General features: G+C 63.1%; 49 protein-coding genes. 27 read left to right on the top strand and 22 right to left on the bottom strand.

The window, feature by feature from the left end; all coding sequences use genetic code 11:
- Positions 1-139: 139 nt before the first annotated feature.
- Genes AC0L2K_RS31420 through AC0L2K_RS31400 form a run of 5 tightly spaced genes read right to left on the bottom strand, consistent with a single transcriptional unit; the run spans position 140 to position 5,519 of the window.
- Positions 140-892 (bottom strand): MOSC domain-containing protein, encoded by a 753-nt coding sequence (locus tag AC0L2K_RS31420; protein WP_287171135.1) that lies wholly within the window; start codon positions 890-892, stop codon positions 140-142.
- A 7-nt stretch (positions 893-899) separates the two neighbouring features.
- A complete protein-coding gene (locus AC0L2K_RS31415) occupies positions 900-2,531 on the bottom strand; it encodes an ABC transporter ATP-binding protein (protein WP_473533241.1) in 1,632 nt (543 codons plus the stop codon).
- A gap of 41 nt (positions 2,532-2,572) precedes the next feature.
- Entirely contained in the window at positions 2,573-3,400 is an 828-nt protein-coding gene (locus tag AC0L2K_RS31410) for an ABC transporter permease (RefSeq protein ID WP_128173112.1), read from the bottom strand.
- On the bottom strand, positions 3,397-4,338 hold the full coding sequence (locus AC0L2K_RS31405; RefSeq protein ID WP_023797824.1) for an ABC transporter permease: 942 nt from the start codon (positions 4,336-4,338) through the stop codon (positions 3,397-3,399). The genes AC0L2K_RS31410 and AC0L2K_RS31405 overlap by 4 nt, the downstream gene beginning before the upstream one ends.
- Entirely contained in the window at positions 4,320-5,519 is a 1,200-nt protein-coding gene (locus AC0L2K_RS31400; protein ID WP_473533240.1) for a C45 family autoproteolytic acyltransferase/hydolase, read from the bottom strand. The genes AC0L2K_RS31405 and AC0L2K_RS31400 overlap by 19 nt, the downstream gene beginning before the upstream one ends.
- 140 nt (positions 5,520-5,659) lie before the next feature.
- On the opposite strand from AC0L2K_RS31400, the gene AC0L2K_RS31395 reads away from it, so the two are divergent.
- Positions 5,660-6,592 (top strand): GntR family transcriptional regulator, encoded by a 933-nt coding sequence (locus AC0L2K_RS31395; RefSeq protein WP_023797826.1) that lies wholly within the window; start codon positions 5,660-5,662, stop codon positions 6,590-6,592.
- Between the two features lie 181 nt (positions 6,593-6,773).
- On the opposite strand, the gene AC0L2K_RS31390 is transcribed toward AC0L2K_RS31395, so the two are convergent.
- Positions 6,774-6,953, bottom strand: coding sequence for a hypothetical protein (locus AC0L2K_RS31390; protein WP_084833640.1), 180 nt, complete (start codon positions 6,951-6,953; stop codon positions 6,774-6,776).
- A 297-nt stretch (positions 6,954-7,250) separates the two neighbouring features.
- Here AC0L2K_RS31390 and AC0L2K_RS31385 point away from each other — a divergent pair, with 297 nt between their 5' ends.
- Positions 7,251-7,685 carry a hypothetical protein gene (locus tag AC0L2K_RS31385; RefSeq protein WP_084646611.1) on the top strand — a complete coding sequence of 145 codons (435 nt, stop codon included), beginning with the start codon at positions 7,251-7,253 and terminating at the stop codon, positions 7,683-7,685.
- Between the two features lie 197 nt (positions 7,686-7,882).
- Here the strand turns inward: AC0L2K_RS31385 and AC0L2K_RS31380 are convergent, their stop codons facing one another.
- Positions 7,883-8,047, bottom strand: coding sequence for a hypothetical protein (locus AC0L2K_RS31380; RefSeq protein ID WP_023797828.1), 165 nt, complete (start codon positions 8,045-8,047; stop codon positions 7,883-7,885).
- A 42-nt stretch (positions 8,048-8,089) separates the two neighbouring features.
- Positions 8,090-8,374, bottom strand: a complete 285-nt coding sequence (locus tag AC0L2K_RS31375; protein ID WP_023797829.1) for an acylphosphatase — start codon at positions 8,372-8,374, stop codon at positions 8,090-8,092.
- 164 nt (positions 8,375-8,538) lie between these two features.
- Here AC0L2K_RS31375 and AC0L2K_RS31370 point away from each other — a divergent pair, with 164 nt between their 5' ends.
- Positions 8,539-9,351: a nucleotidyltransferase family protein gene (locus tag AC0L2K_RS31370; protein ID WP_023797830.1), complete on the top strand. Its 813-nt coding sequence runs from the start codon at positions 8,539-8,541 to the stop codon at positions 9,349-9,351.
- Positions 9,344-10,096, top strand: coding sequence for a metallophosphoesterase family protein (locus tag AC0L2K_RS31365; RefSeq protein ID WP_023797831.1), 753 nt, complete (start codon positions 9,344-9,346; stop codon positions 10,094-10,096). The genes AC0L2K_RS31370 and AC0L2K_RS31365 overlap by 8 nt, the downstream gene beginning before the upstream one ends.
- A 16-nt stretch (positions 10,097-10,112) precedes the next feature.
- Here the strand turns inward: AC0L2K_RS31365 and AC0L2K_RS31360 are convergent, their stop codons facing one another.
- Complete coding sequence (locus AC0L2K_RS31360) at positions 10,113-11,303, bottom strand: NADH-quinone oxidoreductase subunit D (protein ID WP_473533239.1); 1,191 nt, start codon at positions 11,301-11,303, stop codon at positions 10,113-10,115.
- Between the two features lie 101 nt (positions 11,304-11,404).
- Positions 11,405-11,842: a hypothetical protein gene (locus AC0L2K_RS31355; RefSeq protein WP_023797833.1), complete on the bottom strand. Its 438-nt coding sequence runs from the start codon at positions 11,840-11,842 to the stop codon at positions 11,405-11,407.
- A 221-nt stretch (positions 11,843-12,063) separates the two neighbouring features.
- Here AC0L2K_RS31355 and AC0L2K_RS31350 point away from each other — a divergent pair, with 221 nt between their 5' ends.
- A complete protein-coding gene (locus tag AC0L2K_RS31350; protein WP_023797834.1) occupies positions 12,064-12,501 on the top strand; it encodes a CBS domain-containing protein in 438 nt (145 codons plus the stop codon).
- A 182-nt stretch (positions 12,502-12,683) separates the two neighbouring features.
- Here the strand turns inward: AC0L2K_RS31350 and AC0L2K_RS31345 are convergent, their stop codons facing one another.
- The 4 genes from AC0L2K_RS31345 to AC0L2K_RS31330 all read right to left on the bottom strand — a co-directional run bounded on the left by AC0L2K_RS31345 (position 12,684) and on the right by AC0L2K_RS31330 (position 14,744).
- Positions 12,684-13,043, bottom strand: coding sequence for a YybH family protein (locus AC0L2K_RS31345; RefSeq protein ID WP_473533238.1), 360 nt, complete (start codon positions 13,041-13,043; stop codon positions 12,684-12,686).
- Between the two features lie 112 nt (positions 13,044-13,155).
- Positions 13,156-13,380 (bottom strand): hypothetical protein, encoded by a 225-nt coding sequence (locus tag AC0L2K_RS31340; protein WP_023797836.1) that lies wholly within the window; start codon positions 13,378-13,380, stop codon positions 13,156-13,158.
- Between the two features lie 72 nt (positions 13,381-13,452).
- On the bottom strand, positions 13,453-14,616 hold the full coding sequence (locus tag AC0L2K_RS31335) for an NAD(P)/FAD-dependent oxidoreductase (RefSeq protein ID WP_128166602.1): 1,164 nt from the start codon (positions 14,614-14,616) through the stop codon (positions 13,453-13,455).
- 2 nt (positions 14,617-14,618) lie between these two features.
- Positions 14,619-14,744, bottom strand: a complete 126-nt coding sequence (locus tag AC0L2K_RS31330; protein ID WP_287171130.1) for a hypothetical protein — start codon at positions 14,742-14,744, stop codon at positions 14,619-14,621.
- 144 nt (positions 14,745-14,888) lie between these two features.
- On the opposite strand from AC0L2K_RS31330, the gene AC0L2K_RS31325 reads away from it, so the two are divergent.
- Complete coding sequence (locus tag AC0L2K_RS31325; RefSeq protein ID WP_128173109.1) at positions 14,889-16,256, top strand: aspartate aminotransferase family protein; 1,368 nt, start codon at positions 14,889-14,891, stop codon at positions 16,254-16,256.
- Between the two features lie 631 nt (positions 16,257-16,887).
- On the opposite strand, the gene AC0L2K_RS31320 is transcribed toward AC0L2K_RS31325, so the two are convergent.
- The 4 genes from AC0L2K_RS31320 to AC0L2K_RS31305 form a co-directional block, all read right to left on the bottom strand.
- Entirely contained in the window at positions 16,888-17,982 is a 1,095-nt protein-coding gene (locus AC0L2K_RS31320) for an alcohol dehydrogenase family protein (RefSeq protein WP_128173108.1), read from the bottom strand.
- A 167-nt stretch (positions 17,983-18,149) separates the two neighbouring features.
- Positions 18,150-19,529, bottom strand: a complete 1,380-nt coding sequence (locus AC0L2K_RS31315) for an aspartate aminotransferase family protein (RefSeq protein ID WP_128173107.1) — start codon at positions 19,527-19,529, stop codon at positions 18,150-18,152.
- Positions 19,530-19,706: 177 nt separating this feature from the next.
- Positions 19,707-21,200 carry an NAD-dependent succinate-semialdehyde dehydrogenase gene (locus tag AC0L2K_RS31310; RefSeq protein ID WP_128173106.1) on the bottom strand — a complete coding sequence of 498 codons (1,494 nt, stop codon included), beginning with the start codon at positions 21,198-21,200 and terminating at the stop codon, positions 19,707-19,709.
- 329 nt (positions 21,201-21,529) lie between these two features.
- Complete coding sequence (locus AC0L2K_RS31305; RefSeq protein ID WP_031254440.1) at positions 21,530-22,012, bottom strand: Lrp/AsnC family transcriptional regulator; 483 nt, start codon at positions 22,010-22,012, stop codon at positions 21,530-21,532.
- Positions 22,013-22,102: 90 nt separating this feature from the next.
- Here AC0L2K_RS31305 and ehuR point away from each other — a divergent pair, with 90 nt between their 5' ends.
- The 10 genes from ehuR to doeB all read left to right on the top strand — a co-directional run bounded on the left by ehuR (position 22,103) and on the right by doeB (position 31,917).
- Complete coding sequence (gene ehuR / locus AC0L2K_RS31300; protein ID WP_473533237.1) at positions 22,103-23,488, top strand: MocR-like ectoine utilization transcription factor EhuR; 1,386 nt, start codon at positions 22,103-22,105, stop codon at positions 23,486-23,488.
- 122 nt (positions 23,489-23,610) lie between these two features.
- Complete coding sequence (gene ehuA / locus AC0L2K_RS31295; protein ID WP_023797847.1) at positions 23,611-24,396, top strand: ectoine/hydroxyectoine ABC transporter ATP-binding protein EhuA; 786 nt, start codon at positions 23,611-23,613, stop codon at positions 24,394-24,396.
- Positions 24,397-24,490: 94 nt separating this feature from the next.
- Positions 24,491-25,342, top strand: coding sequence for an ectoine/hydroxyectoine ABC transporter substrate-binding protein EhuB (gene ehuB, locus AC0L2K_RS31290; RefSeq protein ID WP_023797848.1), 852 nt, complete (start codon positions 24,491-24,493; stop codon positions 25,340-25,342).
- A gap of 176 nt (positions 25,343-25,518) precedes the next feature.
- Entirely contained in the window at positions 25,519-26,178 is a 660-nt protein-coding gene (ehuC, locus tag AC0L2K_RS31285; protein ID WP_128166616.1) for an ectoine/hydroxyectoine ABC transporter permease subunit EhuC, read from the top strand.
- Between the two features lie 16 nt (positions 26,179-26,194).
- On the top strand, positions 26,195-26,854 hold the full coding sequence (gene ehuD / locus AC0L2K_RS31280) for an ectoine/hydroxyectoine ABC transporter permease subunit EhuD (RefSeq protein ID WP_091600368.1): 660 nt from the start codon (positions 26,195-26,197) through the stop codon (positions 26,852-26,854).
- Positions 26,855-26,891: 37 nt separating this feature from the next.
- Positions 26,892-27,665, top strand: a complete 774-nt coding sequence (gene eutA / locus AC0L2K_RS31275; RefSeq protein WP_473533236.1) for an ectoine utilization protein EutA — start codon at positions 26,892-26,894, stop codon at positions 27,663-27,665.
- 43 nt (positions 27,666-27,708) lie between these two features.
- Positions 27,709-28,692: a hydroxyectoine utilization dehydratase EutB gene (gene eutB, locus AC0L2K_RS31270; protein WP_128173103.1), complete on the top strand. Its 984-nt coding sequence runs from the start codon at positions 27,709-27,711 to the stop codon at positions 28,690-28,692.
- Complete coding sequence (gene eutC, locus AC0L2K_RS31265) at positions 28,689-29,681, top strand: ectoine utilization protein EutC (protein ID WP_287171128.1); 993 nt, start codon at positions 28,689-28,691, stop codon at positions 29,679-29,681. Before eutB ends, eutC begins: the two co-directional genes overlap by 4 nt.
- A gap of 38 nt (positions 29,682-29,719) precedes the next feature.
- On the top strand, positions 29,720-30,910 hold the full coding sequence (gene doeA / locus AC0L2K_RS31260) for an ectoine hydrolase DoeA (RefSeq protein ID WP_473522809.1): 1,191 nt from the start codon (positions 29,720-29,722) through the stop codon (positions 30,908-30,910).
- 5 nt (positions 30,911-30,915) lie between these two features.
- Positions 30,916-31,917, top strand: a complete 1,002-nt coding sequence (gene doeB / locus AC0L2K_RS31255) for a N(2)-acetyl-L-2,4-diaminobutanoate deacetylase DoeB (RefSeq protein ID WP_287171126.1) — start codon at positions 30,916-30,918, stop codon at positions 31,915-31,917.
- A gap of 31 nt (positions 31,918-31,948) precedes the next feature.
- Here doeB and AC0L2K_RS31250 read toward each other — a convergent pair whose 3' ends face one another.
- Positions 31,949-32,617, bottom strand: a complete 669-nt coding sequence (locus AC0L2K_RS31250) for a phytochelatin synthase family protein (RefSeq protein WP_287342162.1) — start codon at positions 32,615-32,617, stop codon at positions 31,949-31,951.
- An 890-nt stretch (positions 32,618-33,507) separates the two neighbouring features.
- On the opposite strand from AC0L2K_RS31250, the gene AC0L2K_RS31245 reads away from it, so the two are divergent.
- Genes AC0L2K_RS31245 through AC0L2K_RS31235 form a run of 3 tightly spaced genes read left to right on the top strand, consistent with a single transcriptional unit; the run spans position 33,508 to position 36,505 of the window.
- Positions 33,508-34,575, top strand: a complete 1,068-nt coding sequence (locus tag AC0L2K_RS31245) for a type III polyketide synthase (protein WP_287171122.1) — start codon at positions 33,508-33,510, stop codon at positions 34,573-34,575.
- On the top strand, positions 34,572-35,285 hold the full coding sequence (locus tag AC0L2K_RS31240) for a methyltransferase domain-containing protein (protein WP_473533235.1): 714 nt from the start codon (positions 34,572-34,574) through the stop codon (positions 35,283-35,285). The genes AC0L2K_RS31245 and AC0L2K_RS31240 overlap by 4 nt, the downstream gene beginning before the upstream one ends.
- The gene (locus tag AC0L2K_RS31235) at positions 35,282-36,505 is read left to right on the top strand and encodes an NAD(P)/FAD-dependent oxidoreductase (protein ID WP_473533234.1); all 1,224 of its coding nucleotides are present in this window, start codon (positions 35,282-35,284) and stop codon (positions 36,503-36,505) included. Before AC0L2K_RS31240 ends, AC0L2K_RS31235 begins: the two co-directional genes overlap by 4 nt.
- Positions 36,506-36,551: 46 nt before the next feature.
- Here AC0L2K_RS31235 and AC0L2K_RS31230 read toward each other — a convergent pair whose 3' ends face one another.
- Together AC0L2K_RS31230 and AC0L2K_RS31225 are read right to left on the bottom strand one after the other, a co-directional pair.
- Positions 36,552-36,845, bottom strand: coding sequence for a hypothetical protein (locus tag AC0L2K_RS31230; RefSeq protein WP_287364096.1), 294 nt, complete (start codon positions 36,843-36,845; stop codon positions 36,552-36,554).
- A 343-nt stretch (positions 36,846-37,188) separates the two neighbouring features.
- Positions 37,189-37,452, bottom strand: a complete 264-nt coding sequence (locus tag AC0L2K_RS31225) for a hypothetical protein (protein ID WP_023797862.1) — start codon at positions 37,450-37,452, stop codon at positions 37,189-37,191.
- A 266-nt stretch (positions 37,453-37,718) separates the two neighbouring features.
- On the opposite strand from AC0L2K_RS31225, the gene AC0L2K_RS31220 reads away from it, so the two are divergent.
- Complete coding sequence (locus tag AC0L2K_RS31220; protein WP_287364093.1) at positions 37,719-39,158, top strand: FAD-binding oxidoreductase; 1,440 nt, start codon at positions 37,719-37,721, stop codon at positions 39,156-39,158.
- A gap of 153 nt (positions 39,159-39,311) precedes the next feature.
- Here the strand turns inward: AC0L2K_RS31220 and AC0L2K_RS31215 are convergent, their stop codons facing one another.
- Complete coding sequence (locus AC0L2K_RS31215; RefSeq protein ID WP_287054532.1) at positions 39,312-39,734, bottom strand: cupin domain-containing protein; 423 nt, start codon at positions 39,732-39,734, stop codon at positions 39,312-39,314.
- A gap of 500 nt (positions 39,735-40,234) precedes the next feature.
- Here AC0L2K_RS31215 and AC0L2K_RS31210 point away from each other — a divergent pair, with 500 nt between their 5' ends.
- The 7 genes from AC0L2K_RS31210 to AC0L2K_RS31180 all read left to right on the top strand — a co-directional run bounded on the left by AC0L2K_RS31210 (position 40,235) and on the right by AC0L2K_RS31180 (position 48,200).
- Positions 40,235-41,791 carry a tlde1 domain-containing protein gene (locus AC0L2K_RS31210; RefSeq protein WP_287364091.1) on the top strand — a complete coding sequence of 519 codons (1,557 nt, stop codon included), beginning with the start codon at positions 40,235-40,237 and terminating at the stop codon, positions 41,789-41,791.
- Positions 41,792-41,977: 186 nt separating this feature from the next.
- Entirely contained in the window at positions 41,978-42,763 is a 786-nt protein-coding gene (locus AC0L2K_RS31205) for a ThuA domain-containing protein (protein ID WP_287305224.1), read from the top strand.
- 77 nt (positions 42,764-42,840) lie between these two features.
- A complete protein-coding gene (locus tag AC0L2K_RS31200) occupies positions 42,841-43,899 on the top strand; it encodes a Gfo/Idh/MocA family protein (RefSeq protein WP_287364088.1) in 1,059 nt (352 codons plus the stop codon).
- 22 nt (positions 43,900-43,921) lie between these two features.
- Positions 43,922-44,323: a GFA family protein gene (locus AC0L2K_RS31195; RefSeq protein ID WP_128183899.1), complete on the top strand. Its 402-nt coding sequence runs from the start codon at positions 43,922-43,924 to the stop codon at positions 44,321-44,323.
- Between the two features lie 123 nt (positions 44,324-44,446).
- On the top strand, positions 44,447-45,274 hold the full coding sequence (locus AC0L2K_RS31190; protein ID WP_287364086.1) for an N-formylglutamate amidohydrolase: 828 nt from the start codon (positions 44,447-44,449) through the stop codon (positions 45,272-45,274).
- On the top strand, positions 45,271-47,139 hold the full coding sequence (locus tag AC0L2K_RS31185) for a flavohemoglobin expression-modulating QEGLA motif protein (RefSeq protein ID WP_473522803.1): 1,869 nt from the start codon (positions 45,271-45,273) through the stop codon (positions 47,137-47,139). The genes AC0L2K_RS31190 and AC0L2K_RS31185 overlap by 4 nt, the downstream gene beginning before the upstream one ends.
- Positions 47,140-47,153: 14 nt before the next feature.
- Complete coding sequence (locus tag AC0L2K_RS31180) at positions 47,154-48,200, top strand: glutathione synthetase (RefSeq protein ID WP_473533233.1); 1,047 nt, start codon at positions 47,154-47,156, stop codon at positions 48,198-48,200.
- Positions 48,201-48,451: the final 251 nt, after the last annotated feature.

Raw genomic sequence — 48,451 nt, 5'->3', positions numbered from 1 at the left:
TCACCACTTCCACTTCGGACTCTCCCGCGGAAGGGGACAAAAGTGATCGTGAGCTGTATTCGCCCCCGGCGCCAAGCGTTGGATGTTCACCACCAGCGTCACGACGTGCCGCCGTCCGGCGTCGAAAGCTGGACAAAGGTCAGGCTTCGTTCAAGGTGACCTGGTCGCCCAGCCCGATCTTGCCCGGTTCGATGATTTGGCAGAGCGCGCCGAAGCCGCCCTCGCCATGGCGCGCTATGGTTTGCAGCACTGCCGGCTCGAAGGCGAGATCGCCTTGCGCCAGTGCCGTGAAGGTGCAGCGCGCGCACGGTTCCGAGATCACGATCCGCGCCTTGCCGATCGACAGCACGTTCCCGATGATCTGCTGCTCGACGAAACCCTCCCGCGAAACGTCGGTTTCGATCACGATGTTGGGCCGGAACCGCCTGGAATCCACTTGCGAAGGATCCTCAAGCAGGCCGGCAAGCCTGTTCATCGAGGCTGACGTGACGATGTGGATGTCGGCGCGCTGATAGCGTGGCGCGATATGATCCTGGGCTTCCGAGCCGAAGCGGACATGTGGGTGCAGCGCCGCCGGGAAATCGAGGAAGGCCGAAACCAGCTCGCCTGCGAGGCTGGAGCCGGCATCGATCCAGGAGCCGTCCAAGCCGATTTCCGGCCGGTCACCCTTCAGCCTTGCAACAAGGTTGGGCAGCGGTCGCCAGTGTTTTCGCTTCTCCGGCGCGGCAACAGCGCCGTCGCGCCGGTCGATGATGCCCCAGATCCGATCGCCCGGAATCCCGCCCTCCGCAAGCTCGGTCCCGTCCAGCCGTTCGCCGCCCATCGAACTGATGGGGTATCGCCAGATCTCCGTGATACGGCCAAACGCTGTCATGATGCGGCGACGAGCCATGCCATCCTCATCGAGCCACTGCCTTGCGTGCGCCGGCGCCATCGGCGAAATGGCGATCGATCAGCATCGCCGCATCGAGAAGGGCGCGTGTGTAGGCGTGGCGCGGTCGATCGAAGACGTCGTCGCGGTCGCCGATCTCGACAATCCTTCCGTCCTGCATGACGGCGACCCGATCGGCAACCTGCTCCACCGCACCCAGATCATGCGAGACGAACAGGCAGGGGAACCCGTAGCGTTCCTGCAACGACCGGATCAGAAGCAGGATCTGTTTCTGCACCGTCATGTCGAGCGCCGAGACCGGCTCGTCGGCGACGACGAAGGCCGGTCGCCTGACGATCGCCCGGGCGATCGCGACGCGCTGGCGCTGGCCACCCGAAAGCTGATGCGGGAAACGCTTGAGAAGGTCGCGCGTCAGCCCCACTTCCTCGATGACCTCATCCATGCGCGCGGTCCGCCACTTGCGGTCCAATTCGGTGTCGAGCTTCAGCGGCTCGGTGATGATCTCGGCAATCGACTGGCGAGGGTCGAGCGACGAATAGGGGTCCTGGAAGACGATCTGCATGTCACGACGCTGCGCACGCGCGTCAGCGGATCGATCGTTTGCAATCGCCGTGCCAAGAAACGAGATCGTTCCACTGGCCGGCCTGACGAGACCGACAATGGCGCGCCCGAGGGTCGTCTTGCCGGAGCCCGACGCGCCGACCAGCGCCAGGGTTTCGCCGCGCCGGATGGTCAGGTCGACGCCGTCGACGGCGCGCTTCGGCTGCGCGCGCCCAAACAGCCTGGGACGGCCCGGATAGTCGATGACGACATTGCTGATCTCGACCAGGGGCGGGCCGTCGCCGGCTTTTCTCGATCCACCGGCGCTGCGCTTGGGAAGCGCATCCACCAACCGCTTCGTGTAATCGTGCTGCGGTGCGTGAAGCACTTGGGTGCTGCTTCCCTGTTCGACCGCCTTGCCCTCGCACATCACCGTCACGTTGTTCACATAGTGCGACACCATGCCGAGGTCGTGGCTGATCAGCAGGACGGCGGTTCCGTTCTCCCGCGTCAGCTCGACCATCAGGTCAAGCACGTCGCGCTGCACCAGCGTGTCGAGCGCGGTGGTCGGCTCGTCGGCGATCAGCAGGCGCGGCTTGAGCAGCATGACCGATGCGAGCATGATGCGTTGGCGCATGCCGCCGGAGAATTCGTGCGGATAGGCCGCAAGGCATTTGCCGGGATCCTTGATCTGGATCCTCTCCAGCATTGCCAGCGAGCGGTCCTTTATCTCGGCGCGCGACATGGCGCTATGCAGGCGCAGACCCTCCGCCATCTGCTCGCCGATGGTGACGGCGGGATTGAGCGAGACCATCGGCTCCTGGAAAACCATGCCGATCCGCGCACCGCGTATCTGGCGCAGCGCCTTTGGAGCGAGGCCGGTGAGCTCTTGTCCTTCGAAGTGGATGCCGCTGTCCGGCGTCGTGACCAGCGGGGCAGGGAGCAAGCTCACGATCGAGCGGGCCGCCATCGTCTTGCCCGAACCGGATTCGCCGACCAGCGCCAGCATGTCACTGGGGGCGAGGTCGAAATTCAGCCCGTCGACGATCCGCTTTCCCGATGGCCCGACCGAGATCGACAGATTGCGCACTGAAAGCATCGTGTTGTTGTCCGCGGTCGGCACGAGCATGTTTCCAGGACCTACATTTTCGGGTCGAGCCAGTCGCGCACCGCGTCGCCCAGCATGTTGATGCCGAGCAGTGTGATCGAGATGCAGAGACCCGGCAGGATGATCAGATGCGGCGCCTGGCCGATATAGGGCCGAGCCGTTGACAGCATGTTGCCCCAGCTCGGCGCTGGAGGCGGGACGCCCAGTCCAAGAAAGCTCAGCGCGCTTTCCGACAGGATGATCCAGCCGAACATGGTGGTGGCGAGCACGATGATCGGGGCGACGCAGTTGGGCAGCACGTGCCGCGCCATGGTGATGATCTCGCTGTTGCCCATCACCCGCGAGGCCTCGACATATTCCCGCTCGCGAATGGACATCACCGAGGCCCGCACCACGCGCACCACGATCGGCATGTAGGCAAGGCCGAGCGCAACGATGATACCCTCGCGGCTGGCGCCGATCACCGCCATCAGGCCGAGCGCCAGAAGCAGGCCGGGGAAGGCGAGGAAGGCGTCGTTGACCATCATGACGACGCGATCGACCCAGCCGCGCAGGAAACCGGCGAGAACGCCGAACACGATGCCGAGGATCAAGGCGAAGGCGACTGTCGCAAAAGCGATCCAGGCGCTGGTCCGCGCGCCGCTGGCGAGGCGGCTGAGCACGTCGCGCCCGAACTCGTCGGCACCGAGCAGGTGCTGGGGCGACGGCCCGCTGAGGCGCGACGGCAGATCAAGCTTGAGCGGATCGTAGGGGGCGATCCATGGACCGAACACAGCCAGAAGGATCAATGCCCCGGTGACGGCGATCCCGAAGATCGCATTGAATTTCAGGCCGGGCCGGCCGAGCGCACGGGCGATCATGCGGCGACCCTCGGATCGAGCAGCGGATAGACGAGGTCGACGAGAAGGTTGACCACGACATAGATGAAGGCGATGAACAGCATCGTTCCCTGAATCACCGGATAGTCGCGGGCATAGATGGCGTCGACCAGCAGCCGGCCGAGGCCGGGAATGGTGAAGACGGTCTCGATGACGACGATGCTGGAAAGCAGGCTGCCGAGCACCAAGCCGATCAGGGTCAAGGTGGGCGCGAAGGCGTTTTTGAAAGCATGGCGCCACATCACAGCGCTTTCGGAAAGTCCCTTTGCCCGCGCATGGGTGATGTATTCCAGCCGCGCCACCTCGATCGTGCTGGCCCTGGCCATGCGCGCGATCGGGCCGGACTCGACGAGCACCAGGGTGACCACGGGCAGGATCACATAGAGAGCGGCTTGCGCGAAGTCGCGGCTGAAGGGCACGTAGCCGACGATCGGCAGCCAGCCGAGATAGAGGCCGAAGATCAGCATCAGCATCAACCCCAGCCAGAAACTGGGGATCGAGAGCAGGATGGTCGAGGTGGCGACGACGGTGATGTCGCCAAGACTGTCCTGTCTCCAGGCGGCCAGCATGCCGGCCGGCACGGCGATGACGGAGGCGACAAGCACGGCCAGGAGGACGATGATCGAGGAGACGGCAAAACGGTCGAGGATCAGCGGCAGCACCTCTTGCCCGCTGCCGATCGAGCGCCCGAAATCGCCTGTAAGGACGTTGCCGGCCCAGATCAGATATTGCACCACCACGGGCTGGTCGAGCCCCATCTGATGCCGCATGGCTTCGACCTGTCCGGGCTGTGCGAGGTCTCCCAGCATCAGCGTCGCAGGATCACCCGGGATGAAGCGCATCATCACGAAGACCGCAACCGACACCAGGATCAGGGTCGGTATGGCGCTGGCGATGCGGGTCAGGACAAAGCGGACCATCGTTTCTCCTGTGCTGATATCGAAGGTCGCCCCCGTGCCAGCATCGCCTTCTCGGCGCGCTCGCGGACCTCGTCGTCGAGGGTAAGTTCGTAGCGGGTGAATTCGCGGTTCTCGGCCGGCAACGGTGCGATCTCCATGACGCCGGCGGCTGGTTCGAAGACGATCATCGCCACCGTCGCCGAGAGATTGCCGCCTTTCTTCCTGATCCGCGGACGACAGACGCTGAACGGCGAAGCGAAATCGTCGAAGAGGGCTTCCTTCAAATCGTCGATCGTGACGTCCCCATGCCGCGCCGACAGGCGACGGCGCACGCGCTGGTCGCGATAGAGACTGTCCGGCACGTCGCGAAGCCCGGTTTCGCGCAGCTTCGACAACGCCACCGGGCTCTGCCAGTGATTGGCGTGGACGATCATGTCGTCGTCCGGATAGATGGCGAAGGCCTCGTCCGGCGCGCATTCGAAATCGACCGCGAAGCCCTCGGCGGTGCTCAGGATCATGTTGTTGGAGCCGGATTTCGGTGTCGTCGCCACCACCTTGATGGCGTCCGCGAAATGCTGCGCTTCAAGCGCCCGGCGCCGGATGAAGGGCAGCGGAATTCCGATCTCGCGATAGTCGCGGTCCGATTCGAGATAGTTCGCGGTGATGCCGATGCCGGCCGCGTTGAAGCCGCTGCGCGCCAGTCCGCCGGCTTCGGTGAAGGTGAGGAGGTCCGGCCCGTCCGTTCGCCGGATGCGCAGCACCACCGAGGTCTCGGCGCATTCGGCCTTCCAGTCCCAGTTCTGGCCATGGATGAGCCTGCCGTTGCGGGTCGCCTCCGGCAAGATCACAGCGCCCGTGCAGCCGTCGGGCTCGTCGTCGGAAATGCCTTTCTCGCGCCGGGCGAGCTGCAGGATTTCGGTACGCGCGTTGACCAGGACGATCGAGGACAGGTCGAGATTGGCGCCTGACGCGATCCCTTCCATTTCCTCGACGAGATCGGGCGCCCGTTGCCGCAAGCGAGGCAAGAAGATTTCGGAAAACCGCGCGACATCGTCCCGCCCGAAGCCGAACCGGTCGAGCTGCCCTGCGTAGAGCGCCACCGAAGCGCCGATGCGACCGCGCGCCTGTTCGCCATAGGCCGTGCCGCGCGCTTTCGGCGCTCCTTCGATCTCGACAAGCGGAAAAGGTGCGACTGTTGTCATCAAGGGAAGCCTCAACTCGTTGAGTTCGGATACTAATGCATTTTGATTGAATGAAAAGCAGGAAAATTCGATAGATTGCCAGTTCGAACTGCGTGGCGCATATCTATAATGCGAAGATGCGAACGCCTGAGGAAGTGCCTATGAATGAAACGATCATCGACCGGCCGGCACGCGGCGAGACGGCCAGTCCGCTGCAGATCGATCTGGCGCGGCGGATCCTGGAGCGGATCAGGGATTCGGGCTGGACGGTTGGAACCCGCGTCTCGGTGCCCGACCTTGCCCGCACCTTCGGCGTCTCGCGTTCTCCGATCAGCGCGGCGTTGGAGCTGCTGGTCGCCCAGGGCATCTTGAGCCCGTTCGAGACGAGGGGGCTGCAATTGGCGCGCGAGGTCGCCGACCTCGACCCTGAGGATATCCTGCCCAGTTCACCGCTCGAGGAGCTTTACCGCAGGATGATGCGTGAGCGCGCGCTCGGCCAGCTGCCGCAAGAGGTGTCCGAGGCGGAACTGATGCCGCGCTATCAGGTGTCGCGCGGCGTCGTGCGCAAGCTTTTGCTCCGCTTTGCCGCCGAAGGGCTGGTGCAGCGCCTGCCGGGGCATGGCTGGCGTTTCGCCGACACACTGGTCGGCGAGGACGCCTACCGGGAAAGCTATGAATTCCGGACGGCCGTCGAATGCGCGGCGCTGCGGTCACCCATGTTCAATGCGGATCCTCAGCAACTGGCGCCGGTCCGCCGCGCTCACCAGCGCATCCTGGCGATCGTGTCGACGGGCAAGACGCTGATCGGCGGCGACGAATGGTTCCGGATCAACGCATCCTTTCACGAAGGGCTTGCGGCCTGTTCCGGCAACCGGTTCCTGGCGGATGCGGTGCGCCAGCAGAACAATCTGCGCCGGTTGCAGGAGTCGGCGGGTTTCGAGGAACTGCCGGCGGAACGCATCGAGCAGTCCTGCCGGGAACATCTGGCCATCCTCGATGCCGTCGAGGCGGGCGAGATCGAATGGGCCGAGGCGCTGCTGCGCCAGCATCTAAGGCAGGCATCCGAGTTCGCTTCGCCGCAGCGCTCGATCTGATGCCTGCTATGTCCGCGACGATGAGCATTTCCGTCGTCATTTTCCGCGCCTGATCACCACTGACAGCACCGAGACGACGGCGACGCAGCCCGCATGCTGGCCGCTCAGTGAGCCAACGCGCCGACGCCATCTCGGATCCATGCGGGGATCTGGGCGATCTGGAACGAGCGTCTCCGCTCCGTCAACTCCCGGGAACTTTGGGACTGATTTTCAGCGGCGCATCATTCTCATCCGGATTGGGGACAGGAGCTTCGTCGGGAAGTCTGTCCGGGTCCGGCTCACGCACCGGCTTCGGTTCAGGAAACGGCGGCGGTGTGGGCGCGGGAGTGGGCGTTGGTTCGGGAGTGGGAAGAATGGCCATGGTGTGATTTCCTTCCGCTCGCACTCTGCCTTGGCGGGTCACCGACGTCGGCTGGGATTTTTGAAGCCACCCGTTTCGATCGGTTTTCGCTCGGGCTGACGCACGCAGAACGACCACGCATGCCTATGGTTCCGACGCGAGCCTCCGATGATCCCGCAGGCATCGGCATTCGTGGCCGGACGAGGCCGTCAGAAAAGTGATCGATTGGTCCGCGCATGAGGGCCTTGCCGGCGTCGTGGAGCGCCATAATTTCCATTTCAGGGTGGGACGAACTCACCTGCTGAATAGGAGGCGGCCGTGAAGCACCAAACACTTGACCAACTGCATACCGTTGCCGACGTTCACGCTGAAGCAACAGACCTCGTAGCGACTCGAAGCCAGCGTCTCGAACGTTGGGCGAAACTGCTGGAGAAAAACCCCGATCGACGTCTCGAAGCGTTGACCGGCACCGAATACAAGTCCCCTGAGATACGCGAGAAAATGCGTTACAACGACTCGCCTCTCACGGTTGCCTTCGAGGACCCGATCTTTCGCGCGCAAGGCTTGAGAGATGACACCTACGGTGAAGCCAAGCGCTTCTTCGAACTGACCGACTGGCAGCTGCACGAAATCGTCTGCCATTGCCATGTCGGCGCCTCGATACGAGCGCGATGGGCTGCCTCTCGCGTCCGTTCGGCAATGTCCGAAAGGTTTGGTTTCTTCGCCTGGCTGCGAGGAATATTCATGCACTGACGCTTCGGGCACTGACGCTACGGGCATTGACGCTGCCGGCATTTATGTTGGGGGCCGGCATGTTCGGTGATGGGGCGGCGAAGTGATTTCCACGCCTCGCATCAGCGGTCGTTGATGAGCGGATAGGCCGTTTCGACGGCGATCCGCCATCGGCGAAGCTCGAACCATAGGCTCGATACCACAGGGATGCGCGGATTTCAGTCGGCGGGCGCCGTGTAGCGACGATGGACTGCTTCCGCAATGGCGGCGCGGCTTTCCATGAGGATCGAGCTATCGTCATCCTCGATGACAGCCGCTGCCTCCGCAAGCGCCTTTTCCTTGACCTGTTGCGGAACCGCTGGCTGTCGATTGCTCCCGCGCAAGGCAACGTCGCGGAGGCTTGGCCTTCAAGCCGGTACACACTCCTAGCCGATGATCCTGAATCCGTTCGGCTCCTGGCCGGCATCGACGTCCTGGGATGTCACGCTGGAGACCGACGCTCCGGTCGGCCCTTTCCACAACCGGTCCAACATGGTCGAAACCGCGCCTTCGGCTCCGACGATCAGTGCCGTTACGGATCCATCCTCCTCATTGCGAACCCACCCGGACAGACCGAGCCTCTCGGCCTCGGTCCGTGTCCACACGCGAAACGAGACGCCTTGCACCCTTCCCCTCAGTCTGACGCGTACCGCCTTGCGCCCGTCCTCCATGGTCGCCTCCGTGCAGTTGGTTTGTTCACACCTTCAACTCACCAGCGGCGAGAAAGGCTCCGCCATCACATTTTACGCTTTATGACGGCAACGGAACCATGCGGCGGCGGCTTTGTTTAAAAGACGGACAGCTGCAGGTTGCTGGGCCTCGGAGCCACGATTTCATGACCAACGATTCTCCAACGGGAGGCGCCATCCCGGCATCCGTTCCGACGATCGATCCGAAAGCGGCGCCGACGCTTCAACACGCCGAGGCCGAGGTCTTTTATACAGAGGCGATCCGCGAACTCGCCGCAACGGACATCCCCTTTCTTGTCGCCGGCACCTACGCGGTGAGCGCCTATACGGGCGTCACGCGCCAGACCAAAGACCTCGACATTTTCTGCAAGGCCGGCGACTACGCGCGCATTCTGGCGCATTTCAAGCAAGCCGGCTATGCGGTCGAGATCGTGGACGACCGGTGGCTTGGAAAGGTCTTCAAGAGCACGCATTTTTTTGACGTCATATTCGCATCGGCGAACGGCACCATGCCGGTCGGCGATCAGTGGCTGGAGCATGCGCGGCAAATCGAGCTGCTGGGCAGTCAGGTGCGGATCGTCGGTCCGACCGAGCTTATCTGGTCCAAATGCTTCATCCAGGACAGAAGCCGCCACGACGGCGCCGACATCGCTCATACCATCCTCAAGGCGCAGGATCAGATCGATTGGCGCCGGCTGCTTTCCTACCTCGAAGTCCACTGGGAGGTGCTGCTGATGCAGCTTCTCAATTTCCGCTGGATTTATCCGAGCGAGCGCGATCACGTTCCCGCCTGGCTGCTCGACGAATTGCTTGACCGGCTCGCCAAGCAGCGGGAGTTGCCTACGCCCCGAATGAAAATCTGCCGCGGGCGCCTGCTTTCGCCGACCGACTACGAGATCGACGTCAAGGAGTGGGGTTTTGCCGGCGTCGGCGGAACAGGAGAATTTCGTGATGGCTGAGAGGAACGAGGCTGCTACGGCAAGGGTTGGCAACGGCGGCACCGTGAGGATTGCGGCTATCGGCGACCTGCATGTGCGGGAAGACGCCCAGGCCTCCTGCCGTGATCTCTTCGGCGAAGTTTCGCGCGAAGCGGACGTCCTCGTGCTCACTGGCGACCTCACCAATCTCGGCAAGCCGCGTGAGGCCGAAATCCTTGCGGAGGATTTGCGCGCCTGCGCAATCCCGGTCGTCGCCGTGCTCGGCAACCATGACTATGAATCCGGCGCGGTCGAGGACGTCGCCCACATCCTTCGGCAGGCGGGCGTCCATCTTCTTGACGGCCAGACTACGGAAATCAAGGACGTCGGCTTTGTCGGCGTGAAGGGGTTCATTGGCGGTTTTGGATCACGCATGCTCGGCTCCTTCGGCGAGCCGGCGATCAAGGCGATGGTCGCCGAAAGCGTCAGCGAATCGATGCGGCTCGAAAACGCAATGCGGCAGGTTCGCACCAATCGTACGCTTGTCGTCCTGCACTACGCTCCGGTGGTCGAGACGGTCGCTGGCGAGCCATTGGAGATTTTTCCGTTCCTGGGCTCGTCGCGGCTGGCGGAGACGATCGATCGGTTCAAGGTCAGCGCCGTGGTGCATGGCCACGCGCATCGCGGCATCTATGAAGGTCGCACGCCCGGCGGTGCCCCGGTCTACAACGTCGCCATGCACGTGGCGAAGCCGACCGGCCGTCCCTACGCCCTGCTCGAAATCTGAAACACCCCGCGCCTCGTCAGCGATCGATCTCGCCGAACACGATATCGAGCGAGCCGATGATCGCGGCGACATCGGCGAGCATGTGCCCGCGCGACAGAAAATCCATCGCCTGCAGATGGGCAAAGGACGGCGCGCGGATCTTGCACCGATAGGGAGTATTGCCGCCGTTCGAAACCAGATAGACGCCGAACTCGCCCTTCGGCGCCTCCACCGCGGCGTAGACTTCTCCGGCGGGCACGCGAATACCCTCCGTGTAGAGTTTGAAATGGTGGATGGTCGCTTCCATCGAGCGTTTCATCGTCGCCCGCGGCGGCGGCGTGATCTTTTGGTTCGGAATTGCCACCGGCCCTTGGCCTTCGGGCGATCGCAATTTCTCCAGGCATTGCCTCATGATCCGCACCGACTGGCGCATTTCCTCCATGCGGACGAGATAGCGGTCGTAACAGTCGCCGTTCTTGCCGATGGGAATGTCGAAATCCATCTCGGGGTAGCATTCATATGGCTGTGCCTTGCGCAAGTCCCACGCCGCGCCCGACCCGCGCACCATGGGGCCGGAGAAGCCCCAGGCCCAGGCGTCGTCGAGGCCGATCACGCCGACATCGACGTTGCGCTGTTTGAAGATACGGTTTTCGGTGAGCAACTCGTCGAGGTTGCCGCAAACCTTGAGGAACGGATCGCAGAAAGCCCAGATGTCGTCCAGGAGCTTCGGAGGCAGGTCCTGGTGCACGCCACCGACCCTGAAATAATTCGCATGCATGCGGGCGCCGGAGGCGCGCTCGTAAAACACCATCAGCTTCTCGCGCTCGGCAAAACCCCAGAGCGGGGGCGTCAGCGCGCCGATATCCATGGCCTGTGTCGTGACGTTGAGGAGATGCGACAAGAGCCGGCCGATTTCGCAAAACAGAACACGGATGAGCTGTCCTCGCCTCGGGACCGAGATTTCCAACAACTTCTCGGCGGCGAGGCAGAACGCATGCTCCTGGTTCATCGGCGCGACATAGTCGAGCCGGTCGAAATAGGGCAGAGCCTGCAGATAGTTCTTGTACTCGATCAGTTTTTCGGTGCCGCGGTGGAGCAGGCCGATATGGGGATCGGCGCGATCGACGACCTCGCCGTCCAGTTCGAGCACCAGGCGCAGCACGCCGTGAGCAGAGGGATGCTGCGGTCCGAAGTTGATGGTGAAGTTGCGAACTGCGGCTTCGACCATGACGCTGCTCCGCTGTACCGGGTTTCAGGGCCGAAGCCCAGTGCTCCGGCCCGCCACGCCCGGACCACCGATCAGGTGCCCGCCAATCACGTGCCCGCCAATCACGTGGTTGTCTGGATGATCAGAGTCAGCATGCCGTCGCCGTCGATGTTGGCGGCAACAACCTGCGACGAATCCAGCCCGTTCGCCGCCAGCACCGATGCTGCCTGTGGCGAGGCATCGATCGAGCTCTGCAGAGTAAGCAGATCTTCAACGCTGGTCTGGGTGATCACGGCCTCGGCTTGCGTCTTGAGTTCCGGCGGCAAATCCTCGAGGGCGACAATGGCAATGCCAGTAAAATTCTGGTCGGTGAAACCTTGATCCGGCAGGGCTTGGTCAGGCAGGGCCTGGTCAGGCGTTTGGTTGGGCAAGCTTGGATCGGGCAGGGCTTCCGGAGCCGGGGGTGCGATTTGGGGAAGCTGCGGGTCGGTGGATTGCGCGTGGATCGGCTGCGCCAGGGCCAATCCCGAAAGGGCGGCAATTGTCGTCAATATGCGCATGATCGTTCCTTCCGTTTTCCGTTTTGCTCGAGGAGGATCACCTGGTGACCACACAACCATTGTCCCGGATTATGGTTCCCGTCCGTCACGGATATGGCCATGGTGGAGCCTATCCTGGCGCGAGCGGTCGAAAGATAGAACGATTCCGACAGGCGTTCATTCTCCCCTGATCACACCTTCATCACAGGATCGGCGGGGCGCTGCAGCTCAAGGAGAAAGCCATGAGAATCAGCGAGTGCATGACACGGAAAGTTCAGGTCGCCAGTCCGGACCAGTCCTTGCGGGATGCCGCACGAGCCATGGCCGATCTTGACGCCGGTGTTCTGCCCGTGGGTGAGAATGAGCGGCTGGTCGGCATGATCACGGACCGCGACATTGCCGTCCGTGGCATCGCGGAGGGTAGAGGTCCCGACACCAAGATCAGGGATGTGATGAGCGCGGAGGTACAGTGCTGCTTTGACGACCAGGAAGTCGGCGATGTCCTTCAGAATATGCGCGATCTCAAACTGCGGCGAATGCCGGTGATCAGCCGCGACCGGCGGTTGGTTGGCATTGTCTCGCTCGGCGACCTCGCCACGAACGGCGAGCCCGCCTGGGCCGGCGAAGCGCTGGGCGGCATTTCGCAGCCGGGCGGCGACCATTCTCAGACGGCGCACTGATGCATCATAAACAGATTTGAAGTTCCTGCTCGATCGACGGCATCGGCGTTCAGGAACTTCGAATCCACAACCGTACTGGAGTCACTCCTTTGCGCTACAGGGCCGCACGCCCGGACGCGCGAGCACTTGGTTTGCGCATGATTCCCAGCGAAAATCGATTTCCGGGATCATCCGGGCCGACGCTACGCTACGGAGAATCGATCGATGACCCACAGCCATGTCCCGTCGCCCTGGCGGCGGGCGACCTCGGCGGTTACGGTGCCATCGGGAAGATGGGTTGACGTCAGTGCCAAATCTCCGCTGACAACAGCCGGAGCCTGATTTTCGGCGGCATATTTTCGGCCCGTTGCGGTGATGTCGGCGAAGAGTGCCCGGATCGCTTCGCGGCCACGCGTCAGTCGCCCGTCACCGCTGTCGACGACGGCATGCGGCTCAAAAAGCGCGGCCATGCCGTCGATGTCTCCCACCCACTGCCGGGAGATCAGCAGACGCTCCAGATCCTGGGGATCACGCGCCGGCTCGCGGCTTGCTTCATCGGTCATGGCGAAACTCCTCCGACGCTCGGTAGCAAAGCGTTCGATCCTGCGCCAAGTTTCGTTGGAAGACGAGCCGCAAGCTCCGCCATGCTGATCGCAAGGTGGAGCAGCCTGGCGATCATCCTCCCCAGCCGAGATCGCGATCCGCAACGCGCCATTCGGCGGTGCGGGCGCGGCGCCGGTGGCTGCGGCTGTCGTTGAGGAAGTCGGCGATCCTTGCCGCCGACTTCGCCGAGGCGAAAGTCAGCAGCCGATCGTGATGGACGACGGGCTCGCCGGTCTCATTGTCCCAGATCTCGAACCGGCAGCTTGGGTTCGGTATGGCTTCGAAACGGATCTTCATATCGATGGTCCCGGTGATCGTCGGACCGAGGTTCCGCGATCCCGGCTTATGGATGGCTTACGGGCGTTTGGATTATGCCTTTGGCAGCGGGCGCGCTCGCGCGGGTCGCCCTCGGCTAGCCGCCTTCGGCGCGAGGCGCTGGGCGACATGGTCGGCGATCGCCAGGCTTGAGGTCAGGCCGGGGCTCTCGATGCCGAACAGATTGACCAGGCCCTCCACGCCATGCACCGCCGCGTCCTGGATGACGAAGTCGGCATTGGCTTCGCCGGGACCGGAGAGCTTCGGCCGGATGCCGCTATAGGCCGGCCGCAGGCTGCCATCGGCCAGGTCCGGCCAGTATTTGCGGATCTCGTCGTAGAAGCGCTCGCCACGTATTGGATCGACGCGATAGTCGAGTTGATCGGTCCATTCGACGTCAGGCCCGAAGCGGGCGACGCCGTCGAGGTCGAGCGTCAGATGGACGCCGAGCCCGCCGGGTTCGGGCACGGGATAGACCAGCCGCGAGAACGGCGCCCGGCCGGCGACCGAAAAGTAATTGCCCTTGGCGTAGCGAAGTTCTGGCACGAATTGCCGGTCGAGCCCGTCAAGCGAGCCGGCAAGTGCCGTGGCGCCGAGCCCGGCGGCGTTGACGAAGCGCGCGGTGGCGATTTTAAAGCGCTCGCCGCTGGTGCTGTCGATCGTGTCGAGCACGATGCGCCCACCTTCAATGGCGCCCGAGGCGATGCGGGTGTTGAGGCTGAGCGCCGCCCCGTGCTCCTCGGCGTCGCCCAGCAGCGCAAGCATCAGCGCGTGGCTGTCGATGATGCCGGTGGCGGGAGACAAAAGCGCGGCCGTGCCGCGCAGCTTGGGCTCCAGCCTGCGCGCCTCTGCTGCGGTCAAGGGCGTCAAATCGCCCGCGCCGCAAGCAGCGGCATTGGCCAGGATCGAAGCGAGCATCGGCTCCTGTTCGGCATCCGTGGCGACGATGAGCTTGCCGCAGCGCGCATGCGGCACCGCCCGCTCCTGGCAATAACGGTAGAGCCTTTCGCGGCCTGCCACGCAGAGCCGGGCCTTCAGCGATCCGGCCGGATAGTAGATGCCGGCATGGATGACCTCGGAATTGCGCGAACTGGTCCCGGTGCCGATGGCGTTCTCGGCCTCGAGGATCAGGGTGTCCATGCCACGCCGCGCCATCTCTCGCGCGATCGCGAGGCCAATGACGCCGGCGCCGGCAACGATGCAGTCGACATGGTCCACGATCAGGCCACCTCAGCCTTGTTGTTGTGCCTGCTGGTGAGCCGTTCGGGAATCAGGTCTTGGCCATGCGCACAGCCGCCTTGGCGCAGGTTCCGGCGTTCAGCAGCCCCGAAACTGAAATTCTGCATGTCTTTCGTCCATCCGCCGGCCCTTCCGAAAGGTCTTGACACCCTTACAAGAAACGGATGCAGCAAACAGCATTAATCCAGAGGCCGATGCGCACGCCGAACGGCGGCAGGACGCACGTCCCGGCATGCAGGACAGGAGCCATCATGGACGCTCGACCGAATTCTCCCGAAGCCCGCGACATCAGCTACCACATGCACGGCTACACCAATGCCCGCAAGCACGAGGAAGCAGGGCCACTGGTCATCGAGAAGGGCGACGGCATCTATGTCGAGGATCTCGCCGGCAACCGCTATATCGAGGCGATGGCCGGGCTTTGGAGCGTCGCGGTCGGCTTCTCCGAGAAGCGGCTGGTCGACGCTGCGGTGCGCCAGATGTCCAAGTTGCCTTACTATCACGACTTCGGTTCCAAATCGCATTCGCCGCTGATCGATCTCGCCGAGAAGCTGGTGCAGATGGCGCCGGTGCCGATGAGCAAGGCGTATTTCACCAATTCCGGCTCCGAGGCCAACGATACGGCCATGAAGATGATCTGGTACCGGTCGAATGCGCTCGGCCAGCCGGCGCGCAAGAAGATCATCAGCCGCATTCGCGGCTATCACGGCGTCACCATTGCTTCGGCGAGCCTGACCGGGCTGCCCAACAACCACAATTCCTTCGACCTGCCGATCGCCAATGTGCTGCACACCTCGACGCCGCACCACTGGCGCGAGGCGCTGCCGAATGAGAGCGAAGGAGAGTTTTCGAGCCGGCTTGCTGACGATCTGGAAAAGCTGATCCTGGCCGAAGGACCGGAAACCGTCGCTGCCTTCTTCGGCGAGCCGATCATGGGCGCCGGCGGCGTCATCGTGCCGCCGGCAGGCTACTGGGAGAAGATCCAGGCGGTGCTGTCGAAATACAACATCCTGCTCGTCGCCGACGAGGTGATCTGCGGCTTTGGCCGAACCGGCGAAATGTTCGGCTCGCAGACCTTCGGCATCAGGCCCGACATCATGGTGCTGTCGAAGCAGATCTCTTCGTCCTACCTGCCGATCTCGGCCTTGCTGATCAATGAGAAGGTTTTCGAGCCGATTGCCGACGAAAGCAATCGCATCGGCACCTTCGGCCACGGCTTCACCGGCGGCGGCCATCCCGTTGCGGCGGCGGTCGCGCTGGAGAACCTGAAGCTGATCGAGGAGCGCGATCTCGTCGGCAATGCGCGCACGGTCGGCGCGCATATGCAGAAGCGGCTGCGCAAGCTCGCTTCGCACCCGCTTGTCGGCGAGGTGCGCGGCGTCGGCCTGATCGCGGCGGTCGAACTGGTCGGCGACAAGGCGAACAAGACGCCGTGGGAGACGGCCGGCGCACTGGGCGGGCTCGTCAACGGTTTCATGCAGCAGAACGGCGTCATCTCGCGCAACATGGGCGATGCACTGGCCTTCTGCCCGCCGCTGATTATCACCGAGCCCCAGGTCGATGAGGTGATCGACGCGTTTGAAAGATCGCTTGAAGCCGCGGTCAAGCAGGTCCTGTAGTGGCGCCCGTCGCTCGAGATCATGCCGTTATAAGAGAACCGAATTTTTCTTATAACTGGAGCCGCTAACTGGAGCCGCCTGACATGAAGACGGTCGACCGCAAGCGGCGTTATAAGAAAATTGCGAAAAACTTATAACGCCGCAGGAGAGGTTCAGGAATCCTTGTTGCCGTCGTGCGGCCAAATCAGAATGGTTTTGCGCGCAGACCCTGGGACCCATTCCGTTACCTCGGAGCGCTGCTGCGGTGCAGAACGCTTTGATCGTGGAGGGACAGCGCCCCCCTCTGTCCTGCCGGGACATCTCCCCCACAAGGAGGGAGATTGGCCTTGATCACTGATTTCGCCAACCATCAACCTTGCAAAAGGGACGCTGTCCGCGAAGCTGCCAATCTCCCCCCAAGTGGGGCAAACTTTGGCAAAGAGGGCAGGACAGAGGGGGCGCGAAGGATCGCTACAGAGCGCTTTTATTCTGAGCCGCAGCATTATGGACGGAAACTAGCTGGAATGCGAAGGCTTATGCCAATCGCCAGCGTTGGAGATCGGCTGCAGTCTGGTCGGGCAGCGACCACCCACAGCCTTTTCAGGCTCAGTCAAAGAACCAAATTCTCTATGCAGAGACTACGTGCTTCATCTTATCGACGATCCGCAACGGCATCAGGCACGACAACCAGCTTGCCGACAAAGTCCTTGGCAATGAAATCCGCCTGGGCACGGTGGAAATCGGAGAGTTTGTAGACACCGCCGACCAGCGGCCGGATCTTCTTCTCCTCGATGTAGCGGACGATTCGGCGGAAATCGTGTCGTGTGCCCTGGCTGGAGCCGTGCAGCTGCAATTGCTTGAGATACATGGTGCGCAGATCGAGTTGCACGACCGGGCCGGCAATCGCGCCGGCGGTGGTGTAGCGGCCCTCGGGCCGAAGGATGCGCAACAGGTCGTTGAAGATCGCACCGCCGACGAGGTCGGCAACCACGTCGATCGGCCGGCCGTCGGTTGCGTCGTTGACGGCGGCGGGCAGATCGGCGACGCCACGGGTGATCACCGCTTCGGCGCCGATGTCGAGCACCGCCTGTTCCTTGCCCTTGCCGACGACGGCATAGGGAATGGCGCCGCGCGCCCGCGCCAACTGCACGATGCCGGAGCCGACGCCGCCCGACGCGCCGGTGACCAGCACGCGCTCGCCGGCCTTCAATGCGGCGCGTTCGAGCATCTGTTCGCCGGTAAGGTAAGCGCAGCAGAAGGTGGCGAGTTCGACGTCGGTCAGGTCGGTGGCGACGACATGGGCGTTCTCGGCCGGCACGGTCTGGTACTCGGCATAGCCGCCGTCGCGGCCGTGGCCCATATAGTCGATGTCGGCGAGTGAATCATCGTCGCGGTTGTAGATGGAGAAATCGACCATCACCCGCTCGCCGATGCGGGCCGAAGAAACACCCTCGCCGACGGCAACGATGTTGCCGACGGTGTCGGTGCCCTGGATGCGCGGGAAGGTCAGCGTGTTGCCTTGGCGGCGCCAGGTCGATACCGCGGCAGCATCTTCCTCCGTGCCGTAGGCACCCTGACGCACCCAGACATCGGTGTTGTTCATGCCGCAAGCAGTGACCTTGACCAGCACTTCACTTGGGGCGGGCGAGGGCACTTTCACGTCGGTGCGGTAGACGAGCTTTTCCGGTCCGCCGTGGCCGGTCAGCTGCACGGCTGCCATGGTGGCGGGGAGGGCTTTGGAGGTCATTGATGTTGCTTCCAGATATTCCAGGTTCGCGCTGCCCCTCACCCTTACCCTCTCCCCGTGAACAACGGGGAGAGGGGGTCGCCAGCGCTGGAGCTTGTCCCTTCTCCTCGTCGTTCACGGGGAGAAGGTGCCGGCAGGCGGATGAGGGGCGGCACCAAGATCGATAATTAGATGCTGGCAAACACGCCCTTCACCGCATCCGCTGTCTTGGAGACGACGATGTCCGCCTCTTCGCGGGTGAGGCACAGCGGCGGCGCGAAGCCGAGAATGTCGCCTTGCGGCATGGCGCGGCCGATGACGCCACGCTCGGCAAGTGCGGTCGCGACCTGCGGCCCGATTTTTTGCGCGGCATCGAAGAACACGCGGTCGTCCCGGTCGGCGACGAATTCGATTGCCGCCAGCATGCCGTCGCCGCGCACCTCGCCGACATTTTTGTGGCCGCCGACGGCTTTCGCCAGTTCGGCGCGGAAATAGGCGCCGGTCTCACCGGCGTTGGTCACCAGGTCCATCTCGTCGATCAGTTCCAGGTTGGCGACACCGGCGGCGACGCAGATCGGATGCGCCGAATAGGTCCAGCCATGGCCTATGCTGCCGAGTTTGTCCGAACCCTGGACCAGCACCTGCCAGACCTTATCCGAGACGATGACGCCCGACAGCGGCGCATAGGCCGAGGTCAGTCCCTTGGCGATGGTGATCAGGTCGGGCTTGATGCCGTAGTGGTCGGAGCCGAACATGGTGCCCAGCCGGCCGAAGCCGGTGACCACTTCGTCGGCGACCAGCAGCACATCATATTTGTTCAGAACCGCCTGGATCTTTTCCCAGTACAGAGCGGGCGGCGGCACGATGCCGCCGGTGCCGAGGATCGGCTCGCCGATGAAGGCGGCGACCGTGTCCGGGCCCTCGGCCAGGATCATCTCTTCGAGCTTGTCGGCACAGTGTTGGGAAAACTGTTCCTCGCTCATCGAGCGGTCGGCGCGGCGGAAATAGTAGGGCGCTTCGGTGTGCAGGATCGGCGCGCGCGGCAGGTCGAAGGCGTTGTGGAACAGGTCGAGCCCGGTCAGCGATCCGGTCATGACTCCGGAGCCGTGATAGCCGCGCCAGCGTGAGATGATCTTCTTCTTCTCGGGACGGCCGAGCACGTTGTTGTAGTACCAGATCAGCTTGATGTTGGTTTCGTTGGCGTCGGAACCGGAGAGGCCGAAATAGACCCTCGACATGCCTTGTGGGGCGCGCTCGATGATCATCTTGGAAAGGGTGATCGACGCCTCGGTGCCGTGGCCGACATAGGCGTGGTAATAGGCAAGGTTCCTGGCCTGGGCGGCGATGGCGTCTGATATCTTCTGGCGGCCATAGCCGACATTGACGCAATAGAGCCCGGCGAAGGCATCGATGCTCTTGCGGCCGTTATTGTCCCAGATGGTGACGCCTTCGCCGCCGGCGATGACGCGGGTCGGCGATTCACCCCGTGCATGCGTGCCCATATGGGTCGAGGGGTGGAAGAAGTGGTCGCGGTCCCAGGCGGCGAGTTCGTTGGACTGGTCGAGCATTTTTTTAACTCCTTGGAGAAAGATGGTCCCGACGCGGCCTAAGGTGTGTCGAGATTCAGGCTAGGCCGAGTCGAAGTGGCTTCCGAGAACCGGAGCGGAGCGTACTTTTCGTACGGAGCACCGGAAGCGCAGGACGCCGCCATTTGCAGACCGGCATCACCTGAATGTCGATACACCTTACGCCACGTCCAGGCAGAGATATTTAAGATCGGTAAAGGCTTCGAGCCCGTGGCGCGAGCCCTCGCGACCGATGCCGGACTGTTTGACGCCGCCGAACGGGATCGGCGCGCCGGTGATCTTGACGCGGTTGATGGCGACCATACCGTAGTCGAGCGCGCGGCCCATGCGCAATTGGCGGCCGCCGTTCTCGGTGACGACATAGGCGACGAGCCCGAATTCGGTGGCGTTGGCGCGGGCGATGACCTCGTCTTCGCTGTCGAAGGTCGTCACCGCGGCGACCGGACCAAAAGTCTCCTCGCGCATGATCAGCGCGTCGTCGGTGACATCGGCGAGCAGGGTCGGCCGGTAGAACAGCGGTCCTGCAGAATCGCGTTTGCCGCCGGTGAGGCAGCGCGCGCCATGGGCGAGCGCATCGGCGACCTGCTCCTCGACCTTCTTGATGCCGCGCTCATGCATCAACGGCCCGATGTCGATGTCATCGGCCAGGCCATTGCCGGTCCGCAGCGCCTCGATGCGCCTGGCGAAGGCGGCGCAGAAACGATCATAAATCGGACGCTGGACATAGATGCGGTTGGCGGCAAGGCAATCCTGGCCGGAAGTGGCGAATTTGGCGTCGACGGCGATGGTCACCGCCTTGTCGAGATCGGCATCGGCGAAGACGATCAGCGGCGCGTGACCGCCAAGCTCCATAACCAGCCGCTTCATCGTCGGCGCGCTTTGCGCGGCGATAAGCCTGCCGATCTCGGTCGAGCCGGTGAAGCTCATAGCGCGGACGCGTGGATCTTCGCACATCCGCCCAACGATGGTCGAAGCCTTGCCGGTGAGAACGTTGAAGACGCCAGCCGGCAGGCCGGCGCGTTCGCCGAGCTCGGCCAACGCCAGTGCCGACAGCGGCGTTTCCGACGAAGGATGCGCGACGATGGTGCAGCCGGCGGCAAGGGCGGCCGCCGCCTTGCGGGTCAGCATGGCTGCGGGAAAATTCCACGGCGTGACGACGCCGACGACGCCGAGCGGTTCGCGCCGTACCATCATCTCGGCGTTTGGCAAATGGCTGGTGACGCTTTCGGCGTTGAGGCGCTTTGCCTCCTCGGCGTACCATTCGACGAAGGAGGCGGCGTAGTCGATCTCGCCAAGCGATTCCTTGAGAGGCTTGCCCTGTTCGAGCGTCATCAACAGCGCCAGATCGTCCTTGGCGGCGATGATCAGATCGAACCATTTTCGCAGGATTCTTGAGCGTTCCTGTGGGAGAGCCGCGCGCCAGGCGGGAAAGGCGCGCGACGCCGCGTCGATCGCCTTGCTCGTCTGCCTGGCATCGAGCGCGGCAACCCAGGCAACGGTGGCGCCTGTAGCAGGGTCGGTCACCCCAAAACTCTCGGCGGCGTCACTCGCCGTCCAGTGGCCGTCGACATAGGCGAGTTGGCGCAGCAGCCGGCGGTCGGCGAGCCGGTCAAGCGCTTCGTGGCGTTGTGGGCGGGCAAAATGCGCGGACATGTTCGAGGTCTCCCGGTTCGCAGTGATGCGGAGAGACTATGCGCGCGGCGCAGACAGAGAGGCTGTTTCGGAGCGCACGCGTAGAGAGATTGTCTCTATTGGGCTGCTCGGGCAGACAATCTGTTCAGCTTATAGGCTGGGCTATCTCATCGAGGAAGTGCCCCCTCACCCGGATTGCCAACCGAATTGCAAAGGGCAATTCGGGGCAATCCGACCTCTCCCCCGAGGGGAGAGGAGATCGCAGCGCCGGCACCTTTCTCTTCTCCCCGCCGGGGAGAAGGTGGCCGCGAAGCGGCCGGATGAGGGGCTCTTTGCGATTTGCTCAGACCTCACGACGGCGTCGGCAACAGATCGGCCACCGGCAAGGCGACCTCCTCCTTCACCGTCTTGGTGACGATGTAGGTGAAATAGCGGTCGATGCCGATCTCGCGTTCCAGCAGGGCGTCGACCAGCCGCTGATAGGCGTCGATGTCGCGCGCCATCACTTTCAGCAGATAGTCGACGCCGCCGCCCACCGACCAGCAGGCGACGATTTCGGGGACGTCGCGGATGACGCGCTCGAAACGGTCGAAATCGGCCTGGCGGTGGCTGGCCAGCGTCACCTCCATCAGGACGGTGGCGACCGGCGCGACGGCGCGCATTGCAACCCTGGCGTGATAGCCGGAGACGATGCCGGCCTTTTCCAGCTTGCGCAACCGCATCCAGCACGGCGTCGGCGACAGGCCGACCTTGTCGGCGAGCGCCAGCTTGGTGATGCGCCCGTCGCGCTGAACCGCGTCGAGGATTTTCAGGTCGATCTGATCCAGTCTCAATGCGGCCATGAGCGTCCACTTTTTTCCGCGACACCATGACGGCGCATTATTTAGATTGTCAATTGCACTGATTTCGATCTCTAATATGTCATGACATTGTGGCGTCCAGATCCCGCGCATATCCGGCGGCCGGCCTATCAATCGCTCGCCGACCAGTTCGCGCGCGCCATTCATGACGGACGGCTGGCCAACGGCGCGCGGCTGCCGACGCATCGCCGGCTGGCCGACGATTTGAAGCTTTCGGTGCAGACAGTCAGCCGCGCCTATGAGGAACTGATCCGCCGGGGCCTGGTCTCCGGCGAGATCGGCCGCGGCAGCTTCGTGCAGACGCAGCGCCGCGAGCCGGAGCCGCCCTATCTGCCGGAGCGCCTTGGCGAGGTCATCGATCTGTCGATCCTGAAGCCGGTCTGCGAGCCGATGCATCTGGAGAGGCTGAAGCAGGCGCTGGGCTGGCTCGCCGAGAACCTGCCGTCGACCTCGGCGCTGTCGTTTCGGCCGAACATGGTGTTTCCGCGCCACCGTGCAGTGGCGGTCGAATGGCTGCGGCTGTGCGGTCTCGACGTGTCGGCGCAGAATGTCAGCCTGACCAACGGCGCCACGGCCGGCATGACGGTGGCGCTGATGAGCGTGGCGCCGCCGGGTTCGACCGTCGCCACCGAGGCGATCGGCCATCACACGCTGATCCCGCTGGCGCGCTATCTCGGCTTCAACCTCGAGGGCCTGCCGATCGACGACAACGGCCTGATCCCGGAGGCGCTCGACGAGGCGTGCCGGCTTTCCGACATCCGCGCGGTATTCGTGCAGCCCTCGGTGATCAATCCGACTGCAACATTGATGAATGCCGCGCGGCGCGAGCAGATCGCTGCGGTGGCGCGCAGGCACGACATCGCCATCATCGAGAACGACGTGCTCGGGCCGCTGGTCGAGGGCCGTCCGCCGCCGGTCGCCGCCTTCGCGCCCGAGCGCACGCTCTACGTCACCTCCTTCACCAAGATCGTGCTGCCAGGCCTGCGCATCGGTTATCTCGCGGCGCCCGACCGCTATGTCGCTGCCGTCGCCAACCGGCATCTCGTCTCCAACTGGATGGCGACGCCGATGGTGGCGGAGATTGCGACAAAATGGGTGACCGACGGCACGGCGATGGAACTCGTCCGCTGGCAACGGTCGGCGCTGCGGCGACGGCAGGAGATCGCCGCCCAGGTGCTTGCCGGGGTCGACTACCGCGTCCATCGCGACGGGCTGCATCTGTGGCTGGAACTGCCCGGCGACCGCGCCGAGGAGGGCTTCGTCTCACAGGCCCGCCTGCAGGGCGTGGCGATCGCACCAGGCACATCGTTCCGCATCTCGGCGGCGCCCTGGCAGCCGGCAGTGCGCATCTCGCTGGGCTCGACAACCGAGGGGGAACTGCGCGCCGGCCTCAGTGTTGTCACTAAACTTCTGCTCGGCGACCCAGAGCATCTGCTGCTGGCGATCTAGGCAAGCATTGCCGCGAAATTCTACGGAGTCAGAAACATTGTCATGAGTTTATTTTCCTGATTGACATGATTTGGCGCGTTCCGCATCGTTAAGGCACAGCTTCTCCAGCACGGGGGAATTCTTTGTCCGCGCCCATCATCAAGATCGACGCCATTTCGAAAAGCTTCGGTACCTTCAAGGTGCTGGACGGACTGTCGATGCAGGTCATGCCGCGCGAGAAGCTGGCGCTGATCGGCCCATCCGGCTCCGGCAAGACGACGATCCTGCGCATCCTGATGACGCTGGAGAGGATCGACAGCGGCCACATCCAGATCGACGGCGAGCAGCTTTACCACATGGAGCGCAACGGCCAGTTGCTGCCCGCCGACGAACGGCATCTGGCAAGAATGCGCCAGAAGATCGGCATGGTCTTCCAACTGTTCAACCTGTTTCCGCACAAGAGCGTCATCGACAACGTCACGCTGGCGCCGATCCTGACCAAGGGCATGCCGCGCGCCGCCGCCGAAAAACGGGCGATGGAACTGCTCGATATGGTCGGCATGGCCGACAAGGCGAAAGCGATGCCGGCGCAGCTTTCCGGCGGGCAGAAGCAGCGCGTTGCCATCGCTCGCGCCTTGGCGCTGCAGCCCAGGATCATGCTGTTCGACGAGGTGACATCGGCGCTCGATCCGGAACTGGTCGAGGAGGTGCTGAACGTGTTGTGGCGGCTCTGCTCCGAGACCGACATGACCATGCTGCTGGTCACCCACGAAATGGGTTTTGCCCATGATTTCGCCGACCGGGTTCTGTTCTTCGACCGCGGCAAGATCGTCGAGGAAGGCAAGCCGGACGAGATTTTCCGCAACCCCAAGCAGGAGCGTACGCAAGCTTTCCTGAAGAAGATCATCGCGGCCGGACATCGCGTCTGACTGCCATGCCCCGGGCGGCAGCGCCGTCCTCCCAGGGCGGCGAAGCCGTCCCGTGGAACGACCAAACCAAAAGAGAAACAAGGAGTTGGGAACAATGAAGAAACTTGGCATTCTGGCCGGCGTCGCCGGTGTTGCGCTGACCGCAATCCTGGCCGCTTCGACCGCGGGATCGGCCGACGACAGCAAGCTCGAAGAACTCAAGGCACAGGGCTTCGCCCGTGTCGCCATCGCCAACGAGCCGCCCTATACGGCGGTTGCGGCCGACGGCAAGGTTTCGGGTGCGGCACCCGATGTGGCCCGTGAAATCTTCAAGCGTCTTGGTGTCAACGACATCGTCGCCTCGATTTCGGAATATGGCGCGATGATCCCTGGCCTGCAGGCCGGCCGTTTCGACGTCGTCACCGCCGGCCTGTTCATGAAACCGGAGCGCTGCGCGGCGGTCGCTTATTCGGAGCCGGTGCTGTGCGACGCCGAGGCGATGCTGGTCAAGAAGGGCAACCCGAAGGGCTTCAAGAGCTATGAGGATGTCGCCAAGGATGCCACCGCAACGATCGGGGCGCCGGGCGGCGGCACCGAGGAGAAGCTGGCGCTCACTGCCGGCGTGCCGCGTGACCGCGTCATCGTCGTGCCGGACGGCCAGAGCGGCCTGAAGATGCTGCAGGACGGCCGCATCGACGCCTATTCCCTGCCGGTGCTGTCGATCAACGATCTGGTCAAGAAGGCCAACGATCCGAACCTCGAAGTCGTCGCCCCGGTGGTCGGCGCGCCGGTCTATTGCGACGGCGCGGCGTTCAAGAAGGGCGATGAGGCGCTGCGCGACGCCTATGACGTGGAATTGGCCAAGCTGAAGGAGTCCGGCGAATTCGCCAAGATCATCGAGCCCTACGGTTTTTCGGCCGCGGCGGCGATGTCGACGAGCCGCGACAAGCTCTGCTCGGCAAAATAGGCGCCTTTTTCCTTCTCCCCGTTCACGGGGAGAAGGTGTCACGAAGTGACGGATGAGGGGCAGCGCCAGTTCTGCCAAATTGGCTCTGCCCCTCATCTGCCTGCCGGCATCTTATCCCCGTGAACGGGGAGAAGATGCCAAGACTGTAACCGTAAAACGCTGGAAATTCGAACTTCATGACCCAATGGTCCGGCTATTTCGGCCTGATATTGCAGGGAGCGCTTGTTACCATCGAGCTGACGCTGATGGGGTCGGTGCTTGCCCTAATCATGGCCTTTCTCGCCGGGCTGGCGCGGCTGTCGCGTTTTTTCGCCATTCGGGCGCTGGCCACCGCCTATATCGAATTCTTCCGCGGCACCTCGATCTTCGTGCAGCTGTTCTGGGCCTATTTCGTGCTGCCCTTCATCGGCATTTCGCTGACGCCGCTGCAGGCCGGCGTGCTGGCGCTTGGCCTCAATGTCGGCGCCTATGGCGCGGAGGTGGTGCGCGGCGCCGTCCAGTCGATCGGCCGCGAACAGTACGAGGCCTGCATCGCGGTCAATCTCGGCCGCTGGCAAGCCATGCGCCATGTCATCCTGCCGCAGGCGCTGCTGGTGATGCTGCCGACCTTCGGCAACAACGCCATCGAATTGCTCAAGGCCACCGCCGTCGTTTCGCTGATCTCGCTCACCGACCTGACCTTCCAGGCCCAGGTGGTACGCTCGCAGACCGGCAACACGCTGGTGCCGTTCACCACCATTCTCGTCATCTATTTCGCCCTTGCGCTGATCATTTCCTGGGGTGTGCGTTCGCTGGAACGCCGCATGGCGCGCGGCCTCGACGGGGTGCGCGTCTGATGGATCGGGCCTCGTAATGGAGTGGGATTGGAATTTCGTCTGGGAGATCATGCCGACCCTGATCGAGGGCGTGAAGATCACCATCCTGGCGACACTGCTCGGCTCGGTCCTGGCCGCGATCGTGGGGTTGGCCATCGCGCTGGCGCGGCGCTCGCCGAACAAGGGCTTGTCGCGCAGCGTCGGCTTCCTTGCCGAGTTCATTCGCGGCACGCCGCTCTTGGTGCAGCTCTATTTCATCTTCTACGTGCTGCCGGACATCGGTATCCTGCTGCCGCCGCTGGTGGCGGGCGTCATCGGCCTCGGGCTGCATTACGGCACCTACACGGCCGAGGTCTATCGCGCCGGCATCGACAATGTGCCGCGCGGCCAGTGGGAAGCCGCCAAGGCCTGCAATCTCAACGCCAGGCAGACCTGGACCCACATCATCATGCCGCAGGCTATCCCGCCGATGATCCCGGCGCTTGCCAACTATTTTATCGCCATGTTCAAGGAGACGCCGCTGCTTTCGGCGATCACCGTGCTGGAACTGATGAACCAGGCCAAGAGCGTCGCCAACACCTATTACCGCTATGTCGAGCCGATGACCTTGGTCGGCGCCTTCTTCCTCGTCATCAGCCTGTTCTCGGTCGTGCTGCTGCGCTGGCTGGAACGCCGCTACGGGCGCATTGAAAAATGACAGCTCCTTCGACCAAACCGTTGGCAAGGAGCGCATGGTGACCGCTCCAGTCGACATCCGCTTGCACTCGACACGGCCGGCGCTCGACGCGCGTCCGCTGGAAAAGCGCGTCGGCCTGATTATCCTTGCCACCGACCATACGACCGAACCGGATTTTCGTCGCATAGTGGCAAGCGACCGGATCGGCGTCTATGTCGCGCGCATTCCCTACGCCAATCCGACGACGCCGGACAATTTGCGCAAGATGCAGCCGTCGCTTACGGCGGGCGCCGCGCTCATCCTGCCTGATGAGCCGCTCGACGCGGTCTGCTATTCCTGCACCTCGGCCTCGGTCGTCATCGGCGATGCCGAGATCGAGGCGGCGGTGCAGGCGGCCAAGCCCGGCGTACCCGTGGTTACGCCGCCGATGGCAGGGGTGCGCGGCTTGAAGGCGCTGGGCGCCAGGACGATCAGTATTCTCACTCCTTATACTGTCGAGACCAGCCGGCCGATGGCCGCCTATTTCGCGGCGCACGGTTTCGAGATCGCCAGCTTCACCTGTCTCGGCTTCGACGACGACCGCGAGATGGCGCGGATTGCACCGGCCACGCTGGTCGATCTGGCGCGCGAGGCGACTGATGCGCAAGCGGACGCGCTGTTCGTCTCCTGCACGGCGCTGCGGGCCGCACTTGCCGTCGTCGGCATGGAAGAGGCGATCGGCCGTCCGGTGGTGACCAGCAACCAGGCGACCGCCTGGAACTGCCTGCGGCTTTGCGGCGACGACGAGCCGCGCGCCGAATTCGGCCGTCTGATGACCCTGTTGAGACAATGAGGCGATGTCCGGCATGAGCGAGCACCCCCCTCTGGCAACAGGCATGTCTGTAACCCTTCAGGATATCCGCGCCGCCCGCGAGCGCGTCGCAGGCAAGGTCGAGCGCACGCCGACCGTGCTTTCCCCGAGTCTTTCCGGGCACTTGGGCGCGCCCGTTTATCTCAAGCTCGAACATCGGCAGACCACCGGCAGCTTCAAGCTGCGTGGCGCCTCGAACGCCATCGCTTCGCTGAACGCCGAGGAGAAGGCGCGCGGCGCGGTCGCCGCTTCGACCGGCAATCACGGCCGGGCGCTGGCCCACGCGGCGAAGCTCGAAGGCATGCGTGCGACGATCTGCATGTCGCGACTGGTGCCGCAGAACAAGCTCGACGAAATCCGCCGGCTCGGCGCCGAGATACGCATCGTCGGCAACAGCCAGGACGATGCGCAGCAGGAGGTCGACCGGCTGGTCGCGGAAGACGGTCTGATCATGCTGCCGCCCTTCGACCATCCCGATATCATCGCCGGGCAAGGCACGCTTGGGCTGGAAATCATCGAGCAGGTTGCTGACGCTGCCCTGGTGCTGGTGCCGCTGTCCGGCGGCGGGCTGGCGGCGGGTGTCGCCGCTGCCGTGAAGGGCGTCAGCCCCGGCACGAAGGTCATCGGCGTTTCGATGGCGCGGGGTGCGGCGATGAAGGCAAGCCTCGATGCCGGACATCCGGTCTTGGTCGAGGAACTGCCGACGCTGGCGGATTCGCTCGGAGGCGGTATCGGCCTCGACAATCGGCTGACCTTCTCGATGTGCCGCGACCTGCTCGACGATGTTATCCTGCTCAATGAGGACGAGATCGCCGCCGGCATCCGCCACGCCTATGAACAGGAGCGCGAGATCGTCGAAGGCGCCGGCGCGGTTTGCATCGCCGCCGTGCTTGCCGGCAAGGTCAGGGCGAGCGGCCCCACTGTGCTCATTCTGTCGGGCCGCAATATCGACATGACGCTGCACAGGAAAGTCGTTTGTGGCGAAGCATTTGAGGAGAGCGCCGCATGAGCCGGATGACGATACTGACCGAAGCCGAATTGCGCGCGATCGTGAAGCTCGATCTCGATGCCGTCGCCTGCGTCGAAAATGCGTTCCGCGCGCTTGCCACCTTGCCGGTGGCGATGCCGCCGATCCTGCGGCTCGACATTCCCGAGCATCGCGGCGAGGTCGACGTCAAAACCGCCTATGTGCCTGGCATCGACGGTTTTGCCGTCAAGATCAGTCCCGGCTTCTTCGACAATCCGAAGCTCGGCCTGCCCAGCGTCAACGGCATGATGGTGCTGCTGTCGTCAAAAACCGGGCTGGTCGAGGCGCTGCTGCTCGACAATGGCTATTTGACCGACATCCGCACGGCCGCGGCCGGAGCGGTCGCGGCGAAACATCTTTCGCGAACCGACTCCTCTGTCGCCGCGATCTTCGGCGCCGGCGTCCAGGCTGGACTGCAGCTCGAGGCGCTTATGCTGGTGCGGCCGATCGCCGAGGCGCGGATCTGGGCGAGGGATGCCGCGAAGGCCGAAGCCGCGGCGGATGCATTGCGCGAAAAACTGGGCATCGTCGTGCATGCTGAGCCCGACGCGGCAAAGGCGGCGGCCGGCGCCGACATCATCGTCACCACGACGCCGTCGACCGAACCGCTGATCAAGGCCGGCTTCGTCTCGGCCGGCCAGCACATCACCGCTATGGGCTCGGACGCCGAGCACAAGAACGAGATCGCGCCGGCGATCCTGCGCATGGCCGATCTCTACGTCGCCGACAGCGCGAAGCAGACGCGGCTGCTGGGCGAATTGCATCATGCCATCGCGACGGGGGTGATGGCAGCCGATGCCGAGATCACAGAGCTCGGCCAGATCATCGCCGGCGATAGACATGGCCGCCGTTCGGCCAGCGACATCACCATCGCCGACCTCACCGGCACCGGCGTGCAGGACACGGCGATCGCCACGCTCGCCCGCGACCGTGCCCGGGCGGCCAAGACGGGTACGATTTTCGAAAGCTGATGCCGGCCGCAAGGCCCAACAAACGAGGACCAAGAACAATGCAGCCCAATCTAAAATTCTCGCGCGGCGAATATGCGGATCGCCTCGCCAAGACCCGGAAGGCCATGGAAGCCGAGCGCGTCGATCTGCTTGTTGTCAGCGATCCGTCCAACATGGCCTGGCTGACCGGCTATGACGGCTGGTCGTTCTACGTGCACCAGGCCGTCATCGTGCCGCCGTCGGGCGAACCGGTGTGGTACGGGCGCGGCCAGGACGCCAACGGCGCCAAGCGCACCGCCTATCTCGCGCACGACAACATCGTCGGCTATGCCGACCATTATGTGCAGTCGACCGAACGCCACCCGATGGATTTTCTCTCGCAGGTGCTGGCCGATCGTGGCTGGGGCAAGCTCAGCATCGGTGTCGAGATGGACAATTACTGGTTCTCGGCCGCTGCCTTCGCTTCGCTGCAGAAACATCTGCCCAATGCCCGGTTCGTCGACGCCACGGCACTCGTCAACTGGCAGCGAGCGGTGAAGAGCCCGACCGAAATCGACTATATGCGCAAGGCCGCCCGCATCGTCGAAGCGATGCACCAGCGCATTGTCGACAAGATCGAAGTCGGCATGCGCAAATGCGACCTGGTCGCCGAGATCTATGATGCCGGCACGCGCGGCGTCGACGGGCCAGAGGGAAGAATTGGCGGCGACTATCCGGCGATTGTGCCACTGCTGCCGTCGGGCGCCGATGCGTCGGCGCCGCATCTGACCTGGGACGACCGGCCGATGAAGTCGGGCGAGGGCACCTTCTTCGAGATCGCCGGCTGCTACAACCGCTACCATTGTCCGCTTTCGCGGACTGTGTTCCTCGGTAGACCGACGCAGGAATTCCTCGATGCCGAGAAGGCGACGCTGGAAGGAATGGAAGCGGGGTTGGCCGCGGCAAAGCCCGGCAATACATGCGAGGACATCGCCAACGCCTTCTTCGCGGTGCTGAAGAGATACGGCATCGTCAAGGACAACCGCACCGGTTATCCGATCGGGCTTTCCTATCCGCCGGATTGGGGCGAGCGCACTATGAGCCTGCGCCCCGGCGACCGCACTGACCTGAAGCCCGGCATGACCTTCCATTTCATGACCGGCCTGTGGCTGGAGACGATGGGGTTGGAGATCACCGAATCCATCCTGATCACCGAGACCGGCGTCGAGTGCCTGGCCAATGTGCCGCGCAAACTGGTGGTCAAGAATTGAGCCCGATGTCCAGCCTTCGCCCATCGCCAATCACGCCGAGCGTAGACTTCGACCGCGACGGCGTGCAGCACGGCTTCTTGCGCCTGCCCTACAGCCGCGACGACTCAGCCTGGGGATCGGTGATGATCCCGATCTGCGTGATCCGCAACGGCAGCGGGCCAAGCGCATTGCTCACCGGCGGCAACCATGGCGACGAGTATGAGGGGCCGCTGGCGCTCTACGATCTCGCCCGCACGCTCGATCCCAAGCAAGTCAGCGGCACGGTCATCATCGTGCCGGCAATGAACTATCCGGCGTTCCGCGCCGGCACCCGCACCTCGCCGATCGACAAGGGCAATTTGAACCGCAGCTTTCCCGGCCGGCCTGACGGGACGGTGACCGAGAAGATCGCGGACTATTTTCAACGTGAGTTGCTTCCCCGCGCAGACATCGCGCTCGACTTCCACTCCGGCGGCAAGACGCTCGACTTCGTGCCGTTCTGCGCCGCCCATATCCGGCCCGACAAAGTGCTGGAGGCGAAGGGCTTCGCCGTGGTCGAGGCGTTCTCGGCACCCTGGTCGATGAAGATGCTGGAAATCGACGCGGTCGGCATGTTCGACACTGCCGCCGAGGAGATGGGGAAGCTGTTCATCACCACGGAGCTTGGCGGCGGTGGCACCTCCCGCGCGGAAACGGTGCGGATCGCCCGTCGCGGCGTGCTCAATGTGCTGCGCCATGCCGGCATTGTCGCCGGTGCGGTCGAGACGCAGCCGACCCGCTGGCTCGACATGCCGTCGGGCGATTGTTTCTCGTTCGCCGAGGACGACGGGATGATCGAAACGATGATCGATCTCGGCGAGCCTGTCGAGAAGGGCCAGGTCCTGGCGCGCATCCACTCCATCGGCCGCACCGGTGCCGCACCTCAGGAGATCAGGGCAAGGATGTCGGGTCTTTTGGCTGCCCGCCATTTCCCTGGATTGGTCAAGGCGGGCGACTGCACCGCAGTGGTCGCTGTGCTGGTCGATTGAAGGCAAGGCAATCGAAAAGCTTGCGACTTCGCTACTCGATCAGCAGCAAGCCGCGCTTTTTGTCGCCATCGCTATCGATTGTGTCCATGGCTGAGAACAGGCGCTCACGCTCGACCAGCCAAGGCTTATAATCCTCGTTTACATCGAGGACGAAGACCATGTCCTCGGCCTCCAGATATCCTCCGACCGGGGAGAAATGGCCAACGCCGGCGCCGAAAATCTTCTCACGGGTAAAGTTGACGATGTAACGGCGGCCGGGATCGTTGGCGCGCTTCATGTGCTCGCGAAATGCATCGGCGCTCAGATCCCGAAGCACGGAGACCTTCCGCTTGGTGTTCGTTCGAGCGACCTCGGCAAGCTCGTCCAGCGTGAGCCCGATGATGCAGAAGCCCGTCCAGCACTTTCCGGTTCCAGCGAGGACTTCGGCTTCGGTTGTCTCCTCCTCGCCGATGGAGCGGAATGTGTTTGCGACACTTGCCGGGCCGCACCTTGATCCGTTTGATTGCCATGTGACGTCGGCATCGAACGTGGCAGCCACGGGCAGCTTCCAGGCGCTGTCGATCAATTCAGCGGTGCGGGTAACCGACGACTGGATCGCATCTTGCGAAACTCTGGACTGGCCGGCAATCAAAAGTGCGGCGCCGCCCAGCAGGCCGAGGACGGCGATCACAATCACACCGAAAGCGAGACTGCGCTTCATTGCTGAATCTCGTATCAGGCAGCAACAGGAGAATGAAGAAAAGGCACAGCAACGTCAATCGGCGCCCGCACCCGGCCAGTCGCGATCTGGTCCGGCAGCAACTGAAGCCGGCCGCTTGCCAAGCGGGCTGCCACCGCTCATCGCCGTGAGCGCTGCGTCTGGGAGAGTATGGATCAGGCAAGGAACTTCGCCGGTGAAAGAGCGGGGTCGTTTCGCTAGCGCCAATAGCTGCTGCGCCTGCAAACCTCAGGCTTCCAGAGACGACCCAAATTACGACTTGCTCGGCGTAGGCGTCGCTAAAGGCGAACCTAACGAAGGCCAAGGAAGCTGAGTATCGCAATTACGATAACGACGGCCCCGACCAGCCAGATGATATTGTTCATGACAGCTCTCCTTTATCTTTGCCGCGAGCCTGTGGCGGCTCGCGATAATTATGGCGAACGCGCTCACGGCGTTCTCGTTCCAAACTGAGCCTAAGCCGCCAATTACTCTTTGGACCGGAGGCCCGCGCCTCTGGAGGAGCGCGGGCCGACCGGGATCCCGGTCCAGCAGCCAACATCCGGGAGATATTCGCTGTCACCCTACAATCGTTAGTATGCGCTAATGTTCCATCGCTCAGAAAAATACCGCGCCTACCGAGGGCCGGAAGCAATGGCGCCGCGGCCCGAAGCGAGGGCACTTCGGTGGACGCCTCGGTGATGGAGCCTATGTTCCTACATGCCGGCGAACCGCAGCATCGCCTGGCAACAGCACAGGTGGGATGAAATCAGTTCTCAGAAACGTTCATCAACAACACTCAATGCCTGCTGCCCGACACCTGGTGCCGATGACCAAACAACCTCCGGCGGTGGTTTTAGAAAATACCGTGCGCGACGCCGTGGAGACCGAATATGCCGGCCAAAGCGTATATTAACCGGATCGCGACAGCAGTGCCGGAGCACGAGGTTCATCAATTCTATCTGCGTTTCGCCGCCTCCATGCTTGCGGCCGATCGTCGAAGAATTTTCGAACGCATGGTTGACGTTGCCGGCATCGAGCACCGCTATTCATGCTTTGCACCTGCCGGCGACCCCGAAGGTCCATCAGCAGATCTGGCCGGGAGGTTCATCCGGGGTGCCTTTCCTGGAACAGCCGAGAGAATGGCGATGTTCTGTCATGCCGCACCTGTTCTCGCGCAAAAAGCCGTCGACGGATTGGAGCTTGGTGGCGGCGCTTCCCGCATCACCCATCTCATCGTCACCACCTGCACCGGTTTTTCAGCGCCGGGCATCGACCTGGAGCTGGTTGCGCGATGTGGCCTGCCGGACACGGTCGAACGCACGATGATCGGTTTCATGGGCTGCTACGCGGCGATCAACGGCCTCAAGCTTGCCCGCCACATCGTCCGCTCCGATCCGCAGGCCAGGGTCCTGCTGGTCAATATCGAACTCTGCACGATGCATCTGCGGGAAACCAGCGAACTGGAAAAGCTGCTGTCGTTCTGCCTCTGGGGCGATGGCTGTGCGGCTGCGCTCGTCACCGCCGAGCCGCACGGCATCGAGCTCGAAAGCTTCTACGGCATCGTGGCGGACGAGCGGCGGGATCTGATGAGCTGGAGCATTAGTGACCACGGTTTCGAAATGGTTCTTTCCGGCCAGGTCCCGGCAGCAATCCATAACGCGTTGCGGAGCAATCACGACGCCATCCTCGGTGGTCGGCCGACCGAGGCGATCGACCTCTGGGCCGTGCACCCGGGGGGACGTTCGGTGCTCGACGCCGTCGAACGGGCCCTGGAACTCGCGCCCACCGCGCTGGAGCCATCGCGCGAGGTGTTGCGCCGTTATGGAAACATGTCGTCGGCGACCGTCATGTTCGTGATGAAAGAGATGTTGAAGGCGCCACCAGGCATGCTCGGCTGCGGCATGTCGTTCGGACCCGGGCTGGCCGCCGAAACCATGCTTTTCCGAACTGCGTCATGAGCAGCCTGGAGCACCGCCAGCTTGCGCCGGAAATCCTCGACGGGCTTGCGGCCGACGATCCACGAGCGCTTGCGGCGCGCGGCGACCTCCGCCGCATCAACGCGCTGATGTTTCAGGCCAGGATCATGGCGTCGCTGCTGCAGAAATTTGTGCCAGGGCCGCCGCGCCGGATTCTGGAGATCGGCGCCGGCGATGGCTCCTTCATGCTGGCGGTGGCGCGGCGCATGGCCGGGCATTGGTCTGGGGTCGAACTGGTAATGCTCGACCGCGTCGACCTCATCACCGCGCAATTGCGTGGCGATTTCGACAGGCTGGGATGGATGGTCGAAGGCGTCACCGCCGATGTCTTCGACTGGGCGAGAAAGAATGCGGGCACGCGGTTCGACGCGATCACCGTCAATCTGTTTCTGCATCATTTCGACGATGCCGGGCTCGTGCGTCTGTTTTCGCTGATGGCGCCGAAGGCCCCGTTGCTGTTGGCGACAGAGCCGTTGCGGACCAAACTGGCATTGGCCGCGACCCGCCTTCTCCCGGCGATCGGCGCCAATGACGTCACACGAAACGACGCGGCTCAAAGCGTGCGTGCCGGCTTTCGCGGCAGCGAGCTTTCCGGTCTCTGGCTCGCGGCAAACGGCAAACCGGTCGAAGAACGGCGCGCCGGCCTCTTTTCCCACATTTTCGTCGGCGCCAACGCCGGTCATGACCTATGACGCGATTGTCGACCCATGACGCGATCGTCATAGGCGCCGGCCCGGCGGGCACGTCCGTCGCGCTGACGCTGGCCCGGCGCGGATGGGCCGTGGCTATTGTGGAAAAGAGCGTGTTCCCGCGCCGCAAGGTCTGCGGCGAATATATATCGGCAAGCAATCTTGCGCTTCTGGATCAGCTGGAAATCGCCGATGCCTGGCGTGCCAATGCCGGCCCCGAAATCCGCCGCGTCGGCTTCTTTTCCGGCGATGCGAGTGTCGAGGCGCCAATGCCTCCCGCGAAAGATGGGTCCTGCGAGAAAAAAGATGGTTTCGGCCGGGCGCTTGGCCGAGACATTCTCGACTGTCTGCTTTTGCAGGCGGCGCGATCGGCGGGCGTCGAGATCTTTCAGCCTTGCCGCGCCGTCGCCATCGACCCAGATGGCGAGGCGCAATTGGTGCGAATTCAAGCCGGAAACGAAACGACGATGTTGTGCGCGCCGGTGATTGTCGCCGCACACGGCTCCTGGGAGCCAGGACCGCTGCCCAGCCAGCTTGGAAAGACCAACCGCCCTTCGGACCTGTTCGGCTTCAAGGCGCATTTCACCGGGTCGTCCCTGGCGCCTGATTTGATGCCCCTGCTGATATTTCCTGGCGGTTATGGCGGCATGGTTTCGGCGGATCATGGCCGGCTGTCGATCTCGTGCTGCATTCGGCGCGATATGCTCGCGCAGTTGCGCAAACAAGCTGGCCCTAGACACCAGAGCCATTTGTCGGCGGCCGAGGCGGTCTCCCGTCATCTGATGGAATCATGCCGGGGAGTAAGGGATGCGCTAGAGTCTGCTGACGCCGACGGGCCTTGGCTTGCCGCAGGTCCGATCCGGCCGGGAATTCGCTCCTGCTACGAACGCGACATCTTTCGCGTCGGCAATGCGGCCGGAGAGTCTCACCCTGTCATCGCCGAGGGCATCTCGATGGCGCTTCAGTCCGGCTGGCTGCTGGCCTGCGAACTCTCATGCGCGCCGAGCAGGCGTGCAGGGCGCGAGACGGCAGGCAGACGCTTCGAGGCGGCCTGGAAAAGGCTGTTTTCAACTCGGGTCTACGCCGCCGCCGCACTTGCCGGGATTGCCGTTAGTCCAAGCAGCGCCACCTTGATGGCGGCAATTATCCGGAATTTCCCGCAAGCGCTAACGTTGGGTGCGCAACTGAGCGGCAAGACAAAGCCGGTTCCCGGCTTTGCCTGACTGGTGGCGCGGTGCGCCACCACGGCTTCAGGAAGCCCTGGCTCCGTTACTCGGGGCAATCCTCTCTATCCGAGGTTGCAGTGCCACCGGCAGTGTTCTTATCGGCCTCCACTACGTCCTTGCACCGATCACTCATGCCGTCGCCGCCGTCGGTGGTTGAACCGGTTACGTTTGGATCGGCAGGAGTTGCATTATCGGTGCCGGGAGCCATGGTGCCCGTGCCTGTCCCGGTGGCCGCTCCCGGATCGGTGGTGCCGGATCCAGTGCCGTTTGATTGCGCCATCGCCGAAGTGGCAAGGGCAATGCTGAGTGCGGTTGCGGAAAGAATTTTTTTCATCATGGTCGGTCTCCATTAGAGCTGCATCGCTGGTTGCGATGATTATCCAACGAGCGTTTTTTGGAGTTGTTCCGTCAGACAGAAATCGTGATCGAAGGTCGGGCCGAAGGCGATCCAAGCAGCAATGCTGGCGAACCGCGCCATGTTTTTCGGTTTCAATGGAACAACAACCACCGGCAACGGTTGGAAGCGCAGTCGTTCTACTCTAGCGACTGTGACAGCCGATCGCACGGCATTGGGACAAAGGCCCGGCGCTTCCTCCCCGCCGGGCCTTTCTGTCGCTGGAGGAACTTTCACGGAATTTGGCCGAAACCGTGCGGCTGCCACGGTATTGAACTGCTGCCGTTCACGGCTCGTCGATATCCTGCCTCGAGGGGTTGCGCGAGAGGGCGCGTTCCTCTTCGTCGTCCGGCAGCGCCTCGTCGCTGTCCTGGTACGGATTGTCGTCGTCTTCCTCGGGCAGTTCAGCCTCTTTGTCGAGATCGTAACGGATGTCGCCGTTTCCCGGCACGCTGTCTGGTAGAATTTTACTGCCTTTGATCGCGTCCCAATCCTGCTGTTCGATGGTTGGGCCTTCGGATGGATCGTCGGGTTTTCTGCGCGGTGCCATCAGAGTTCTCCTCTGCACTGGTTGCTGTACGCCTAACTCCGCGGACCGCTGCGTAGTTCCTCCGATCGAACCGACGAGATCGTCTAGAGCGATCCAGCACTCATTTCGGCTTAGCCTGCCGGCGGCTTTTAGCTCAATGAGAGCTGACCGTTATGCGGGTTGCGCAATGCCGGCCAGAGCGATCATGAACTTGCGCGACTTCTAATATAAAGGCAGACTTGGAAACGGGTGGAGGGAAAACGGCTCAAAACATCGGGAGGAAAGCCATGGATAGCATGAGCCTCACCACGCTTGAACCTGGCAAGACAACGGTCGATGCCGCGGCCCTGGAGGCGCTTTCGGCACAATTGCGCGGCACCGTGCTGAGGGAAGGCGACGCCGCCTATGACGAGGCACGCAGCATCTGGAACGCCATGATCGACCGGCGGCCCGGGCTGATCGTGCGCTGCGCCGGTGCCGCCGACGTTATCGCCGCCGTCAATTTTGCCAGGGAAAACAGGCTGCTCGTCGCGGTTCGCGGCGGCGGCCACAACATCGCCGGCAGCGCCGTCTGCGACGGCGGGCTGATGATCGATCTGTCGCAGATGAAGTCGGTGCGGGTCGATCCGGCGACCCGGCGGGCATGGGTGGAACCTGGCGCGACGCTCGCCGATGTCGACGCGGAGACACAGGCCTTCAGACTGGCGGTGCCGACCGGCATCAACTCGACCACCGGCATTTCGGGCCTGACGCTGGGCGGCGGCTTCGGCTGGATCACGCGGAAATTCGGCCTGACCATCGACAATCTTCTCTGCGCCGATGTGGTTACCGCCGACGGCAAGCTGCTGCGCGCCAGCCAGACCGAAAATCCGGATCTGTTCTGGGCGCTGCGCGGTGGTGGCGGCAATTTCGGCATCGTCACGGCTTTCGAGTTCAAGCTCCACCAAGTCGGTCCGCAGGTGCTGTCGGGGCTTGTCGTTCATCCCTTCGCCGATGCCGAAAACGTGTTGCGCGAATACCGAGCCGCGCTCGAAGCAGCGCCCAATGAGCTGACCTGCTGGGCGGTCATGCGGCAGGCGCCGCCGCTGCCGTTCCTGCCGGCCGAATGGCATGGCAAGGAGGTGCTGGTCCTGGCCATGTGCTATTGCGGCGACCTTCAGGAGGGTGAGAAGGCGACACAGAGGCTTCGCGCCATCGGCACACCGATTGCAGACGTGGTCGGTCCCAACCCGTTCACCGGCTGGCAGCAGGCATTCGATCCGTTGCTGACGCCTGGCGCCCGCAACTATTGGAAGAGCCATGACTTCACCGAGCTTTCCGACAGCGCGGTTGAGGTCGTGACAGCGGCGATACCCAGGCTTCCCGGCCCCGAATGTGAGATTTTCATCGGCCATGTCGGCGGTGCCGCGGGCCGGGTGACAGCGGATGCAACGGCGTTTCCGCAACGCAGCGCGCACTACGTCATGAATGTCCACGCCCGCTGGCGCGAACCGGAAATGGACCAGGCCTGCATCGACTGGGCGCGGGGCCTCTATGAAGCAGCCAAGCCCTATGCCGCCGGCACGGCCTATGTGAACTTCATGCCCGGGGACGAGGTCGACAGGGTCGAAGCAGCCTATGGCGGCAACTATCGGCGGCTGCTGGAAATCAAGCAGCGATATGATCCGCTGAACCTGTTCCGCATGAACCAGAATTTGCGGCCGATGGAAGCGCAGCGCGCCGCATAGGCTGCGCAGGCATGACAAGGCCCGCGCCTCCGACGCAGGACGCGGGCCTCATTTTCGGGTCATGCGCTAGAGCGGTTCGCTGAACCGCTCTAGCTATTTGTTTTTTGCGCAATTCCGGGCGGAAAACCGTTGCACACTTTTCCTGGAATTGTTCTAGGCAGGTATCAAGATCGCAATGCGATGTACGCCGACCACGGCACTTGTGTTGGTGGAACCGTCGGTCTTGCCCTTGGCGCAAGTGTACATGTCGCCTTCTCTAAGTTTGAATTCCTTGTCCGCTTTCTTGATCGTGAATTCGCCGGCAGCGATCGTGCAGACCATGTCGTTGTCCATGACCTCTTCAGGAGCCACTGCTCCGGGCTGAAAGACAATGTCGACAATTGAGATGCTCTTGTAAGCGGGAATGTCGGAGGTCCCAGTGCCGACCTCCACCAGTCTGACGCCGGGCGCAATCTCCTTGCCTTCATTCGGGCCGTACTCCTTGGCCGTTGCGGATCTCGCCAAAGCGAATAGAGGCGCTACCGCGGCGGCAGTGACGCCGAGCGCTATTGCAGACCTGCGATTCATGGTTTCCATCGCATCCTCCCTTTTGTTGGTCGCGCACAAATGTGCATGACTAAGGTATGTTAGCACAAACGAATTTACCTGTAAGGCAGCGCCGGCAACGCAGCCTGCGCGCAGACGATCACGGGGGATGCGACGCTTTCGAACTCGAAACAGCCTTTAACTGAGGCCCGCCCAGGCACGGCCTAGTCCTTTCGGTTTCTTGACTCGGCCGGCAAAAACGGGCAGCAAAGCCTGATACAGAGGGCATTTCCGCTATTTTCATAGTTTTGGAGGGAGCCTTTTTGACATAGACCTTCGCCTAATCGGCGATCGGTAGAGGGATTGGTTAACCAAGTTTGTCCATCTTTTGATTCAATCGGCAACAGACGTGAAGCGTGCCGGGGGGCACCAGGCGACTGTGATTGTGACGGCTGCGAGCCCGCATGCCGCAAGGCCGATTGAGGTTTGGTTGTATGGCGTTGATGCGTTCGAATAACCGGGGTGACAATCCTGACAGTGGATTGCCCTCGATGAGGCCCGGCCTGCGCTGGGTAGCGATTCCCGTTGTTGGCGCTGCGATCGCGCTGTGGTCGGCTGCGACCGTGGCCGGCCTCCATTCGGTGGGAACTTCGCTCACCGCCGCCTCCAACAGTCTTCCGCAAAACCTGCTCGCGCCGCGCTCCATGGCGCTCGCCGATCCCCGACACACACTTGCCAATTCACGGGCCAATCCACGGGCCAATTCGTGGGCGCCGTCACTGGCAAGCCGGCAGCGTGAGGCGTCGCTGCTCGGCCGATGCAATGCCGGCTGCGCGCAGGCCGCTGCGAGCTTCGAGCATGAAGGCAAGGTAGCGCGTCTCAAGCCGTTAGCGCGGCCGGATGCTGTGCAGCTTGTCGCCGAAATCTCACCGCAATCGCGCTTCGACAGCGTGGTGGCGAATGCGGCGCTATCGCCGCAAAAGATTGCTGCTGCCTTTGCCCGCGCCTCCGGCGGGGCCGCGCCGTTTGCGGTCGTCAGTCTGCCGACGGGCCAGCGCTTTGCGGAGCCGGTGCGCCTGGCCGATCAGCATGGTCCCGCGTCCGTGCGCTTCGGGCCCGAGATTGCGGAAATCGACCGATCCTCCCGGCTGGCGCTGGCGCTGGCGCTGGCGAATGCATTGCCGGAAGCGATGATCGACGTGCTGCCGCAGGCGACGACGGCCGATTCTGCTGCCACGCAAGAGGGCGAGGTGCAGATGGCGTCGCTGCCGCCGCGGGACGCAATGCCCGGCAGCGTTCCCTTGCCGACTTGGCGTCCGCAGGCGGAAATCGATCAGTCGGACGAGGCGCCCGAGGTCAAGGCACCCGAGGTTAGGGCACCCGAGGTTAGGGCACCCGAGGTTAGGGCACCCGAGGTTAGGGCACCCGAGGTTAGGGCACCCAAGGCCAATGCGCCCAAGGTCCAGGCATCGAGGGCCGCCAAGGCCCAGTCTCAGCCATCCAAAGCCAACAAGGTGGAGACCGCCGCCGCGCCGCAGGTCGAGATGCCCCGGGCGCCAGCCTTGTCCCCGAGGAGTTCGTCACCGGCGGCGAAACCAAGCATGCAAGAGGACATGCAGGGCAGCCGGGGCAAGCCGGCCAAGCGATCGAAGGCCGCAGACATGCTGGCCTATGCCAAACCCGACAGCCCGGCGGGCGGCGGCGGGGTCTTCGGCAACCTGTTCACCAAGCCCGGCAGCGGCGTCGCCGTCTACGACATCTCGGCGAAAACCGTCTATATGCCGGACGGCTCGCGGCTCGAGGCGCATTCGGGACTGGGCTCGATGGCCGACCAGCCTCGCTACGCCAATCGCAAGAATGCCGGCCCGACACCGCCTCACACCTACGATCTGAGGCTGCGCGAATCGCGTTTCCATGGGGTGGAGGCGCTGCGTCTCACTCCTATCGACGGCAAGAACAAATATGGCCGCGACGGCTTTCTTGCGCACACCTACCTGCTGCGCGGCCGCCGCGGGGAATCGAGCGGCTGCGTCGTCTTCAAGGACTACGCCAGCTTCCTCGCCGCGTTCAAGAAGGGCAAGATCAAACGCCTCGTCGTGCGCGGCTAGCCCGAGCCGGCGTGACATCCATCTCCCCCCAAGTGGGGGAGATGTCCGGCAGGACAGATGGGGGCGCTGTCCCGCCGACTTCCAGCCAATTGTCAGCAGCCAGCCTCGAAACCGTTTTCATTCCCGGCCGAGGATACTATGACTGACCTGACCGGGGCGGCGGCTTCAACCGATCAAGAGGATGTCATGACGATACGCGCTGTCGTTTGGGGCGAGAATATCCATGAGCGGACCAATGAGGTGGTGGCGGGGATCTACCCCGAGGGCATGCATGCAACGATCGCCGACGCGCTGAGGCTCGACCCGGAAATTTCCGTATCGTGGGCGACGCTTGAGCAACCGGAGCATGGCCTGCCGGCCGACCGTCTGGCGCGAACCGATGTGCTCGTGTGGTGGGGACACAAGGACCATGGCGCTGTCGCCGACGAAGTCGTCGAGCGCGTGGCGCGCCGCGTCTGGCAAGGCATGGGGCTGATCGTGCTTCATTCCGGCCATTTCTCGAAGATCTTCAAGCAGTTGATGGGCACGCCATGCACGCTGAAATGGCGCGAGGCCGGCGAGCGCGAGCGGCTCTGGGTGACGAGCCCCAACCACCCGATCGCTGCGGGGATCGGCGAGTATTTCGAGCTTGAGAACGAGGAGATGTATGGCGAGCAGTTCGCCGTGCCGGAACCGCTGGAAACGGTGTTCATCTCCTGGTTCCAGGGCGGCGAAGTGTTCCGGTCGGGGCTGACCTATCGCCGTGGCGCCGGCAACATCTTCTATTTCAGGCCCGGCCACGAGACCTATCCGACTTATCACGACGCGAATGTCCAAAAGGTGCTGCGCAATGCGGTGAAATGGGCGCACAACCCGCAGGGCGCGCATCCAGCCATCCTCGATGCGCCGAACGTGCCGGTGGAAAAGGCGCTCGAGCCGATCGTCGAGCGCGGCGGAAAGCTCCATGCCGCGGGCGAAGCCGGTTTTCGCTAGACCGCTATCGCGAAGATTCGGTTCGAAAAATCCATCATCGAACAAGAAGATAAGGCCTCATTCTAAGGATAAGAATCATGCGTCTTTTGATACTCGGCACCGGCTGGATGGCGGAAGAGCATGCCAGGCAGTTCAGCAAGATCGAAGGCGTCGGACTGGTCGGCGCCGTCGATCTGGACCGCGCGCGTGTCGACAAGTTTTCGGACAGCTACGGAATTCCCAACCGGTTCGCGTCGCTGGAAGACGCGCTCGCATGGGACAAGTTCGACGCGGTGGCGAACGTGACGCCAGACCGCATCCACCATCCGACGACCATGATGCTGATCGCGGCGGGCAAGCCGGTGCTGTGCGAGAAACCGCTGGCCGAAAATTACCAGCGGGCCAGTGAAATGGCCGATGCCGCCGAGCAAGCCGGCATCATCAACATGGTCAACCTGACCTATCGCAACGTCGCCCCGCTGCAGCGGGCGCGCACCATGGTGCTTGCCGGCGAGATCGGCCAGGTCAGGCATGTCGAAGCATCCTATCTGCAGAGCTGGCTGGTCTCCAAGTTCTGGGGCGACTGGCGCACGGATCCGAAATGGCTGTGGCGGCTGTCGCGCGGCCACGGCTCCAATGGCGTGCTGGGCGATGTCGGCATCCACATACTCGATTTCGCCAGCTATGGCGCGGCGCTCGACATCGACCATGTGTTCTGCCGCCTCAGGTCCTTCGACAAGGCGCCTGGCAACCGGATCGGCGAGTACGAGCTTGACGCCAATGACAGTTTCACCATGGCGCTGGATTTCAGCAACGGCGCTTTTGGCGTCGTCCATGCCAGCCGCTGGGCAACCGGCCACCTCAACGAATTGCGGCTGCGCATCTATGGCGACAAGGGTGGGATCGAGGTCGTGCACAACCTGACCGGCTCGGAGCTGAAAGCGTGCATGGGCGAGGACATCGAGAACGCAAAATGGCAGGTTCTCGATGCCGGAACGGTGGCGACCAACTACCAGCGCTTCGTCGATGCGGTGCGAAACCGCGTCCAGGCCGAGCCGTCGTTCCGCCATGCGGCCGAATTGCAGAAGGTGCTCGATCTTGCCGTCGTCTCCGACGAGAAGAGGGCTGAGCTCAGGACCCATGCCGAAACCCATTGATGTTCGCTGAAAGGGGCCAGCCATGGTCACGCGCCGCGCCCAATGTTCCTGCGGTCAGCTGTCAGCCACCTGTTCGGGCGAGCCTGTACGCGTCTCTGTCTGCCATTGCCTGGCCTGCAAGCGGCGCACCGGCAGCGTGTTCAGCTTCAATGCGCGGTTTGCGGAGAATGATGTGTCGATCCAGGGACGAGCGGCGGAGTTCACGCGCGTTGGCGACGAAGGCGGCCGTGTCATCTACAGTTTCTGCCCGGATTGCGGCACCACTGTCCATTACCGGATCGATGTCCAGCCCGGTCTGATCGCCATTCCGGTGGGGGCTTTCGCCGACCCATCGTTCCCGCCGCCCTTCCTGTCGTTCTATCACGACAGCCGGCGCTGCGAGTGGGTCGAGGTCCGCACTGAGCCTCTGGCGACGTTCGGCTGAAGCCGTCGTTCGGCTGACGTTTTTGGACGGTTCAGCCTGCTGATCCAGGGCGAGCCAACGATCGCTTGTTCGATGAATTGGAACCGTCCACACTCTCCACGCATTCGATGGACTGTGAACACGATGACTTCCAACAATGATCCGGGCAGCAATGATCCGGGTGGATCACCGGCAGGCTGGACGATCAAGCTCGGAGAGTCGCCTATAGTCGGTACAGCTATCCACAGCGGCACCGACGTTGGCAGGGCTTGTCGATCGCTCATGTGTCTCTCCGATCCCGACCGTCGTAGAGAAGAGGACCCGTTCACCGAGCGTTTCATCGCCGATTTTCCTACCCAGATCATCGTTCATCGGTCACGCTTCCAAGTGGATCTGAACCGTGCGCGAGACGCTGCGGTCTACCGGTCGCCGGACCAGTCCTGGGGCCTGAAAGTCTGGCGAGAGCAGCCGGACGAGGACACCGTTACGGAGTCTCTCTCCTTTCACGACGCCTTCTACAGTGAGCTGAACCGTGTCCTTGCCGGTATCGAGAAGCGCCATGGCAGGTTCGTTCTCATCGACGTCCATAGTTATAATCACCGGCGCGACGGACGGGAGGCTATGCCTACGTCCCGTGACGTCGCGCCCGACATCAACATCGGTACGTCTTCCATGGACCGCGAGCGCTGGGCACCGGTCGTCGACGCTTTCATCGAGACGCTTCGCGGCCAGCGTCTCAACGGCGAGCCGATCGATGCGCGCGAGAATGTGTCCTTCCAGGGCAAGGGCGAACAGACCCGTTTCGTCCATGCCAATTTTCCGGAAACCGGGTGTGCCATCGCCGTCGAGTTCAAGAAGATTTTCATGGACGAATGGAGTGGCGAACCCGACTGGGGAACAATCGAGCGGCTGCGCGCCATGCTGGCGTCTACGGTGCCCGTCCTGGAGTCGGCGCTGCGGGCCATGCGATGAAGCCCAAGCTCGTTGAGCCCGCGCCTCCATTGGCGCAAATCGAATCGGACCTGGACGCGCTTTTGCGGGACGGCAAGCCAATCCGCCGCGATTTCGGCAATGGCAACCGTTTGCACATGGATCGGCCGCTGCCCTTTCTGTGTGTCCATGTTGGGTCGCATCAGGATGCGGCATTCCATGCCGTCTCCGCCAACGCGTCCTATCTGATCGCGGCCGACATCGGCCTCGCCCGCGAGGCCGCGCGGCTGGTGGTGCGAAGGCTGCGCGATCACTGCGGCGCCTTCCTCATGCTGGACATCGGCGAGTTGGCCGAAGACCGGTTCCTGACCGAGGATGTTCCGTTCCTGCCGCCCTTCGAGATTGCGCTGGCCTGCGGCGACACGGCGGCGGAGAAGGCGGCACTGAAGCGCTTCGCCACCGCTGCGTCCGCACGCGAAGCAAAATACCGCACGCCCCGCGTCGACGAACTCAACCCCACGACACGCGCCGAAGCACGGCTTCTGGATGATCTCGGTGATGCGGCGTGCTTGACGGTACGCTTCGCACCGATTTACCGGGTGCCTGGCACCAAGCGCGTCTACCCCGAACTCCACGACCTTGTCGTCGCCAACATGGTCGATTCCGCGCTTCAGGCCGTCAGCGCCTTCCTGAAGGCATCAAGGCTGGAACAGCCGGCAACCCATCGTTCGCTGGGGCGGCGCGCCTATATCGACGCAGTGGTGCGCGCTGATCGGGCGATCGACAACGTCGCGTCGACATTCGATTTTCTGCTTGCCGTCACACCGATCAATGCCGAACCAGCCTGGCTGGAATTCCAGGCAGGCGCCTTCGAGCGTGTGCCCGTGCTGCTCTACAGGCCGCTCGAGTTCGAGGTCGCCGGCCAGAAACGGAAGCTCTATTCGGTCTCGCTCGATCATCTGGAAGATCCGCTGCTGACCACGCTGCTCTCGCAAAAGCAGCAGGAACTCGATCTCCAGCTGTCGATGCTCGCGGCGCGCGAAACGCCCCGCTTCGTCGAACTCGGACGAGCTCTCTATGGTAGCGTCGAGCCGAGCCTGGCGGCGCGAGCACGCGCCATTCTCGAAAAGGCGCCTAGCGTTGCGTCGGCCACCCGGCAGAAGGGCCTGGGCGCCGACGCTGTCGCCGCGGCCGCGCGAGACATGATCGCCGGCTACCGGGCAGCCTATCCCGAATTCGATGCCTCCGTGGAGATCCGCGGCGACCTGCCGGCCGGCCTCCTCGTCTCGCGAAACCGGCTGCTGGTTTCACGCGATACCAACCTTCCACCGGAGCGTCTGACTGCGCTGCTCAGTCACGAGATCGGTGTCCATCTGCTGACCTATTTCAACGGTGACGCGCAGGGGCTCGCCATCTTCCGCAACGGGCTCGCCGGCTATGAGGGCATGCAGGAGGGACTGGCCGTGCTGGCGGAATATCTGGTCGGCGGCATGACCGCAGCGCGGTTGAGGCTGATCGCGGCCAGGGTTATCGCCTGTCAGACGATGCTCGACGGAGCAACATTCGAGGAGACCTTCCGCATCCTCCACAGGGATTTCGGTCTCGACGATCGCGGCGCCTTCAACGTCGTTCTGCGTGTCTATCGAGGCGGGGGCCTTGCAAAGGACGCCATCTATCTGCGGGGCATGGTGCAGATCCTCGATCATCTGAAGGACGGCGGCAGCCTCACGCCGTTTTGGATCGGCAAGATCTCCGCCGCGGATTTCGGAGCGATCCAGGAACTCAACGCGCGCGGCTTGCTGCGGGCGCCGCGCCTCGAGCCCGCGTTCCTCTCTTCCGACGCGGCGCGTCCGCGTCTCAAGAGAGCGATGGCGGGAATCGGTCCGATCGATATGGTTGAAACTTGAGCGGAGTCTCCTCGATGCGCATCGCGTTCTTTGTCAATTCCATTGAGAGCGAGACGCCCGCCTACACGACGACAGCGTTGGCGCTGGCCGCCGTCCAGCGCGGTCATTCCGTTGTCTATGTTGAACCAGGCGACTTCATACTGCGTCCGGATGACGGTCTGGCTGTCAGCGTGGCGGTTCTGCCGGATGCTTCCTACAAGACGTCCGACAGACTGCATGCTGCCCTGAAGGATGCAGCGAAGCAGAAAAAGACTTTGGCGATAAGCGATATCGACATTGTGTTTCTGCGCAACGATCCATCGCTGGACGCCACCGATCGGCCATGGGCCGCCAACGCAGGCGTTATGTTCGGGCGGATCGCGGCGGCTCGCGGCGCGATTGTCGTCAACGATCCGGATGGCCTGGGACAGGCACAGAGCAAGCTCTACCTTCAGTCTTTTCCCGAGGCGGTCAGGCCGGCTACCCTGATATCGCGCAGCATTACCGAGATCCGCGCATTTATCGACAAACACTCGAAGGGCTGCATCGTCAAGCCACTCCAAGGATCGGGTGGCAAGAACGTCTTCCATATTGCAACGCCCACCGATTCCAACCTCAACCAGATTTTCGAAGCGGCCAGCGGTGACGGCTATCTCATCGCGCAGGTCTACATTCCGGAGGCCAAGGCTGGTGACGTGCGTCTTTTCTTGATGAACGGTCTGCCGCTGGTGCGCGACGGCAATTACGCAGCCTTTCGCCGCGTTCCAGCCAAGGGCGACGTCCGGTCCAATATCCATGCCGCTGGAACAGCCCACAAAGTCAAGGTAACGGGCACGATGTTGGGCATTGCCGAGATGGTGCGCCCCAAATTGATCAATGATGGCATGTTTCTGGTTGGGCTCGACATCGTCGGAGAAAAACTTCTGGAGATCAACGTCTTCACGCCAGGCGGGCTGACACGGCTCGCCGTCATGTACAAGACGGATTTTGCCACAAGCGTCATCATTGCGCTGGAGGAGAAGCGGACGCTGCGTCAAGCTTATGGAAAGACCATGACAAATTCGCGGCTGGCGACGCTCTGAGGGATGCAGGCAGGCCGGCTAGGACGGCAAGTGGGTTGAGGTTCCCACTGAGACTATGGCGACATTCGGCTGAAGGCGCCGGCCGGCTCTTTCCAGACTAGGGCAGAATCCAATCACTCTGAACGACTGAGTTCAATCCTTGTCTGCCTTCGTTCGGAGAACTTCTACGGCAAGTTCTGACCCGAAGCGGCCCTTCCTGGACCGAATTTCCTTCCCGGAAGCCGACGTTCACCAGAACCACCAGTCTTGAC

The sequence above is a fragment of the Mesorhizobium sp. WSM4817 genome (genome assembly GCF_055811135.1).
Note: the sequence above shows the minus strand (reverse complement) of the source record. Positions and strands in the feature narration are given on the sequence as shown.

Coding starts and splice junctions, on each gene's coding strand:
- AC0L2K_RS31250 (WP_287342162.1), bottom strand. CDS start 32,617: ATGAAGCGCAGTCTCGCTTTCGGTGTGATTGTGATCGCCGTCCTCGGC.
- AC0L2K_RS31375 (WP_023797829.1), bottom strand. CDS start 8,374: ATGGAGGACGGGCGCAAGGCGGTACGCGTCAGACTGAGGGGAAGGGTG.
- AC0L2K_RS31240 (WP_473533235.1), top strand. CDS start 34,572: ATGAGCAGCCTGGAGCACCGCCAGCTTGCGCCGGAAATCCTCGACGGG.
- doeA (WP_473522809.1), top strand. CDS start 29,720: ATGCAGCCCAATCTAAAATTCTCGCGCGGCGAATATGCGGATCGCCTC.
- AC0L2K_RS31180 (WP_473533233.1), top strand. CDS start 47,154: ATGCGCATCGCGTTCTTTGTCAATTCCATTGAGAGCGAGACGCCCGCC.
- AC0L2K_RS31245 (WP_287171122.1), top strand. CDS start 33,508: ATGCCGGCCAAAGCGTATATTAACCGGATCGCGACAGCAGTGCCGGAG.
- doeB (WP_287171126.1), top strand. CDS start 30,916: ATGTCCAGCCTTCGCCCATCGCCAATCACGCCGAGCGTAGACTTCGAC.
- eutC (WP_287171128.1), top strand. CDS start 28,689: ATGAGCCGGATGACGATACTGACCGAAGCCGAATTGCGCGCGATCGTG.
- AC0L2K_RS31220 (WP_287364093.1), top strand. CDS start 37,719: ATGGATAGCATGAGCCTCACCACGCTTGAACCTGGCAAGACAACGGTC.
- AC0L2K_RS31215 (WP_287054532.1), bottom strand. CDS start 39,734: ATGGAAACCATGAATCGCAGGTCTGCAATAGCGCTCGGCGTCACTGCC.
- AC0L2K_RS31225 (WP_023797862.1), bottom strand. CDS start 37,452: ATGGCACCGCGCAGAAAACCCGACGATCCATCCGAAGGCCCAACCATC.
- AC0L2K_RS31195 (WP_128183899.1), top strand. CDS start 43,922: ATGGTCACGCGCCGCGCCCAATGTTCCTGCGGTCAGCTGTCAGCCACC.
- ehuD (WP_091600368.1), top strand. CDS start 26,195: ATGGAGTGGGATTGGAATTTCGTCTGGGAGATCATGCCGACCCTGATC.
- AC0L2K_RS31325 (WP_128173109.1), top strand. CDS start 14,889: ATGGACGCTCGACCGAATTCTCCCGAAGCCCGCGACATCAGCTACCAC.
- AC0L2K_RS31190 (WP_287364086.1), top strand. CDS start 44,447: ATGACTTCCAACAATGATCCGGGCAGCAATGATCCGGGTGGATCACCG.
- eutB (WP_128173103.1), top strand. CDS start 27,709: ATGTCTGTAACCCTTCAGGATATCCGCGCCGCCCGCGAGCGCGTCGCA.
- AC0L2K_RS31415 (WP_473533241.1), bottom strand. CDS start 2,531: ATGCTTTCAGTGCGCAATCTGTCGATCTCGGTCGGGCCATCGGGAAAG.
- AC0L2K_RS31200 (WP_287364088.1), top strand. CDS start 42,841: ATGCGTCTTTTGATACTCGGCACCGGCTGGATGGCGGAAGAGCATGCC.
- AC0L2K_RS31420 (WP_287171135.1), bottom strand. CDS start 892: ATGGCTCGTCGCCGCATCATGACAGCGTTTGGCCGTATCACGGAGATC.
- AC0L2K_RS31360 (WP_473533239.1), bottom strand. CDS start 11,303: ATGGTCGAAGCCGCAGTTCGCAACTTCACCATCAACTTCGGACCGCAG.
- AC0L2K_RS31350 (WP_023797834.1), top strand. CDS start 12,064: ATGAGAATCAGCGAGTGCATGACACGGAAAGTTCAGGTCGCCAGTCCG.
- AC0L2K_RS31320 (WP_128173108.1), bottom strand. CDS start 17,982: ATGACCTCCAAAGCCCTCCCCGCCACCATGGCAGCCGTGCAGCTGACC.
- AC0L2K_RS31340 (WP_023797836.1), bottom strand. CDS start 13,380: ATGAAGATCCGTTTCGAAGCCATACCGAACCCAAGCTGCCGGTTCGAG.
- AC0L2K_RS31310 (WP_128173106.1), bottom strand. CDS start 21,200: ATGTCCGCGCATTTTGCCCGCCCACAACGCCACGAAGCGCTTGACCGG.
- AC0L2K_RS31405 (WP_023797824.1), bottom strand. CDS start 4,338: ATGGTCCGCTTTGTCCTGACCCGCATCGCCAGCGCCATACCGACCCTG.
- AC0L2K_RS31370 (WP_023797830.1), top strand. CDS start 8,539: ATGACCAACGATTCTCCAACGGGAGGCGCCATCCCGGCATCCGTTCCG.
- ehuR (WP_473533237.1), top strand. CDS start 22,103: ATGACATTGTGGCGTCCAGATCCCGCGCATATCCGGCGGCCGGCCTAT.
- AC0L2K_RS31185 (WP_473522803.1), top strand. CDS start 45,271: ATGAAGCCCAAGCTCGTTGAGCCCGCGCCTCCATTGGCGCAAATCGAA.
- AC0L2K_RS31210 (WP_287364091.1), top strand. CDS start 40,235: ATGAGGCCCGGCCTGCGCTGGGTAGCGATTCCCGTTGTTGGCGCTGCG.
- AC0L2K_RS31365 (WP_023797831.1), top strand. CDS start 9,344: ATGGCTGAGAGGAACGAGGCTGCTACGGCAAGGGTTGGCAACGGCGGC.
- AC0L2K_RS31400 (WP_473533240.1), bottom strand. CDS start 5,519: ATGACAACAGTCGCACCTTTTCCGCTTGTCGAGATCGAAGGAGCGCCG.
- ehuB (WP_023797848.1), top strand. CDS start 24,491: ATGAAGAAACTTGGCATTCTGGCCGGCGTCGCCGGTGTTGCGCTGACC.
- ehuC (WP_128166616.1), top strand. CDS start 25,519: ATGACCCAATGGTCCGGCTATTTCGGCCTGATATTGCAGGGAGCGCTT.
- AC0L2K_RS31410 (WP_128173112.1), bottom strand. CDS start 3,400: ATGATCGCCCGTGCGCTCGGCCGGCCCGGCCTGAAATTCAATGCGATC.
- AC0L2K_RS31235 (WP_473533234.1), top strand. CDS start 35,282: ATGACGCGATTGTCGACCCATGACGCGATCGTCATAGGCGCCGGCCCG.
- AC0L2K_RS31315 (WP_128173107.1), bottom strand. CDS start 19,529: ATGCTCGACCAGTCCAACGAACTCGCCGCCTGGGACCGCGACCACTTC.
- AC0L2K_RS31355 (WP_023797833.1), bottom strand. CDS start 11,842: ATGCGCATATTGACGACAATTGCCGCCCTTTCGGGATTGGCCCTGGCG.
- AC0L2K_RS31330 (WP_287171130.1), bottom strand. CDS start 14,744: ATGCAGAATTTCAGTTTCGGGGCTGCTGAACGCCGGAACCTGCGCCAA.
- AC0L2K_RS31205 (WP_287305224.1), top strand. CDS start 41,978: ATGACGATACGCGCTGTCGTTTGGGGCGAGAATATCCATGAGCGGACC.
- AC0L2K_RS31230 (WP_287364096.1), bottom strand. CDS start 36,845: ATGATGAAAAAAATTCTTTCCGCAACCGCACTCAGCATTGCCCTTGCC.
- AC0L2K_RS31345 (WP_473533238.1), bottom strand. CDS start 13,043: ATGACCGATGAAGCAAGCCGCGAGCCGGCGCGTGATCCCCAGGATCTG.
- AC0L2K_RS31395 (WP_023797826.1), top strand. CDS start 5,660: ATGAATGAAACGATCATCGACCGGCCGGCACGCGGCGAGACGGCCAGT.
- AC0L2K_RS31390 (WP_084833640.1), bottom strand. CDS start 6,953: ATGGCCATTCTTCCCACTCCCGAACCAACGCCCACTCCCGCGCCCACA.